This window comes from Hydrotalea lipotrueae (genome assembly GCF_019249625.1).
In the GTDB taxonomy this organism is placed as follows: Bacteria; Bacteroidota; Bacteroidia; order Chitinophagales; family Chitinophagaceae; genus Hydrotalea; species Hydrotalea flava.
On record NZ_JAESDL010000002.1, the window covers coordinates 1 to 57,671 of the forward strand.

Sequence of the window (57,671 nt, forward strand, 5' to 3'; positions counted from 1 at the left end):
CGGCAGCAATACAGCAATATGAAAGATTGATGAATAAAGAACCCAAGAATATTTTTTTAGACAGAGGTTACCGAGGTCCGAAGATGATTAACAATACAACATTGCACACGCCAAAGCCTGATAAAAACATTACAGCAACGAAAAGAAAAAGACACAGTCGCAGAGCCGCAATAGAACCGGTGATTGGTCATCTAAAACACGATTACCGAATGGCAAGAAATTATCTGAAGGGAACAGTTGGGGATGCCATCAATGTAATGTTAGCAGCATCAGCCATCAATTTTAAACGAATGATGAACAAATGGAAAGAGCAACTTGCTTTTTGGGCACTCAAATTTTTGCAACTTTTAAATTTTTATTGCAACAATATTTTTAATCGAACATTGAAAATTACTTTTTGAGGGTTGACTAACTAATAAAGTATCACCTTCCGATAAGTTACCGAAAATTTCCGTTTTATTTCCCACAGAAATCCCATTGCGAACTTCCACCCATTCTGTTTTCCCATCTTTCAACTGGATAACAAAACGTTTTTCCTGATTGGTTACAATTGCAGTAGAAGGTACCATAAAAGAAGGCGTTGACCTGTAAAATGTTAAGATAGCATTTGCAAACATGCCTGGTTTTAATTGATTTTCTTTGTTTACATAAAGAAATTCCCAGATTTCCGTTCTATTAGTAAGATTTAAAGCACCTGATTTTCTGGATAGTTTAGCCTTGAATAAAACATCTGGATAAGCATCGACTGTAAACTTAACAGAAGCGCCTTCTACGTTAGCTGAGACATAAGCCTCCGGTACGGGCAAGCGTAAACGAAGGATACTATTATTTTCTACTATCAAAATAGGATTGGTATTTCCTGTTCCCACCAATGTGCCGGGATCAACATTTCGTTGGGTTACTATACCGTTGAAGGGAGCACGAATTATCAGGTAATTTTTTAATTGTGCATAAGCATTAAGCCTGTATTTTGCAGCTTCTAATGTGGCACTATCTGCCAACATCTGACTTTTGATTCTTTCTATTTCCCCTGCTGCAATTGTACCCTCTACTTTTGCTGCATTCAAGGTACGATTGTATGCATCCAAACTTCCCATATATTTTGACCGTGCTGTTTGAACATCCGAATGATTTTGTGCATAATTGGCAATTATTTCAGGTGCTTCCAAAACCGCTAAAACTTGTCCTTCCTGAACCCAATCTCCAATATCTACTTTCAGGGTTTTAATATAACCGGGTACTTTAGTATATATTTCGGCCTTCTCTAATGGAAGAAATTCGCCGGGGAAGGAAACTTCCTTGTTGAAGGTTTCTTTTTTCAAAATAAAAGCTGCAACTGAATCTGTTGTAGCTGTTGGCATTTGTAATCTGTTTTCTTTGTTTTTACAACCCATTGCAAGTGCAAAAATTGCAATGGTAAAAATCAATATGCCTTTAATATTTTTCATGCTAATGCTGGTTTATAAAGATGAATTATTTGTATTGCCTGCTTCATAGTAAATACTATTCTCGTCTTCGGGGTCAAACGAAGGATTTTTGTAAGGTTGATTCCCAACTACATAAGAATATATCATTGGTAAGAATATGAGTGTACTAACAGCAGAGAATATCAAGCCTCCTATTACTGCTATTGCCAAAGGGGCAGACTGATCGCCACCTTCTCCTATACCCAAAGACATAGGTATCATCCCGGCAATCATAGCAATATTTGTCATTAATATAGGTCGCAAGCGGTTAAACGTAGCACTGATAGTAAAGCCGGATGAAAAATCTCGTTTACGATGGAGTTCTGCATTTGTAACAAACAAAATTGCGTTGGCTACTGCTACACCAACAGCCATAATAGTACCCATATAGGATTGTATGTTTAATGTTTTTCCAGTTAACAATAACAACAATATAGATCCCGCTACTACTGTTGGTATGATGGAAAGAATAGTAAGTGAAAGTTTAAATGACTGAAAGTTTACGGCTAACATTAAAAAAATTACTATAATAGCAATCAATAACCCCGATTGTAGTTCACTCATGGTTTCATGGAGTAATTCTGATTGGCCCCTTAGCATTATTTTTACACCTTGTGGAAGCTGACTTAAAGAGGCTATTTTAACATTTACTTCTTTAAGGGCTGTACCTAAGTCTTTATTATGAATATTGGCAGTAATAGTAATGAAGCGTTGCTGATTAATGCGGTCATATTCACCTGGTGTAGTAATTCTTTGCATAGAGGCAGCATCTCTTAAATAAACAGGGTTACCAATATTGCCCGAAACAGGTACCAGTCCCAGTTGTTCATTACTGTTTATTTTGTATTGCGGGTATTCTATCTGCACCTGATAAGCTATCCCCGAACTTTTATCTAACCAATAATTGGGTTGCGTAAATCGGCTTGATGAAGTGGCTGCCACTGTTGATTTGCTGATTTGATCAACAGTTAACCCTAATTGGCCTGCTTTCACTCTATCAATGTCTATTTTAATTTCCGGGTAATCTAATGGTGTTGCAATTTGAACATCTCTTAAATAAGTAATACTTTTCAATTTATTGTTTAATTTTTCCGCAATTACTCTTGATTGAGAAAGATCTCTGCCCAATACTGCAATTTCAATTGGGTTACTGGAACCTAAGTTTAAAACTTGCTCTACTAAATCACCTGGCTCAAAAGATATTGTTGCATCAGGAAGTGATTGGTGCACTGCTTCTCTCATTTGTTCTTTAAAATTTTCAATACCAATACCTGCCTCTTTATTAAGGTTGAATTTAATTACAGATTCCTGCGGGCCGCTTGTCCATAAGTAAACAAGGTTAATTGGAAAACTAGAAGGTTGTGTGCCAATAAAAGCAGAACTAGCTTCTATATTCCCTTTTGTTATACTATCTGCTAAATGCAAAAGTTTTTGTGTAGCACTTTCAGTTCGTTCTATTCGGGTTCCGGTTGGCATTCTCAACCTAACTTGTGCCTGCCCTGCATCTACTTTTGGAAATATATCCGTACCTATTAATGAAAATAAGATTACTACTAAAACCATTGAACCTAAAACATAAGCCATGGATTTCCATTTTGCTCCTTTAATAAATTGTTCCAGCCAAACAATATACTTATGGCGAAATATTTCAAAGCGACTTTCTCTGTGGCTGCCTGAATGATTAAACTGATTGCCTTTTAATATCCAATTTGAGAATACGGGAATAATTGTATTTGAAATAAGAAATGAGGAAATCATCGCAAAGCCAACTGACAACGACAAAGGAAGGAACATTCCTTCAGGAACCCCACTCATAAAAAGGGATGGTACAAATACTGAAAGAATGCAAAGCAGAATTAGCAGTTTGGGAATAAAAATTTCCCTGCAACCATCAAGAATAGCTTTACCTTTAGATTTACCCATCTCCAAATGCCGATGAATATTTTCAATTGTCACCGTTCCCTCATCCACCAGAATACCAACAGCTAACGCCAACCCTCCCAACGTCATTATATTGATAGTTTGACCAAACAAGTTCAACAATATAATCGCTGACAAAATTGACATCGGAATAGTTAACACAACAATTAAGGCACTTCTTTGGTCGCCTAAAAAAAATAATACCATCAACCCTGTTAGTACGGCTCCAAGAGCACCTTCAAATGAAAGACTCTTTACTGAGTTGATTACATAACCAGACTGGTCAAATTCAGAAGCCACTTTAATATCGCTGGGTACTGCTGCCTGCATATCTGGCAGAGCCGCTTTTACTCTTTGAACCACATCCCAGGTAGAAGCGTCTGAGCGTTTGGTAACAGGGATGTAAACGGAACGTTTGCCATTTACCAAAGCATAACTTGTAGTTATATCTGAACCAATATTTACACTGGAAATATCCCGAATGTAAACAGTTGGCCCTGCGCCTATCCTAATGGGCACATTTGCCAATTCCTGCACATTATTGACAACTGCATTCTGAGACGTAATTAAAGTTTTGTCTCCCTCTCTTATATTACCAGCAGGTGTAATGCTATTTGCTTTTGCTAATGCCTGAACTATCTCATCAGGTGAAAGATTATATTCCCTTACTTTATTTGGATCAACATTTACTATAACTGTTTTCTGATTGCCACCAAAAGGAGGTGGGGCAGATACTCCCGGAAGCGTAGCAAACATAGGCCGTACCCTGAAAAGTGCAAGATCAGATATCTCACCTAATGTTCTGGTTTTAGAAGTAAAGACCAATTCTCCAACCGGCACACTTCCCGCATCAAAACGGGTAATAAATGGCGGCACGGTTCCTGGTGGCATGAAGGCTTTTGCCCTATTTACATAACCTACCACTTCTGCCATTGCCTGGCTCATATCAGTGCCTTCATTAAATTGTATTTTAATGAGCGCTGCTCCCTGAATAGATTTCGATTCTACAAACTTAACACCGGTTACGTATAAAAAATGATATTCGTAATAAGAAGTAACAAAACCTTCCATTTGTTCTGGTGATAATCCGCCATAAGGTTGAGCCACATAAACAGTTGGCAATCCTAACTGAGGGAAAATATCGACCCTCATTTTTTTAATAGCCAAATATGAAAAAAACAGGATAGCTAATATAACTACTACAATAGTAACGGGTTTTTGCAATGCTCCTTTTAGTAAATTCATAATTTGTTTTTAGTTAGCCTGATTGATAAATAAGTTAATGTCTCCATTCACAGCTGCTTTATATAAGAAAGCTTTCCAAACGCTCATGTATGAAAGCTTATAATCTATTTCTGCCTTTATCAAAGCATATTGGGCCTGCATAAAATCTGAAATTGTAGCAAGGCCAGACTGGTAACGGGATTGCATAGAATTGTATGAAAACCTGGCAGATTCTAAAAACAAAGGGCTTTCTTTTGCAATGGCAAATGCACTATTGAGAGAAGTATCTGCCAATGCATTTTGTTTTTTCAATTGCAATTGAATTTCGTTAAGTTTTTCCTGATTTGATTGTATCAGAAAGTCCTGTTGCTGCAACTGTGGTCGAATTCTTGCAGATTGTAAAAGCGGTAAGCTTATCTGTAAACCTATACCGTAATTTATACTTTGAAAACCCAAGCCTTCTGCAGCTTTTACCGTACCATTGTATGCAACACCAGAACCTCTTGCATAAAGTGTACTCCATGTGCCCAAGGTTGGCATAGTAGTTTTTGAAAGTACCTTCTTACGGGCAAAACCGATAGCAATATTGGAGTTGTATAAATGAATCAGTGGATTTTTAACTGAATCGGCACTAAAATTTGTGACAGGAAGTTTGGAAAAGAAAAAAGTATCGGCAACAGTAACATAATTATCTGTTGCAAGTAGCTGTGTTAAATAGATGAGGGTTTGTTCTTTGTATTTTTGACTGTTCAGTAATTCAACTTTTGATTTTGAATTTTCGGCCTTGAATAATTCGGTATCAACACCAGGCCTTATACCATTTACAACAAGCGATCGAACTGCCTGTAGATTTACCTCTGTTCTTTGTAAATTATTCTGATACACTTTTACCAACTCTGCAGCCGTTATTACATCAAGATAGGCATCGATTACTTTTATTTTGTGTTGAAATATTTCATTTTCGGCATCAGCATTGGCGTATTGCAAGCCTGCTTTAGCAAAATCAATCTGAGCTTTTCGCTGACCGAATGTGATGGGCTGCCAATTAAGCAAAAGGCTTGTAGCACTCCCAAATACACCATTCATATTATTCGAGGAAGATGGCGGCCCACTGATAGGCATAATAAATTGCGGATATGCCATACCGGTAATATTATTGTAAGTGGCATAGTCTACTTGGTAGGATGCATCTATAGAAGGAATCAAAGTATTCTTGCTTATATTTATACCTTCTTGGGCAGCTTTAACATCCAAGATTTTCGATTTGAGTAAAGGATAGTTTTTTTCTGCCAATTGCAACAATTGCGGCAGTGTTGTTTGTGGTTGCTGTGCAAACCCTTCAAGGTGCAGCAGCAGTAATAGCAAACAATAACTAATTTTTACACTTTTATATAATTTCATTATATATATTTAAATTTATTTTAATTATTAAAGAAGTCCTGCACCCAAAGCAATGGCAATAAGAAAAAGCATAATAGCTATTGTTACCTGTATAAACTTTAGGGTAATTTTTTTAAGAATTCTTTTACCAATTAACGAACCAGTTAATGCAGCAAATGTTGCTGCATTAACATAACTCAAATTTTCATGGAGGCTGGTTTCTGAAAATCTCGTTGCGTATACAGAAAGCCTTGTGGTATCTACAAAAACAGATAAGACTGCCGCAGATGCAATGAATGCTTCTTTTGTTAAGCCTGATTTAATTAAAAAAGCGCTTCTTAATGCTCCCAGAAGGCCGGAAAGTCCGCCAAAAAAACCACTTAGTAAACCACCAATTGGCAGCTTGTTTCTGCTAAACTGGATGGCCTTTAAAGATGGGATAATGTTGAACAGTGCAAAGCCGATAAGCAAACTTGCAATGATTAATTTTACAGGCTTTACCTCAAATATTTTTTCACAAATAGTATAGGAATAAAGGTCAGGAAGATTTGAAATATTCATCAGGAGCCATGCACCTGCTAATGATGCAAGTGTTGCAGGGATACCAAATCGAATCAAAACTGTTTTATCTGCACTTTTACCAACCATTCCTGCGATAAGAATATTATTGAAAAAATGAACTATTCCAACTAATGTAATAGCTACCTCTACCGGAAAGAAAATCATAAATACTGGGGTAAGGATAGTACCTAAACCAAACCCGGAAAAAAAAGTAAGTATAGCTACTATAAATGCAGCTACTGATAAAATAATCATTTCCATTTTTGTTTTTCAATTTGTTTATCTATCGACCATTTGCCACCTCCTTTGATGATTAAGAAAATATTTCCCAAAAACATTGACCAGTCTGTACGGCTATCATGCAACATTGACCAGAAGCCATTATTGTGTAAAAGTTCTGCTTTTGTAGTTGCAATTGAAACGAACATGATAATGAGTAAAGGAATAGCTGCCAACCTTGTAAACAGACCTATTAAAACCAGTGTGCCGCAAATTATTTCGAAACTGCCCACAAACGGACCTAAAAAATCAGGATTGGGTAAACCTATTTTTGCGAAACGGCCTGCGCCCAAAGCATCTGCATATAAAAATTTCTGTATCCCTTCCGAAAGAAATACTGTTCCCACCATTAACCTGATAATAATTGTAGTTGTTGCATTATCTGAATGAATGATTTTATAAAACATAATTATAAAATTTATTTTATTTGTAATTAAACAAACACATAAAACCAAAATCCATATGAAGTTGCATATGGCAATGCATTAAAGTTAATCCCGGATTATCTGCTGTAAAATCAAGATGCATTTCTTGAAAACCACCCAACATAACAACATCTTTTATAATACCTTTTGTTGACTTACCTCCAATTCTTGTAATCTCGAAACTATGCCGGTGTAGATGCATCGGATGAATATCATCTGAAGCATTTCGCATGTGCAAACGATACCGCTTCCCTTGTTGCAGATGAAACATAGGCGACATATCCATCATGTTAAAAGCAACACCGTTTATAGTCCATCTATTAAACCCATTTTCAGCAGCATTTTGTTTAGCAAACAACAAATTTATTACCTCATCAGGCGGACTTACTATTCCACGATCATTCCCAAAAATTGTATAATCCCATTTAAATGGTGCCGGTGTTTTCCATTGTGGTTTCCCTGTATGGTTTGCATATTCTATCACAATACCCATACCGTTACTTCTGTCATCATCAGACAAATCGCCCATAACCCATATACCAGGATTTCTCATCTCTACAATTGCAGATATTCGCTCAGCGGTACCCAGCCATAACACAGGAACTTGTCGTGGATTTGGTACCGGGTTCCCGTCCAAAGCCACCACTTTAAAACTATGACCTGGCAATGCAAGGCTTCTGATTTCAGTGGCACTCCCATTAAGTATATGGAATAGTACTCTTTCGCCCTCCTTAACACGAATAGGCTCACCATGACCGAGCTGATGGCCATTGATAGTAAAAATATTATACCCAACTTCATACCCTTTTGTTTTAATTGGAGATTCCTTTTCGGCTTTTTCCTGTATGGCTGCTAAATTGGGAATTGATTCACCAGTGAGGAAATCCATAGCCATATCGCCGCCCCGCATAAAGTAAGGCTCAAACTCCTTAAGTATAATAAATGCTTCACGATCATAATTGCCAGGTTCATTTTTTGGTTCAATATAAACAGGGCCCACCTGCCCGGAGTATTGCCCGACATTTAAATTAGCTCCAGCTACCAAGTGCGTATGATAAAACCTAAAACCGGCTGGTGTTGGTACAAAAACTTCGCGGCGCATCCCATGAGCAGGGATATAAGGGGTGCCTTCTTCTGCAGCACCATCAACATCAGTAGGCAAAAACTGTCCATGCCAATGCAATTGTTCAGGTGTATCAGTATCATTATAAATATCTACTATTGCCTTTTGCCCTTCTTTAAAGCGCAATAAAGGACCTGGAAACTCTCCATTGTATGTGGTTGTAGAAATAATATGCTGTGTGCCTACCTCTACCAAACCTGTGCCGATATGAATTGTATAATCTGCTTTTTCATCCTGTAGTGTTACATCCTTTGCTTCTGACGAAAAGTTGTGGCTACTAGGTTCACTAAATACTAAACTACTCATTGGCAAATTACTTGCAATGGGTATTGCTAACCCGGCTGATTTAATAAATTTTCTACGATCCATAACTTAATTTTTTAAATTAGTCAAGCCAACTAAGAAATGAATTGCTTACCGCAGACAATACAAGTAAAATAAATATTTTAAAGTATTGTTCATTATGATTTTTAGGGTGTGAAAAACAATTTATCCCTTAACAAAGATGGTACATGAAATTAATTAAGTATGGTATATTTGAAAATACTGTGGCACTGGGGTTACTGGCTTCGAAAAGTCTGTGGGGTATACCCAGTATAACGTTTGAAATATTTAACGAAATGAGAAGGGTCGTTAAAGTCTAAGGTAAAGGAGATTTCAGAAACGGTATTATCGGTATAAATTAATAAGCGTTTAGCTTCACTGATTATGTGTTCTGCAAGTACTTCTGCTGCGGACTGATTTACAGCTTTGCGGCAGACTGCATTAAGGTTTTGCGGAGTTGTATTTAACAAGCCTGCATAGTATGCTACATTGTTTTTTATTTCCTTGTTTTGCGAGAGTAGTTCCATGAATGATTGAAAGATATCTGCCTTTACTTTCACGTTATTAATAAGTGGCTTAGCCACTTCTAATATTTTTGCTAACAGGGCTTTTAGCAGTCCTTCCACAACAGGAAATCGGTTTTCATTTGTTGTATCGTTTTCTTTGGTGAGCAACTGAAAGAGTTGATTAATGGTGCTGGTATCTTTTACCTGCAAACTAGAAAAACTGCTTACTTTAGTCAATAATGCTTTCAGTTCTACATCAAGGCTCTTATCTATAAAACCTTTTTTTAAAATTAATACATACCCTTCAGGCACCGTGCGTAAGTCCCAATAATGCACCTGTTCCTTGCGCACAAAGAAGATAACGGGTGGCTGTACTTTGTATTTGGTATAATCAATAGCATGCGTGCCGCTACCTTTTGAAAGGTAAATGATTTCAAAATAATTATTGTGTTTGTGTGGTTCAGTTTTCCTAATCTCCTTCTTAAACAGTGTGATCTTAATTAACTTGTCTGTTTCACTTTTATCTTTTATGTTGATTTGAAATGTCATAAATATTATTATAATCGGGCTATCATTGTCTATCACTCAGCAATGACCAAAAATTGAAAAAAATAATACCCCCCGATTTTCAAACACTGCAACAAGGTAGCAAAAAGATAACTCCATAATCAATAAACACCCGGATAATTTATCGGTTTCGTTCAACAGGCGGCTTCATTGTTAGCGCTACGCACACAACGAAGCCTTAGTTATTGTAGGCAGTACTGTCAATACGTTCTACAATTGAAAGTCAAATTACCCGCAGCAGCTTTATAACGCTTGAAATTAATGATAACCGTATCACCATACCAGTCCATTTTTAACAATGTGTCAATCTTTCCACCTTCCAATTTGATGTTATTTATTACAAACGGATTATCACTATATCCGCTGATTGATATTTCCAATAAAGTTGGATGCAGCAATTTAGATTGAAAATAAAATGATGTATCCTTTAAGTTGCTCAAACGAAATGTCGTAAATTCATTTTGGTTACATCCATAATTTAATGCAATTATTGTAAAACCTATAGGAATAAGCTTCTTCATATAATTTATTAATTTGTTGGAACTAATTGTGTAACTCCAGGTATTATCTGACTATTTGCATCTAATGGGTCAAGTCTTCGCAGTTCACCGTTTTGGACTTTTTGCATAAGGTTGATTACTAATGCTTCTTTAAAAAAATGTCCTACTTGACCTTGAGTTTGTAAGTAAACAAATTGGTCTCTACCAACTTGATACAATTGTTAAACAAGTCCATTTGATTTTCCAGTAAAGGGTTATTAGGTATAAGTTCATGTGCATCCCCTAGTTGCTTAGCTAAAGCAACTCCTAAAACTTTTGCATTCAACCCACTGAACAATGCGTGTCTAAATGTGTCCCCATTTCCATTGTGTACAGAGTTTTGATACAAGTCCTGTGCTTTATCTAATGCATATTTGGCATTATACAAATATTGCAATTGATTTATTCTTGACAAGTTATCAAAAATTTGCAATTCCTGTGTTGACATTTGATTGCGATAATCATTTTCAAATTGAAGGATTTCAAATGTTTCAGGATAATTTGAAGGATCAAAATCGGGATCATATCCCCCACCGCCACCCCCGCCCGTCCACCACTAACTCCAATCAGGTTCAGTGGGGCCGCCACCAATTATTCCTCCACCCGGATTCCAGGGAAAATAAGGATAACCTGTTCCATAATCCCACCAATTGCCATTGGTATTTCCGGTGCCACCAACACCATCTATAATATTATCCTTGGGTGTTGCACAATTACAACTTCCCCTTCCTGTGGGTGGAGTGGTGGGCAGTTGCTGATTGAAAATATGGACTGTGATTTTTCTCGTTTGCCTGAATTGCATAAATACTTTTTTTGTAGGCAGTACTTTACCACCTTTCAATTTCTAAAACTTTAATATTTTTCCACTTGCCGTTTTGTTTGTTAAATAAATACACCTTAGTATATCCTGCCTTTGATGATTCAGAAATTGTTAAAGTAATAATTGCTCTGTCATTTGAAACGAAAGGTCTGTAAAATCTTATCTTACCAACCATTTTACTACAACGGTTTTTGTTTATTTGTTCAACAGTAAATAAGTTAAATCTTCCTGTCTTTTTTAACTTTGTTAACTCTATTTTATCTATACTCAAGTCTGCTCCGTCCAAAAAGAGTTTTTCAAAATCAGTTATTTTTTCACTGCGTAACATATTTTGAATTGACGAGGAAAGTTCAGTAGGCATACCTAAAGTCGTATCAATTTCTATACAGAGATTTTCTAACTTAAGTTCATTTAATGTATCGTTGGGGATTTGAATTAAACGCCCTGTTCTATATGCAGCCGTATCGACCAACTGCAAAAAATTGTCATTTACCAATTCGTAAAAGGTTTCCTTGGAACTCACTTTGCAACCGATGATGCAGAGTATAAAAATGACTAAAATTAGAATCATTCTCATATTAAAAGTATTGACTAAATTTAAGGACTACGGTACCTGCATTATCATCATCAACAATAACGTTAAAAGCATCTCTTTCGAAACCGTAACCAAAATCATAGACGCCTTCGCTAATGTTATTTTGTGTTGTTCCGAGGTGTATATATTCATGCAATATTGTTACAGCTAACAAAAAAGCAGTAGCTTCCTGTGTACTTTGCAAGTATGCTTGTTCAAGCCCACGTACATAGCTTGCCCTAATGTGGAGAGTTTTATTACCATTATTTTTATTGTAAAAACCGAATCTACCAGTCATTTCTTCAACTTTGATAGTTGGTCCTTGTCCAATGGTTAAATGATTCAGAATTTTTTGTTTACTAAAGCCTGAATACGTTTGTAATGCATTTAAAACCTTTGGATTATTTTTTACGAACGTTTTTAGATTCTTTACCATATCAGTAAATCTCGGGTAATTAGTTTCATAATTATCGGCTGGGTCAAATTGAAAATCAGGTTCGTTTAATGGGTCAGGGTCATTGAAACTAGTTCCATCGTCACCTATGAAAGTCCACGTAAATGGCGGCACAGCATAGTCGTTGTAAGATGGGATGTAAGAACCGCCACCCCCACCCGTCCACCACCAACTCCAATCGGGTTCAGTGGGGCCGCCACCAATTATTCCTCCACCCGGATTCCAGGGAAAATAAGGATACCCCGTTCCATAATCCCACCAATTACCATTAGTATTTCCGGTGCCACCAACACCATCTATAATATTATCCTTGGGTGTTGTACAATTACAACTTCCACCACCTGTACAATCAATAATGATGGTTAAAGTTACAGAGTAACTTTCTGTAATGTATATTGTATTCCCATCAAGGGTAACTTCTAATGAATACGAAATCGTAACTTCTATGCTCATTTCACAACTAACACTCGCCATTGTTCCATTCAATGATTGCGTGCTATTGTTCTTTGGAACATAAAATGCTATATCACTAAGGCAGCTTTTAACAATGTTGAACTTAGTGTATCCCTCTGAAAATATATATATTTAAATGAAATATAATATTTATATAATATAAATTTTTCTAATCAAACCAAATCCTGTCTATTAAAAAAAAAGGCTTTTTATTAAAAAATGGTAAATCGGAAATCAATACAGCACGAATACAAATTATTTTGCCCTTGTTTTGTTCTTCATACAACACATTATATATACAATAATCATTGTCTTTATATGGCAAATAGAGTAAATTATTGCTTCCTAACGGAATAAAAGAAATAGCAGTTTTATAATCTTTTGAATGAATAACTTTTTTTGATTCTAATTTCTTCAAGATATTTTTTTGAGAAATTTTCCCTAACGAATAATAAATTGCTTTAAAATAAATAGTATCATTTTTTTTTAAATGTTTATAAAAAATTGCAGTATCTAACTTTATATCACTTACACATTGCCCCATGGTATAAACTGAAATTAAGAAACCAATTATAATAAAGATAAACTTCATAAATAATTATTTTAATATAAATAAACAGGAAGTTGACTGTAGTATTCAACTCTACGTTAAAATTATTTACTTTTTCTTATCATTGTAACAATGTAATCATTCAATCCACTTGCATAATCAGTTTGTGATTTCCCTTTGATAAGTCCAGTTAATTCATTATAGTAAAGTTTATTTTCTGGATTAGCTCCTTGATTAGGATTTCCAGAGGCATTATCAAAAAAAGTGAAATATTTACCTTTAGAATCTGAACCTGCACCGATTATTACTACAAAATGATCTGTTGTATTATCAGTATTTGGATTAGAGGATCCTGGTTTATCATCAACACCTACTATAACAGGTATTCCTCTTTGAAGTGCTGACAATAAATACCCAACACCGTTTTTGGCTGCACTAATATTTACGCCATTTGCTGCTGTATAAATTTGAATAGTTTGACCTGGATCTGAATAATTTGAAATTTTATACCCCATTTTAGAAATTTGTGCTTTTGCATAATCCATACAATTTCTTCTTATACCTGGTGTACCCCACCCAACGAATTCACTTACAGGTATAACATTTGAAATAGTGGGCCAACTTTGCGAATTAGGATCATATTCAATATATGGCGTATTATCATAATCGCCTTGTGTATTGTTATCTTCATCGCCCGAATAATTATCAAAAACTGTTTTAAAATCATAATTTGATGCACCCCCACCCGTCCACCACCAACTCCAATCGGGTTCAGTGGGGCCGCCACCAATTATTCCTCCACCCGGATTCCAGGGAAAATAAGGATACCCCGTTCCATAATCCCACCAATTACCATTAGTATTTCCGGTGCCACCAACACCATCTATAATATTATCCTTGGGTGTTGTACAATTACAACTTCCACCACCTGTACAATCAATAATGATGGTTAAAGTTACAGAGTAACTTTCTGTAATGTATATTGTATTCCCATCAAGGGTAACTTCTAATGAATACGAAATCGTAACTTCTATGCTCATTTCACAACCACCACCCACCATTGTTCCGTTCAATGATTGCGTGCTATTGGCGCTGTTATTCCTTGTAGCATGAAATGCTATCTCCACATTTTTTATTTTGCCCGATACAGGTGATTCAATAGTAATTCCATCCCGATTATTTACCGTTTGCTCAAAATAACCAAAAACTGCCTGCGTATTTAATAAATTATTTTTTGCAATTGAAGTTTTTGGTCTGATTGCATTTAATGAATCCCGATTATACAACCGGTAAGTATATAAACTATCATTGTGTTTATAAGCCACTATGTATGACTGTATGGTATTAGTATTTTGCGCTTGTAATGGTATAAAAAATATGCCCTGACTGCCTTCGGTTTTATTACTTTGCGTGTATTTTACAGTGTTACCTGTTGCATTAACCCCATAAGTAGATAATTGATTACCTGAGTTAGAATGATTGCTGCTATATATTACTTTGTCCCATCTCGGTATCCCATTTTTCCTTACAAACGCAGGTAAAAAATGAAACATACTATCCTGCCTTCTAATATCAGCAGCTAATTTTTTTATGGCAATGTCCGCTGTAGTACCGGTATTAAAAAACTGTTGTTGTAATTGCGCATAATTGGGGCTTTTTATATTGGGCAAACTGTCATATTTGCGGCAACCAAACAAAAAACTAACCATGATAAAAAGCATAAAAAGATAACAATTGCTACACCATTTGTAAGCCCTATTGGTAACATTTTTGACTAATTGCGTGTTTCGCAAATGCTGCGGGGAGGGAGGGGTAATCAATACTTTCATAGTAAATTGATTTTAGTTATGTTAAAAATAATTAAATTTTAATAGAAATAAAATTATTTTTATATTTTTTTAAGTTTTTTCTACCCAATAACCAACCTTTATCCGGGCAACTACGACTCAACAGCATTGCGCAACGCTGTTGAGTCGAATAGGTATCGAAGCAGTATGGAACTCCTACACTATGAAATGAATGGATGTTCCATAGGTTCCGACGGTTGTAGCTTTAGCGTACCTCTGGCAATTCTTTCCAGCGGGAGGTATAGCGGGGGCTGCGCAGTTCCTGGCGCATTTTCCAATTGCGGCCGGTTCCACCGGCCGCAAAATGCAACACATCATTCCGCATACTTCCATTAATATTATCCATTACCTCCATTAATTTACCATTGGCATTACCGGTTGCCGGTACAAATAAATTGCCGGGTGGGGCTTCAGCTGGTATAATACCACTTAACAGCACCCCTGCTTTCTTGTATATTTTGCCGGGTGCATACAACTGCCCGGCTAATTGTAAAGCAGGCTTTATTAGCTCATTTGTATTAGCAGTAGCATTGGGCAATACCACTGAAGCACTTACCGAAGAACCATGCCTAAAATGGGCACCCGGTAACTGCTCAGCCTTATATACCATAAATACAGTAATAACCGATGCCACACTTTTTTGTCGGCGCAACTTTTCGGCAGCACGGGCTATATAAGTTGCCACTGCCTCTTTTACCTGCTGTAATGCTGTAACAGGTACACCAAACATGCGGGTAGTAGCAATCATTTTTTTGGTAACCAATTCATCGCCCAGCCCAATAGCCGGTTCGCCATTTAGCTCTTTTAATAACCGGGCACCCACAACCCCACCCAACTGTTTGCGTACCCAATTTTCGGGCATAAGGCTTAGTTGCAGCGCATCATAAATACCAAAACTGTTCAACTTTTCGGCATAACGGCGGCCAATACCCCAAATATCGCCTACCGGTGTTTGTGCCAGTGCCTGCTGTATCACTTGAGGCGTGTCTAACACATACACACATTGGGTGGCTTGTTTATTTTTTTTGGCTATATGGTTGGCCATTTTACTCAGCACTTTAGTAGGGGCAATACCCACCGATACTGAAATACCCGTCCACCGCTCTACTGTTTTCCGTATGTGCAAAGCCAATGCTTTATAATCGGTAGTCCTCCAACCCGATAAGGCTAAAAAAGCCTCATCTACCGAATACACTTCCGTATTTAGTTCGCCCACCAAAAAGCGTAGGGTATCCATTACCCGCTTACTCATATCGCCATATAAATTGTAGTTAGATGAAAAAGTGGTTACCCCATATTGTTCAATCAATGGTTTGGCTTTAAAATAAGGGCCGGCCATTTCTACCCCCAGCCGCTTAGCTTCATCGGTTCTACTAATAATACAACCATCGTTATTGCTAAGCACTACTACAGGCCGGTTCCATAAATCGGGCCGAAACAAACGTTCGAAACTGCAATAAAAACTATTGCAATCAACAATGGCATACCATGTATGAATGCTTTTTAAATTATTGGCTGCCGAAGTTTCAGGCATTACATTATTGGCTTGCATTGTATTCATACCACAATAAAAACAAACGGAATAATAAAATAAACAAACACCCGATACCCATTGCCCGGAACGATGAAGTGATTGCGACGCAACCGGCGATGCCACGAAGTACCACCGCCGGTACCATAAATTATAACAAATGAAATTTACATAGCGGTACCTGATTGCCGTAATTGGGTTTGTATTTTAATAAAACCCATTCTGTTGCCGTAAAAGCAGCATAAAATACCTGTTGTGCATAATGGGTTATGGCTTTGCGATACACATTGGGTGGCAATGCTGCAGCAAGAGGTATATGGGGGCGCTGTATGATTTGCATTTTTGGAAAGCCATTATCCAAAATATAATTGGCTATGGGCTGTAATGCCTGTACCCATTGCCCAAAAGCCATATACTCTTGCAGCCGCACATACACGCTATGTTCAGGCATACCACTGTAATTGTTAAAGGTTAAGGGCAACGACCGCAGTATGCCTGCAATACGATGCAGGTAACGCAACAATGTGTCTTCTAAAGCTTCATCGGCTTTAAAACTCGCCATGATTAAACGGGGCGTACTGCATACATATCCATATTGCGCCGTAAAAAACGCCTGCTGCTGCAACAGCATCTGGGTAATACAATCAGGTAATACAACACACAAACTGTACTGATACACCGTTTGTTGAAGGGTGCCCACAGGGGCTACAGGTAAATGAACGACATCCATAAAACAAATTTTTTTATACCAACAAATTTAGCATAAAATTGCTAAATAATTTAGTTAACTGCAAAATATATTTTATGATAGATAATATAGCGTACACACCTGCCTACCGGGGCAGTAAAGACTTTACCCAACACCAGGTACCTACTGCCAATGCCAATGGTCTTAGCGCTGCAGCCGATGATTATATGGAACGGGGTATTGACCTGAATGAACAACTGATTATGAACAAACCGGCTACCTTTTTTTTCCGTATGAACGGTGATGCCATGACGGAGGCCGGCATTCATAGTGGCGATGTATTAATTGTTGACCGAAGCGTTGCTATAGCCTCAGGTAAAATAATTGCAGCCGTGGTGAACGGTGAGCTATTGGTGCGGAGGCTGCAGTTAAACTTTAACCATGCTACCTTACTGGCCGAAAACAGTCGTTACGCCTCTATTGAAATTACCGAATTTAGTGAGCAGTACATATGGGGTGTAGTTACCTGCGTTATTCATATTTTAGAAAAGGGGTTATTATCGGGTGGCACTGTTGGCAAAACAAACAGCAATAACAAAAAAGGCATTCATTATTAATATTGTAGCCGGCTACTGCTTTACCATGTAGCTGTTGTTGCGTCGCACACTTGTACGGCAACAACACAAAGCGCACACACAAATACTAACGTATATCAGCTGACGTAATGAACGGTAGTTATCTGAAATGCGATTCATTCAACTATTTAAACTAAAAAGTATGATAAATAATAACCCCAATCAACATCCTGCACCGGCAAAAAAAGGGGCAGCCATACAGTACCTAAAAGGCAGGGGCGCCCAAATAAACACGCCCAACCATTTTTTACAAAATAATACAGAAAAATTACATGTTGAGGCCATAGACGATTGGGAAATAACAGGCAGTGCTACACAATACATGATAACACAGTCAACCGGTATTGTAAACAAAGTAGATAGTCCCGATGTGGGTATGTGGTACAGTATGAATCCGTACCAGGGTTGCGAACATGGCTGTATTTACTGCTATGCCCGTAATGTGCATGAATATTGGGGCTACAGCGCAGGTATTGATTTTGAAAGTAAAATATTGGTGAAACAAAATGCCCCCGAACTGTTACGCAAATTTTTAATGAAACCCGGTTGGCAATGCCAGCCCATTTCACTCAGCGGCAATACCGACTGTTACCAGCCGGCTGAACAAAAATTTAAACTTACCCGGCAATTGCTACAGGTTTGCCAGGCTTTTAACCAGCCGGTAGGCATTATTACCAAAAACGCTGCCATACTGCGCGATATTGATATTTTAAAAAATATGGCTGCTAAAAATTTAGTGAGTGTATTGGTGAGCATTACCTCACTCAACGAACAACTGCGCAGCGTAATGGAGCCACGAACTACTACTGCGATGCAGCGTTTGCGTATTATTGAAACATTGAGCAAGGCCGGCATACGGGCGGGTGTAATGCTGGGGCCAATGATACCCGGCTTAAATGAACACGAAATGCAAAGTATTATGGAACGGGCAGCAGCAGCAGGTGCCAGCTTTTCGGCCTATACATTTATACGCCTGAATGGTGCAATAGCCACGCTATTTCATGACTGGCTATTTAAAAATTTTTCCGACAGGGCCAATAAAGTGTGGCATTTAATAGAACAGGCACATGGCGGTAAAGTAAATGACAGCCGGTGGGGTATTAGAATGCGGGGCGAAGGCCCCATTGCTGCCTTGGTGCAACAGCAATTTAACACCTACAACCACAAATATGGACTGAATGCAGAAAAATGGCATTTATCCACCCAACATTTCAACAGGCCCGGTACACAGGGTACTTTATTTTAAGATTGGGCATGAAATTATCAAAAAGATATATCCGTTTTTCCACATTTGGCCATTGTCTGAATAGCTACCGTTATCTTTATACTGAAAATAAATAGCATCATTTTTGCATCCATTCTATAAAAACAAAGCCGAATGAAAATTACTTTTTTCTCTACACAACCTTACGATAAAGAATTTTTCATAAAAGGAAATACCCATTATGGTTTTGAATATACTTTTTTTGAAACGCATTTAGGTCCACACATTGTGCAGGCTTTAGAACCCACCGATGCCATTTGTGTGTTTGTAAACGATAAGGTAAATGCAGCAGTAATAGCAGTTCTGGCACAAAAAGGCGTAAAAGTAATTGCACTGCGCTGTACCGGATTTAATAACGTTGATTTAGAAGCAGCAAAAGCACACCAAATACGCGTATGCAGGGTACCGGCCTATTCGCCTGAAGCAGTGGCAGAACATGCATTGGCCATGATTCTTACCTTAAACAGAAAAACACATAAAGCCTATAACAGGGTACGTGAACAAAATTTTTCGATTAACGGATTGCTTGGCTTTACCATGAAAGAAAAAACAGTAGGGGTAATTGGAACAGGACATATTGGAGCTGCTTTTTGCACCATTATGACGGGCATGGGTTGCCGGGTACTGGCTTATGATATACAAACCAACCCAAAACTGGCTACTATGGGCATAACGTACCTGCCATTGGCTCAGGTGTTTGAACAGTCAGATATTATTTCACTACACTGCCCGCTTACGCCACAAACACATCACCTCATTAACATGACAACTTTGCAAATGATGAAAAAAGGCGCCATGTTAATTAATACCAGTCGTGGCGGATTAATTGATACAGATGCTGTAATTGCAGCCCTAAAACAACAACACCTGGGTTATTTAGGCATTGATGTATATGAACAGGAAGAAAATATATTTTTTCGTGATCTCTCAGAAAACATCATTACCGATGATACATTGCAACGTTTAATGGCTTTCCCAAATGTATTGGTAACAGCACATCAGGCGTTTTTTACAAAAGAAGCATTGGAAGAAATTAGCCATATTACTTTAACCAATGTAGATGCATTATTGCACCATAAAAATTTTACGAACCAAACAGCGTTATTAGTATAAATACTATCAATACATTAACCTTTACCATTAATTTTACCGCATGAAGGCACTACTGAAATATAGCTTGGCATTTATAACCGTACTCTTTATTTTTATGGCATGTACCAAAGAGTATAGTTTTGAAACCGGAAAAGGATACAGTGGTACCGCTATTGGCTCTCTGCAAGATACGGCCGGTAATTGCCAAAATGTATATGTAAATGGTACTTACCTGGTAGATAGTGTGTTAACAGATAGCAATTATATTGTGGTTACAGCCAATATTATTTCGCCGGGTAAATATTATATTTTTACTGATACCGTAAATGGCTTTTGGTTTTATGATTCGTCTATTGTTTTATCAACCGGTACCCAAACTATTAAGTTAAAAGGTTATGGCAAACCTATTTTACCTATTGATGCTAATTTCACCGTTACTTTTGGCAGTTCGGTTTGCCAGTTTACCATACCCTACAACACATCAGTAATAGGCAACTATTTTCCCACCACCGTTGGCAGTTACTGGACGTACAGCGACAGCCAGTTAAATGATACCATTTCTACCCATGTACTTCCTATTGTAGCCACTGTTACCAATACAGGGCAATCGTATGCCGTTTTTACAGACCGTTTGGGCGATACATCGCTATACAGAAGAAGCGGCAATACTTATTATACTTATGGATTGATATATCCTGATAGTTCATCAGGACCAGTAGAATATCCTTTTTTAAAAGCAGGTGTACCGACAGGAACCAGTTGGGACTCACCCATTGTTACAGCAAAAGTAGGCAGCCAATCTATAAAAGTAAAATACCATTTTACACTGTTAGGCAGTGGTTTAACAGCCAGCTATAATGGCAATAATTTTACCAATGTTATTAAAGTGCAATTAGATATACAGGCACTGGTACCACCTACCATTAACTATATGCTACAGCACAAACCTCTTATTTTTATTATGCGAAAGGAGATGGGCTTATTGCTATAGAAGTACCCGGCAGTACCACAGTAATGCCCTATAATTCAACCATTACACAATGGAAAGTAAATTAAAAATGATACTGCCTCTTTTCAATGAATGATACTATTGTACTAAAACAATTGTCGCAAGATTTAATTGATACCTTCAAACCCTTCCAGAGCAGAAAACTGGTACTATAAACTGTTTGTTTTTCAGTAACCATTTTAGATTTAATTTCGGAATGGTTTTACTTCTTCGGTTGCAGCAGCATTTTGCTGGGCATCCTGTTTCTTGTTGAAAAATTTATTTTGAAAAAGCAGCAAAATAATCACACCTACCGAAATAGAAGCATCGGCAATATTAAATACCGGTTCAAAAAATTCAAACCGTTCCCCCCCCCATACCGGGAACCATTTGGGATAATAGGTATCTACCAATGGGAAGTACAACATATCTACTACTCTGCCATGTAAAAAATGAGCATAGCCTGAACCGAAAGGCACTAATTTTGATACATTTTGTGAAAACACATCGCTGTTATCAAATATCAGCCCATAAAACATACTATCAATCAAATTACCCAATGCACCGGCATAAATTAATACTGCACAAATTATAAAACCATTATGGTATTGTTTTTTGATAAAATCTCTTAATAAAAAAGTACCCCACACTACTGCAACCAATCTAAATAAAGTTAAAATAATTTTTCCAAACCCTCCACCAAATTTCCATCCCCAAGCCATTCCCTCATTTTCAACAAAATGCAAGCGAAACCAACTACCAATTACATTGTGTTCCTCACCCGCATAATAATGCAGTTTTATATAAAATTTCAAAGCCTGATCGGCCAGAATGATGGCGGCTATCAGAATAATGACTTGTTTAGCTTTCACTGATTTTATTTTAAAGCGACAAAGATATAAGAATTGACTCTGTGATGGTAAATGATACATTTACTTAAGCTATCCATTTGCCAATAACTGGCAGCTTTTGCATTTCTCTGCGTTCTATTCTTAACACAAAAACAACAAAAGCAAGTAATAATGCAGTGGCAAAAGTATAGCTGAATAAAGTTTTGGTAATATATGCCGTTATGCTGTTATGCAGAAAAAACAATAAAACGGCAATCACCATATATGCCATTAATTTCTTCCAGGCATAAGGCACCCGATATTTTTTTTGTCCCCACACATAACTAATAATCATCATACTTCCGTAACAGGTAAAAGTTGCCCAGGCACAGGCCATAAAACTATAATGTGGAATAAAAATGTAATTAATTAGAATAGTGATGGCTGCGCCGGCTAATGTTATCCAGGCACCGGCCATGGTTTTATTGGTAACCTTATACCAAATACTGAGGTTATAATAAATGCCCAAAAACATATTGGCAAACAATAAAATGGGTACTACTTTTAATCCTGCCCAATACTTAGGACCGATAAAATGTTTCCATACCGGCAAATACAGTGCTACCACTAAAAACATTACAGAAATAATGATTACAAAAAATTTCATTACCCGGGCATATACCTTTTGCGGATTTTCGCTTTCGGCCTGTTTAAAAAAAAATGGTTCTGCACCCATTCTAAAAGCCTGAATAAACAAGGTGATTAAAATCGATAATTTATAGCAGGCATTGTAAATACCCACCTGTTCTTCTCTAAATGTTTCACTACCGGGTAACCACCAACGCAACATTAATCTATCAAAGGTTTCATTAATCATTCCACCCATGCCTGCAATCACTAACGGCATGGCATATATCATCATTTGTTTCCACAACCGAACATTAAACTTAAATTGTATTTTAACAATCTCTTTTGACAACAACAGCAATGTTACTGCCGATTGTACCACATTGGCAAATACAACATATACTATAGGATTGGTTTCAGGATTAAATACCAACACTACCCAACTTCCTTTAGGATGCTGCATTTGTTGCGGACAATACACTATAAAAAACCAGGTAATTAAAATATTCAATACAATGCCACTGATTTTTACAAATGCAAATTTCAATGGCCTTTCTTCCTGACGCAATTTGGCAAATGGAATGGTAGATAATGCATCTAAACTGATTACAATGATACTTAGTTGAACAATCGCCGGAAAGCCACTTAACCCTGTTACATTTCCTAAAACAGACTGATTCATCCAAAGTATTACTGAAAATAAAATGGTTGAAAAGAAGATCGATAATGCTGCGGTATCATAAATAATGGCTTTGTTTTCATCTTTCGAAGAAAAACGAAAATATGCCGTTTCAAAACCATAAGTAAATAACACATTTAAAATGGGAATAGCCGCATAAATTAATCCCATTTTTCCATAATCGCTGGTTTTGGCCAGTCCATAGGTTAATAGCGGGGTTAAAAGATAGTTGATAAACCTTGCGGCAATAGAACTTACCCCATACCACATGGTTTGTCCGGCTAATTTTTTGATACTGCTCAATAGTAATCCTTTTTATTGGGCGCTAAAATAACGAATCGATTACAGTAAGCACAAAGGTTTAGCAAATAGTTTAACAGTTCCATTTAATGCACATGCATAAAAGGAGGTGTAATGGTGTATCCGGGAGGAGCAAATCGCGGATCTTTTAAAAATGAACTATCCGTTAATGTATATAAAAAAGCGGTTAATTGTCCAATTTCATAATTCGATAAAGGCAGTTTGTTCCGTAATAAACTATCCGTAGTGGGGCCTACTATCATTGATTTTCGGTAATGATCAAATACATTAATTAGAAAAAAGAAACGTCCGTCATGCCCATAAGGCTGGGTAACAGCCACATTGCGCAGGCTGGGCACTTTAAACTTCAATGAATCGGCCGGATTACCGGTAATTTTCATACGGCCCATATCCTGCAGCACATCATCTGCCGGCAGTCCGGTATTGCGATAAGAAAAGTCGGTAAACAAAGGTTCTTTATGACAACTCGCACATTTTTGTTTAAAAATAGCATGGCCTAAACTTTCGGGTAAATTAAAATGAGCTTCACCACGCATTACTTTATCATATTTACTGTTGCTGCTCACCAGCATTAACTCAAACTGACTCAACGCCTGCATAATACGCTTAGTATTAATTTCTTTACTGCCAAATGCTTGTTTAAACAGAACCGGATATTCAGGATCGGAATTTAATTTTTTAATAATATTTTCTATACTTTCTGCCATTTCATTCGGTGCAGTAATAGGCGCCAGTGGCTGTGCATCTAAATGATTAATACCCCCATCCCACATGAATGCTTTTTGCCAGGCTAAGTTTTGCAATGCAGGGGCATTCCGGGTAGTAAGTGAATTATCATAGCCATGACTTAAATTATGATCGTAAGTAGCAAATGCTGCAAACTGTTGGTGGCAACCGGCACAGGGAAAATTACCATCCTTACTCAATCTTCCATCATAAAATAATTTTCTACCCAATTCAAAACCCTGGACGGTTAAAGGGTTTTCTTTAAAATTATACACAGGCTGCGGCCATCCGGGTGGTATTTTAAATACCAACGGTGTAGGCTTACTGCTATAAATGGTAAAACCGGTTGCAAATACAACAAACAATATAATGGTTAATATGGTTATTTGCCACTTCATTTACTTTACACACTTTCCTTTTGTACAATTATTCAACATGGATGATATGAAACATTTGCGCATAATTATCCGCTATTTGCATGGCCAACTTACCAGGCGAATGGCAAATAGGATGTTCTTGAATAGACAAAGGATGCGGCTTATTAAACCATGCCAATACATCTGCCCCTATGTTAATTTGATGCACCGATTTTTTTTGTGGAAGGTTGAAATGAATAACCCGCAAAGCATTTTCATTGTGTTTATATCCGCCAATATGGTAAGTTACATAATGCGCCGGCGCTTTTGATGCAGGTGAATTACCTTCTAATTTTGCAAAAATGTAACCGGTATTCCAAGTCCAGAACATACCCCGCATAGGATCTAACGAACCGGTTTGTATACCACTTACATTTTTAATACTATCTACCCCAACCGTAAATGTAATAGAAGCAATATGTTGTGGCTTAACCGGTAGGTCAATTGCTTTAAAGGCCGCATCTGTAGCATTAATTAAATAATATTCATTTTTCAATGGAATTTCATGGCCATTATCATCTTTCAGCTGAATATGGCTTATGTAAAAAAGAAAGTTCCGAAATGTAACCGGCTCATTCAAAGCGGTGTGGTAGGTACTATCTAATAACACCAAAGGTTGTTGGCCGGCCAAAGCTACAAACTTCAACTGCAGGCTTTGTGCATACAATACCCATACACACATGGTACAAAAAACAAACAGTAAAAATTTTTTACACATAACTTCTTTATTCAGTATCGTTATTGAAATATTTTTTGCGCATCAATTTTAGGTTAGCCCTTTTTTGTTTGGCCATTGCTTTTCTTTGCTTAGAAACTGCAGTAGGTGTAGATGCAATACGTGCTTTTTTCTTCACCAATGCTGCATTTACCCAATCATTCATTTTTTGAATTACTAATGCTTTATTCTCTAACTGACTTCTTGCCTGCTGCGATTTTACTAATAAAAATCCTTCCTTGGTTATTTTGTGTTGTAAATGCCTGTTAATTTGCTGTTTCTGTTCTTCGGTAAACAATGCAGATTGCATTACCGGCCATCTGCCCTCTACCATTGTTTCTACTTTATTTACATTTTGGCCACCTTTGCCGCCACTGCGGGCAGTAGAAAAAATTATTTCATCCTGAATATTTATCTTCATATTCCAGTAAAGTTAAAACTTAAGTATCAACCACCATTATGCGTATCATTATTCAAAGAGTAAGTCAGGCATCTGTAACTGTTAATAACAACATCGTAGGTACTATTCAACAGGGTTTATTGGTTTTTGCAGGAATAGTAAATGAGGATAATCTGGAAGACATTGAATGGCTGAGTCATAAAATTGTACAATTACGTATTTTTAATGATGCAGCCGGATTGATGAATTTAAGTGTGAAAGAAATTGATGGCGATATTTTACTCATTAGTCAGTTTACACTCCATGCCGCCACCAAAAAAGGCAATCGTCCTTCGTTTATCAAAGCAGCCAAACCGGAAATAGCCAATCCCATTTTTGAGCAGCTAATACTTCACTTAGAACAAGCATTGGGCAAAAAAATTGAAAAGGGCATTTTTGGAGCAGATATGAAAGTAGCTTTGCTGAACGATGGACCGGTAACCATTTTTATTGATTCTAAAAACAGAGAATAATGAACCCATTCATTGTTGTGCCATGTTAAAAGATATCAGTAACCGTACAGATTTAATGTTATTGATGAAAACATTTTATGCAAAAGCCCTGAAGGATGATGTAATACAACATTATTTTAATGAAATAGTGCAATTAAACATGGAAAAACATTTGCCGGTGATTGTAGATTTTTGGGAATCAGTTTTATTTGAAACACCGGTATACAAAGGAAATGCCGTTGCTGTTCACCAACACCTGCATGAATTAGCACCCTTTACTAAAGCGCATTTTAATCAATGGTTACTTTTATTTAACCAAACTACCGATCAATTATTTTCAGGAAATATGGCCGAAAAAATAAAACAAAGAGCACAATCTATTGCCACCATCATTTCATTAAAAACAATTTATAAATAATTTAATCATGACAATTGCTGCCGCACAACAACAAATTGATGAATGGATAAAAACTGTAGGTGTTCGCTATTTCAATGAACTGACCAATCTGGGTATTTTAATGGAAGAAGTAGGCGAACTCAGCAGAATTATGGTGCGTAAATATGGCGAACAATCGTTTAAAGCCGGCGAAACTGAAGATGCATTAGGAGATGAAATGGCCGATGTATTGTGGGTACTCATTTGCCTTGCTAACCAAACCGGCGTAAACCTTACCGAAGCCCTGCAGAAAAATATAGAAAAGAAGACAAAGCGCGACAGCACCAGACATCTGAATAATTCTAAACTACAATAGCATAACAAACATTTGTTTGTTGAAAAAAAATTTCACTTCTATCACAGAACATTTGCATACAGTTATATTTGCACATTATGAGTACGCAACAAGACAATAGCTTTCAGACAATTATTGCCCATGCCAAAGAATATGGCTTTGTGTTTCCCAGCAGCGAAATTTATGATGGATTAAGTGCCGTTTACGATTATGGCCCTTATGGCAGTGAACTGAAAAAAAATATTAGAGACTACTGGTGGAAAAGCATGACACAACTACACGAAAATATTGTAGGTATTGATGCGGCCATATTTATGCATCCAACCACCTGGAAAGCAAGTGGGCACGTAGATAATTTCAACGATCCCATGATTGATAATAAAAACAGTAAGAAGCGTTACAGGGTAGACCATTTGATTGAAGCACATGCGGCCAAATTAGAAGAAAATGGGCAAGTAAAAGAAGCAAAGGCTTTATTGCAGGAAATGGATGCTTTATTATCGAAAGATGATTTTGCTAGTTTAAAAAATTTAATAGAATCCCATAAAATTGTTTGCGCCATTAGTGGCACTTGTAACTGGACCGATATCAGGCAGTTTAATTTAATGTTCGATACGAAATTAGGTTCTGTTACAGATGAGGCTGATACCATTTATTTACGACCGGAAACTGCACAGGGTATTTTTGTAAACTTTTTAAATGTACAAAAAACTGCCCGCATGAAAATACCTTTTGGAATTGCCCAAACCGGTAAAGCTTTCCGCAATGAAATTGTTGCCCGCCAGTTTATTTTCAGAATGAGGGAATTTGAACAAATGGAAATGCAATTCTTTGTTCGCCCTGGTACTGAAGGAGAATGGTATAAATACTGGAAACAGGCACGTTTACAATGGCACCTTAGCCTGGGTATACCTGCAGAAAAATACCGGTATCACGACCATGTTAAACTGGCGCATTATGCCAAAGAAGCCTGCGATATTGAATTTGAATTTCCGTTTGGATTTAAGGAAGTGGAAGGTATTCATTCTCGCAGCGACTTTGATTTAACGCAACACCAATTGTACAGCAAAAAAAAGATGCAGTATTTTGATGCTGATACAAATGTTGCTACCGGTAAGCCCTACGGCAATTATATACCGTATGTTATTGAAACATCTATTGGTTTAGACCGAATGTTTTTATTAATTATGGCACATGCTTACGAAGAAGAAACCATTACCAAAGAAGATGGTAGTACCGACAACAGAGTGGTAATGCATATTCCTGAAAAAATTGCACCCATTAAATTAGCTATTTTACCTCTCACCAAAAAAGATGGTTTACCTGAAATTGCACGTGATTTAATGGATGAATGCAAAAATTATTTCAGGTGTTTTTATGAGGAAAAAGATGCGATTGGTAAACGCTACCGCAGGCAAGATGCCATTGGAACACCATTTTGTGTAACAATAGACCATCAAACTAAAGAAGATAATACTGTAACCATTCGATACCGCGACTCGATGCAACAGGAAAGAATTTTATTGAGTCAGGTAAAAGACATTGTAATGAATGCAATATTTTAACATACAACTGCACCCATTAAAAAAGCCCGTTTTACGCATTTGTAAAACAGGCTTTTTTATAAAATTTAGAATCGTTTATTCGTCAAAATCTTCGGGCAAAGGTGTTTCTTCAGTGGCACGTTCTACTTCATAGCCGGCCAATTTTAAATCATCTTCCCGATTCTCATTCCATTCTAAAATAAAATTATTACGTCCTTCGCCTACCATCATTTTCATAAACTTTTGCTGCACCAACTCAAGAATTGAGAGAAACAGAAATATAGCATGTATACGGTTTTCGCATATTTCAAAAATATTTTCAAATGAAGCTGTTTTTTCTTTGGCCATAAATTCTAACATATAATCACGGCTACCCTCAATGGTATAGTTATAACGCACAACTGTATGGGTAGGCCTATTTTGCTTTTCCTGTATACGCAGCATTACCTTTTCAAATGTTTTCATCAATTTAAAAAGTGTAATAGTTTGTATTTCGGTTCCCTCACCTGCTTCTTCTGTTATAATAGCCATTTCTTTTGGCAGATTACCGCGTTTTGCCATCAACAAACGATTGGCTTCCATTTCTGCCATTTGAGCTGCGGCTTCTTTAAAACGTTTGTATTCCAGAATTTTATCTACCAATTCCTGCCGTGGATCTATTTCGTTGCCCTGTGCATCTATTTCTTTGCGTGGTAATAATAATCTGGCTTTAATGCGCATTAATGTAGATACAAATAGTATAAATTCACTACTCAATTCTATATTCAATTTTTCCTGCGCATGAATAAAAACCAGAAAATCGTTGATGATTTTAGTAATAGGTATATTGTAAATATCTAATTCATCGCGTTCAATAAAAAACAACAACAGATCAAAGGGACCTTCAAAATGCTCAATTTTAATTTGGTAAGTTTCCTGATTCACAATTTTCAGCTTTTAGTACCCGCAAATAAAAGAAAAGGAATGGTATAAATACGCCGACAACCCTTTAAGTTATCCACCAAAAAAATCCCACAAACCTTCATTTGCAGGATTTTGAAGTAAAACTGGTTATTTTTTTAGCGCATCGCGTATTTCCATGAGTAATTGCTCGGTAGGGGTTGGTCCCGGCGGCGGAGCGGCAGCTTCATTTTTACGTTTTAACCTGTTCATGCCCTTGACCAGAAGGAAAATAACAAAAGCCAGAATTATAAAGTTAATTACTGCTGTTACAAAACTTCCCCAGGCAAAAACAGGCCCCAACTTTTTTGCTTCTACCAAAGTAAGCCCTTGTGTTACTTTTGAGGATAGCGGAAGATAAAGGTTAGTAAAATCAGCCTTGAACAAAATACCCACAACCGGCATAATTAAATCGTTTACAACAGAATCTACTATTTTGCCAAAAGCACCGCCAATAATTACACCCACGGCTAAATCCATTACATTGCCCTTCGTGGCAAATTCGCGAAATTCTTTTACAAAAGACATATTTCAGATGTTGGTTTGCTAATAAAAATATGTAAAATTCGTTGCACACACAAATTAGTTGGCTCATTTTTTTAAACCGGGGTATTGCATTTTTAAATCTTTTAAAAGTTGATGTAAAGTTGAAGCAATCATGTATTCTTTGTACCAGTGTGCATCAGAAGGAGTAATTATCCAGGGTATTTTATTACAATGATTCATACAATCTTCATACACTTCCATATATTCTACCCACAATTTAGATTCTTCAAAATCTTTTTCGTTATACTTCCATTGTTTTTTAGGGTCTTTTATTCTTTCGTCTAATCTTTTCAGTTGTTCCCCATGTGAAATATGTAAGTAAAATTTTAGAATATGGGTATTGTTGTGTTCCTCCAGTAAATGTTCAAAATCATTAATGGCATCCATCCTTTTATAAGCCAGTTTATTATTAATCATTTTATGGACACGGGTAACCAATACATCTTCATAATGACTGCGATTAAAAATATGTATCATCCCTTTTGCAGGGGTATGCTGATGAATACGCCACAAAAAATCGTGCGATAATTCTAATGCGGTGGGTTCTTTGAATGAAGTAACCTGTACACCCTGCGGATTTAGTTTACCGAATACGTGCCGAATGGCACCATCTTTTCCAGCAGCATCCATACCTTGTATTACCACTAAAACAGCATGTTTAGATTGAGCAAATAACTGGTTCTGCAATTCATCTAATTCCTCAATTATTTTTTCAGTTTCGGCTATAATTTTCTTTTTCTGTGTTTTTTTGGGAGGAAGGGTATCCAAATGGGCCAAACGGATTTTTGCCATAATTGAAATTTTATTAAATATAACACTATTCATTTTTAAAAATTTAGGTTTGCAAAAATTTAGCAGTGAATAAACCCTTTTTAAGTTGGTTTTTATTTGTAATGCTCTCCATTATATGGGGCAGTTCCTTTATTTTAATGAAGGAAGGCATGCAGGCACTAACCCCTTACCAGGTGGCAACCATCAGAATTTTAAGTGCGGGTATTATATTAACGCCATTTGGGCTGAAAGCTTTTAAAAGTATTACTGTTGATAAACGATGGCCGGTATTGGTTTCTGGGCTTTTGGGCAGTTTTTTTCCGGCCTATTTGTTTTGTTTGGCCGAAACAAAATTAGACAGCAGTTTGGCAGGTATATTGAATGCACTTACCCCCTTATTTACCATTGCTACCGGTATTTTATTTTTTCAACAGAAAATTAAACCCATGCAATTGTTGGGTGTATTGCTCGGTTTTGGAGGTTTGTTGTTCCTGTTTTTTAACAAAGGGCACTTTAGTTTTACAAATGTGGGCTATGCACTGTTTATTTTATTGGCTACTTTTTTATATGGCTTAAATGTAAATTATGTACGAAAACACCTGCAGGGTATTGGCTCACTACATATAGCCAGCATGGCATTTGTGTTATTAATGATACCTTGTTTGGTAATTTTAAGTTTTACGGGCTATTTTACACAAACATTTATTACTGCGGTAATACATGCCACTTTATTTAGTGCTTTATTGGGTATTATGGGTACAGCAGTTGCCACTGTACTGTTTTATATTTTATTAAAACAATCGGGGGCACTGTTTGCATCAATGGTTACTTACGGTATACCCTTTGTGGCTGTAGGCTGGGGTGTTTTAACAGGAGAAGTTTTTGGAATGAATCAGTTGATTAGTATGCTGTTAATTTTAACCGGTGTGTCTATTACCAACCGCTATAAAAAATAATGGGCAAATACATTCATTTACAATGTTTTGCCCACAAACCATTCAAAACCCAACCCATTATACCGTCATTATTTCTTTTTCTTTAACAGCTAAATGTTTTTCAACCAGGCCCGTGTATTTATCTGTAATTTCCTGAATATCTTTTTCTGCATCTTTTACCACATCTTCACTTAAACCATCTTTTTGTAATTTCTTTACCTGTTCAATACCTTCTCTTCTAATATTGCGAATAGCTACTTTGGTTTGTTCCCCTTCAGCAGCAGCTTTTTTCACCATTTCTTTCCTGCGCTCTTCTGTTAAAGGTGGTAAAAATAAACGAATTTGGGTACCATCATTTTGCGGAGTTATTCCAATATTGGCCTGCATAATGGCTTTTTCAATGGCTGCCAGCATTTTCTTTTCCCAAGGCTGAATGCTAATGGTTCTGGCATCTAAAACACTTACATTGGCCACTTGCTGAATGGGGGTAGGGTTACCGTAATAATCTACAGCAATACCTTCTAACATACCCGGATTGGCTTTACCCGCTCTGATTTTAGTCAATTCTACCTCTAAATGCAAAATGGCCTTTTTCATGCCTGATTCAATATCCTCAATAATTAGATTTAATGCTTCGGTCATAATAAAATGATGATTAAGTGGCGCAAATCTAATAAAGAATACAACATCTTGCAGCCCCGTATTTACAAATTCAACAGAATAAGGGAGTGAGGTGCCGGCCGGATGCAATGAAAAACTAAATTATTTATCTGTTACTGCAGCAATAGGATTTGTTTTATTAGCAGTTAAAGCAATAAAATTTTCCTGCTCATCTGCCTCCATTAACACAGCGTTTTTCTTTTATTACAGTATGTTGGCAAAATATAAGAATAATAAATATTGCAGAGAAAAACAATACAATTTGCGACAAAATAACTTTTGTTATACCTAAAGGAAGTGCCAAATAACTGAGTGCTATAAAGAGAATGGATACACAAGACAAACAAAGGGTAATTTTTTTGTGAGAATATCCCCAGTCTAATAACATAGTGTAAATGATTTCGATTAGCCGAAAAAGGTGACCTTTCATTAAAAATACGAATACCGAATACACGAAGTGTATCTAATAAAGGCAATAACAAAATACCAAATCCCATAGCAGGTGCAGCGTAAACTGGTAAAATATGAGAGCCTTCAGCAGTTTTAATAAAATGAATGACCAAAATTGCATTGACCAAGCCTAATAACATAGCACCCGTATCACCCATAAAAATTTTGGCAGGCGAAAAATTGAAGCGAAGAAAAGCCAGCAATGCCCCTGACATAGAGATGCCCATTAAGGCAAAGAGCCAATCATTGTTTAAATAGAAAAATACAGAAAACAAAGTGCAGGTAATGAAACCTATAGAGGCAGCCAAGCCATCTACACCATCAATTAAATTGAAAGAATTCATTACAACAATAATTGTAAACATGGTAAGTGGGTAACTAAATACAGGAGGAATGATACCAATATTCAAAAAATCATGTATATCATCAATCAGCAACTGGCTTTTATACATTAAAATAATAGCAACAGCCAACTGACCTAAAAACTTTTTTAAAGGTGTTATTACCAAAATATCATCTTTAACACCAAAAAAGAAAACCACCACGAAAGCTGCTATATAAAATGGAAAGCCATGCACCCGGGGAGCCAAATCGCTCAACAACAAAAATGCAATAAGGAACCCTGCAAAAATACCAACACCGCCCAATGAGGGAACAGGCGTATGATGTACCTTCCGATCGTCAGGTACATCATACAACTTTTTCATCTTTGCAATTTGAATAATTGCCGGAATTGCAAGTAGTGTTATAATAAAAGAGAGTAGGCCCCCAATAATAATTTTCTCCATTGCAGGATTTTTTACAGCTTTAGTTATTGGTTAGAGGGGTAGAATTACAAAGGCAAGATAGATGTTTTTTAAATTTTAAACAATTGTACATAAAATTGTAAAAAAATCATATCGGGCTAACATTATGCATCCCGATGCGGATGGTATTCAATTATCAATTATCTTGCCAAACCAAATTAGTATTTATGGCAGACATAGCATCATTAGAAAAAACAGCATCGCAAGTTAGAAGAGATATTTTACGGATGGTACATGATGTGCAGAGCGGACATCCGGGCGGTTCATTGGGTTGTGCCGATTATATGACTGCACTTTATTTTGATATAATGGATACCAAACTTCCCTTTCATATGGATGGCATTGGAGAAGATATTTTCTTCTTATCCAATGGACATATATCACCCTTATTTTATAGTGTTTTAGCCAGAAAAGGCTACTTTGATGTAAAAGAACTCGGCACATTCAGAAGATTAAATTCCAGATTACAAGGTCACCCTACCACTCATGAACATTTACCAGGTGTACGCGTAGCCAGCGGTTCTTTAGGACAGGGTATGAGTGTAGCAATTGGAGCAGCACTTTCAAAAAAATTAAATGGTGATAACCACCTTGTTTTTTCTTTACACGGTGATGGAGAGTTGGAAGAAGGTCAAAACTGGGAAGCCATTATGTTTGCAGCACACCATAAAGTAGATAATTTAATTGCTACTATCGATTATAATGGCCAGCAAATTGACGGTCCAACCAGTGTTGTAATGAATTTAGAAAGCCTGAAAGCCAAATTTGATGCGTTTAACTGGCATGTTTTAGAAATGAATGGCAATGATATGGAGGAGGTAGTTACCGGTTTAAATAAAGCAAAAAAGTTAACCGGTCAGGGCAAACCCATTTGCATTTTAATGAAAACAGTAATGGGGAAAGGTGTAAATTTTATGGAAGGACACCATGAATGGCATGGTATTGCACCCAGCGATGCTCAATTAGCTGATGCTTTAAACCAATTACCTGAAACTTTAGGTGATTATTAAAATAAGATAGAAAGATGAAAGCCGGCAGTTTCATAGAATGGCCGGCTTTTTTTATACAATTTTATTGCACATTAATTTCAACTTTTAAGCGATAATTTTTCTTTGCCTGCTTTGTATGCCGGAAACCAGGCAGCTAATAATGCAATAGCCAGTACCGTTATCATTACCAATACAAAATCGCCGGGCACTAATTTTACAGGATAATAATCAATAATAAACGTTCCACCGCCTAACCCAATTAAATGAAATTTAATTTGGATGAAACATATCAGGAGCGCCAACACCATTCCTACCCCACCACCTGTAATGGCCAATAAAAAACCCTCAGTTAAAAATATTTTTTGAATCAGCCCGTCTGATGCGCCCAATGCTTTTAAAACAGCAATATCTTTCTGCTTCTCCAATACCAGCATGGTTAATGCGCCAATCATATTAAATGCAGCAATAATTAATATAATTGACAATATTACATATATCACCCATTTTTCCACCTCCATAACAGTATACAAACTTTCGTTTTGCTGATATCTGGTTTGCACCTTAAATGCATTGCCCAACAAGTTTTCAATTTGCAACTGTACATTGTTCGTATTGGCATCTTTTGTTAATTTAATTTCAATAGCACTGTATTCATTGGGCTGCATATCAAGCATATATTTCACAAAAGCAAGATTGGTAAAAACATATTTGTTATCGAAATCTTCCTGAATCATGAAAGTACCGGCGGGTAAAATATTATAGGCGTAAAGCCCTTCTGATGATAACATATTATCCGATTGTGTATTGGGCATATACAATGTTAGCGGATACAAACTTCGCTCTACATCTAATCCCAAAGCATTTTCTATACCAGCTCCTACAATTAATTGTGGTTTTTGAGCATTGCCCAATACAAAAGACCCACGAACCATATGCAATTGAATGTTGTTAATACGTGTATAGTTACTATCTACCCCTTTTACAAGAACAATTGTTTGGTTATCGCCGTTTACTAGCAGGGCTTTTTCTTCGGCAGTTAAACTATAAGATCCGATTCCGGAAATATTTTTAAGTTGACCCAACTGCGTAGGAAGTAATAAAAAAGTTTTTCCTTTTTGTGGTGTTACGCGTATATCGGCATAAAAATCGGCATACAGGCCTTTCACCAAATCTTCAAAACCATTGAACACACTTAAAACAATAATCAAAGCAGCTGTTCCAACCATAATGGCAGTAATACTAATCCATGCAATCAGGGTAATAGCATTGGTTGATTTTTTAGAGGTAAAATATCGCCTGGCAAATAAAAAATTCAATGTTACAATTTTCAGTGGTGAGCTATCAATAATATTTTTTATGATGCAGCATCATCATTTTTTGAAGTATTGATTTGTTTAAACAATGCTTCCATTTTAAAAACATGATCAAGGGTATCATCTAAATAAAATTGCAATACCGGAATACGCCTTAACTGGTGTTTTACCTGTTCGGCTAAATGCTTTTTTATTTCCCAAGCACGATCATCAATCCGTTTCATGGTAACAGCGGGTTGTTCTATTTTAAAAAGGCTGATATAAATTCTGGCCTCCAATAAATCGGGTGTTACCTTTACATTAGAAATTGATACCATTCCACCATCTATCATATTTAAACCGAGCCGCATAAAAATTTCATTCAAGGCCTCTTGCAACACAGCAGCTACTTGTTTTTGACGTTTTCCTTCCAACATAATCTTTAAGGTTTATTTGGTGGTAAATTTAGTTACTTTGCGGCTTTCTTATTATATTTTATCTATGAAGCGTTTTTCAAGAATTTTGTTTTACCTAAGCAGTCAAAAAAAGAACATTGTTTTATACGTAATATTTAACCTGTTATCCATTGTTTTTTCGCTGGTTTCACTGGCTATGCTGGCCCCTTTTTTACAATTATTATTCGGGAAGGAAAAATTGATGGAAGTAAAACCCGATTTTTCATACAGTGCCAATGGCATGTTAAATTATCTGAAATATATTTTAAGCCAGTTAATTAGAACACACAGTGAAATGTATGCACTGGCTTTTATTTGCATTATCATTATCCTCTCAATTTTTCTGAAAAACACTTTTATTTATTTGTCATACCGGGTATTAACACCCATGCGCAACTATGTAATGACAAAATTGCGGAGCGATTTATTTGCAAAAATTCTGGCATTGCCAGTTGGGTATTTTACAGAACAACGCAAAGGCGATATTATTAGCCGTATGAGTAATGATGCCAATGAAATTGAATGGAGCATTATTGGTACGTTGGAGGGATTGGTAAAAGATCCTTTAAACATCATTATTATTTTATTTACGCTGGTTTTTCTCAGTCCGGCACTGTCGCTTTTTTTATTGGTTTTGTTACCCTTAACCGGTTTTATTATAGGCAGGGTAAGCCGTTCATTAAAAAAACAATCTACCCATGCCCAGGAGTTTCAGGGTACCCTAATGTCTATTTTAGATGAAACCCTGGGTGGGCTTAGAATCATCAAGGCCTTTAATGCTGAAAAATTGATTGGCAGTAAATTTTATTATACCAATAATAAACTGAATGAGATACGGAATAAAATGAATTTCAGAAGAGATCTGGCATCTCCACTTTCCGAATTTTTAGGTGTAATTGTAATGTGCTGTATTTTGTGGTTTGGCGGAAGGTTGGTACTTGGCGGCAAAAACTTTTTACAGCCTGATGCTTTTATTACTTACATTTTATTTTTCACGCAAATTATTAATCCAGCCAAATCTCTGTCTACAGCTTTTTACAACGCACAGCGCGGCAGTTCGGCTATTCAGAGAATAGAAGAAATTTTAAAAGCACCCATTTCAATTACTGAAATAGAAAATCCAATTCAGTTTACAGAATTCAAACATCAAATTGAATTTAAAAATGTAAGCTTCAGTTATGATGAATTTTCAACACTTAAAAACATCCATCTCACCATACGCAAAGGAAGTACCGTTGCTATTGTAGGCAGCAGTGGTGCAGGGAAAAGTACCTTCGCAGATTTAATTCCACGCTTTCAGGATGTAAGTGAAGGCGAATTACTAATTGATGGTATTAATATTAAAGATTACAACTTGCATAGCTTACGCAAACACATGGGTATTGTTACACAGGAACCCATTTTGTTTAACGATACCATTGCAAACAACATTGCCCTTGGCACCGAAAATGCCACAATGGAGCAAATTATAGAAGCAGCTAAAATTGCCAATGCCCATCAGTTTATATTGCAAAAAGAAGAAGGATATAAAACCAATATTGGCGACCGGGGCAATAAACTAAGTGGTGGCGAAAAACAGCGAATTACCATTGCCAGAGCTATTTTACGCAACCCACCGATTCTTATTTTAGACGAAGCCACTTCATCTCTTGATACTGAAAGTGAGCGCCTGGTGCAGGATGCCATTAATAATATGATGCTTAACAGAACCAGCATTGTAATTGCACACCGCTTATCTACCATTAAACATGCCGATGAAATTATTGTATTAGATAAAGGTGAAATTATTGAAAGGGGCACCCACCAACAGTTAATTGAATTAGAAGGTATTTATAAAAAATTGGTAACCATGCAGGAAGTGCATTAATCAATGGAATCAATTCCATAAAAAAGCCACTTAAAACGAGCTTAAACCATTTTTATTTTTGTAAAAGTTTATTCATTGCTTGTTTCGGGACCTTTCACCAAACCTAATTTGGCTTCAAGGCTTAAGGTAGCATGTGGAACAGCACGCAGTCTGGCTTTATCAATTAATTTTCCGGTAACACGGCAAATACCATAGGTTTTATTTTCAATTCGCATAAGCGCTTTTTCCAAATGGTCAATATAGGTAATTTGCCTGCTGGCCATTTGGCTTAATTGTTCCCTTTCCATACTCATACCACCATCTTCCATGGTCATATAACGGCCTTCGCTTTCATCGCCACCCAATTCATCTTTACGGGTTATTAAACCTTGCAAATAGGCTAATTCACGTTTGGCGCTATCTAATTTTTTATTAATCAGCTCTCTAAACTCATTTAATTCTGCATCAGAATAGCGCACTATTGATTCAGTTGGTTTACCCATGTCAACTCTTTTTTCAAGTGGTGTATAACCCGGGCTATAAGGAACACTGGTTTTGGTACTGGTTTTAGGAACTTTCACTTCTTTCAATGGCTCAGGTTGCTTTTTCTTTGGCATAGTGGGAACAGTAGCAGCTTTTTCTGCTTTACTGGGTTTGATGGGTTCAGAATGAATATTTTCGTGCTTGGTTTTATGTATAGCTTCCACTGATTTTGTTGCAGGCATCGTTTTTTTACCTGCAGTAACTGTTTTTTTTGCAGGTTGTACCACAGCAGCAGATTTTTTTACGGTAACAACCGTTTCTTTTTTGGCAGGTGCTGCTTTTTTTGCAGATATAGCTTTTTTAGCCGGTGTTCCTGCTTTTTTTACGGGAGCCGCTTTTTTGGCCGGTGCTGCTGCTTTTTTGGTTGCAGCAACTTTTTTGGCTGGTGCTGCCTTTTTAGCTGCCTTAGCGGCAGGCTTTGTTGTTTTTTTAGGCGCAGTTTTTTTGGTAGCCATACATTTTATCCTTTTTTTGTTACTGCCAGTTTTAACAAAACACCATTCACTTCAATTGCTGTACCCTGCTGCAAATCTGGTACCCAGTGAATAGCGTCTGCCAAAATTTCGCGGCAAATATAATCGTTAAATTGAATTATGGAAGGCTTTAATACGGCATTTTCCATAATGTGTACGAATATACGGTCTGTTAGCTCAAATCCGCTCTCTTTTCTGATATTTTGGATACGATTCACTAATTCTCTGGCATTTCCTTCATTTTGCAGTTCAGGAGTCACTGTAATATCCAGAGCAACGGTTAAAGATGCTTTGGAAGCAACACACCAGCCGGGTATATCTTCTGCCAAAATTTCTACCTCTTCCAGCAAAACAGGTATTTGTTCCCCTTCCAACTCCAACATTAAACTGCCTTCACGTTCCAGAATGCCGATTTGGTGCTGATTTAATTGCCCAATTAATGCTGCTGCCATTTTCATTTTACTGCCCATTTTGGCCCCCATCAGTTTAAAATTGGGTTTTACTTTTTTCTGAATAACACCTTCCGCATCCGTTAAAAATTCAATTTCTTTTACATTTACTTCGGCCTTAATTAAATCGGCTATTTTTTCTAACTGCTGCTGCATATCGGCATTTAAAACCGGTATCATTACTTTTTGCAGCGGCTGCCGAACTTTTATGTTTACTTTTTTACGAAGCGATAGAACCAGGGAACACACATCCTGCGCCAGTTGCATTCTTTCTTCTAAATCAGCATCTATCATGGCTGCATTGGCTTTAGGATAGTTTGTATGATGAACAGATGCAGCCTGATAACGCCGGCTAACTTCATTCAAATTACAAAAAATGGCCTCACTAAAAAAGGGTGAAACAGGTGCCATTAACTGCACTATTGTTTCTAAACATTCATAAAGGGTTTGGTATGCGCTGATTTTATCAGTTTCATATTCTCCTTTCCAGAACCTTCTTCTACATAAGCGTACATACCAGTTACTGAGCTGTTCATTAACAAAATCTTCTATAGCACGACCGGCAATAGTGGGCTCATAATCATTCAATGCATCGGTTACTTTTTGAATGAGGGAATGGAGCGAAGAGAGAATCCAACGGTCTATTTCAGGCCTTTGCTGAATGGGGATGTAAGATTCCTTAAATGCAAAACCATCTACATTGGCATACAACACAAAAAATTGATAAGTATTGTATAAGGTGCCAAAAAATTTACGCTGTACTTCTTTAATACCTTCTAAATCAAATTTTAAATTATCCCAAGGTGAGGCATTGGTAATTAAATACCAGCGGGTGGCATCGGCACCAAATTGTTCAATTGTATCGAACGGATTTACCACATTACCAAGGCGCTTGCTCATTTTATTACCGTTCTTATCTAATACCAACCCATTGGATACTACATTTTTGTAGGCTACACTGTCAAACAACATCACTGCCAGCGCATGGAGCGTATAAAACCATCCACGGGTTTGGTCAACGCCTTCAGCAATAAAATCGGCGGGGAAAGCGGCGCTTTTATCAATCAAATCTTTATTTTCAAACGGATAATGCCATTGTGCATAAGGCATGGCGCCACTATCGAACCATACATCTACCAAATCGGGTATCCGTTTCATGGGTTTACCGGAAGGGCTAACCAAAACAATTGCATCTACATAGGGTTTGTGCAGGTCTAAAATACCTTCATGCAGGTAATGCTTATTTACCTCTATCCCTAACACCTCATTGGCTTTTTTAATGGCTGCGTTTAGTTCATCAATTGAACCAATGCAAATTTCTTCTGCACCATCTTCTGTTCGCCAAATGGGTAAGGGTGTGCCCCAATACCTGCTTCTGCTCAAATTCCAATCTACCATATTTTCTAACCAGTTGCCAAAGCGGCCTTCGCCGGTACTTTTGGGTTTCCAGTTGATGGTTTTATTGAGTGCCACCATTCTGTCTTTAACCGCTGTGGTTTTAATAAACCAGGCATCTAACGGATAATACAAAATGGGTTTATCGGTGCGCCAGCAATGGGGATAGCTGTGCTCGTATTTTTCTACCTTAAATGCCCTGTTTTCTTTTTTAAGTTTTACACAGATATCTACATTTACATCCTGATACTGTGGATCGTCGGTATAATTTTTTACATAACGGTTACTGAATTCGCCCAAGCCATCTACAAACTTACCCTGTTTATCTACCAGCGTTAAAATACCGATGCCGTATTTCTTTCCTACTTTAAAATCATCTGCTCCAAATGCAGGCGCAATGTGTACAATACCGGTACCATCTTCTGTAGTAACAAAATCGCCCAGCATTACCCTAAATGGCTCACCACCGGCTAATACAGGCTGATTGGCTTCGTAAGGCATTAATTGCTCGTAACGGCAATTTTCTAATTCGCTGCCTTTAAAAATGGCCAATTGCTGCCAGGGGATGATTTTTGATTCGGAAGAATAGCCGTTAAAATCAGCATTTTCGGCTTCCTCCTTAAAATATTTTGGAATAAGATCTTTAGCCAATACCACATTTACCGGCAAATGCGTGTACGGGTTAAAGGTTTTAATGAGTACATAATCTACAGCTGCCCCTACTGCTAATCCCAAATTTGAGGGCAATGTCCAGGGGGTAGTGGTCCAGGCTAAAAGAAAAACGTCTGAACTTTTTACTTTATTAGTTTTCCAGGAATTAGAGGCAGTTTCAATGAGGTAGTTGCTAAATGTTTCTCTCCATTTTCCCTCAATTATTGAAACAGGCAGTAAGCGGAACATCGCCACACAACTTGTATCTTTTACGTCCTTATAAGTGCCGGGCTGGTTTAATTCGTGACTGCTTAAACCGGTTCCCGCCGCAGGAGAGTATGGTTGAATGCTTACACTTTCATATAGTAAACCTTTATTATACAGTTCACTTAAAATCCACCATAAGGTTTCAATATATTTATTATCGAATGTAATGTAAGGGTCATTCAAATCTACCCAATAGCCCATTTTAGTGGTAATCTCATCCCATTTATCCTTGTAGCGCAAAACTGCTTCCCTACATTTTTGATTGTAAGCTTCAACTGAAATCTTTTTACCAATATCTTCTTTGGTTATGCCCAGTTCTTTTTCTACCCCTAATTCAACCGGAAGGCCATGGGTATCCCAGCCTCCTTTTCTTTTTACCTGAAAACCCTGCATGGTTTTGTAGCGGCAAACCAAATCTTTCAATGTTCTGGAAATAACATGGTGTATACCCGGCATACCGTTGGCACTGGGCGGCCCTTCATAAAACACAAAGGGCAGTGCGCCTTCACGTAAAGAAATACTTTTTTCAAAAGCTTGCTCCTGCTGCCAGCGTTGCAATATTTCTTTTTCAATAGAAGGTAAATGTAAGGCCTGAAATTCGCGGTATGTATTGCTCATAAATACTGTACTATCAATGCGGTTTTAAAAGTTGCGAAGGTAAGGAATCTGTTAATGCAATAAGAAGATACAGCAGTCATTCACCACAAAGCATGAAACCACTTCATGAAAAAAACCCGTCTTTTATTTTTATTTTTGGTATACTTTTTTGCCTGAAATATAAGTAGCCAGCACGTTTGTTTGCAGCACCCGATTCCAGGGAATTTGCATTAAATCGGCATCAAGCACAACAAAATCGGCCTTTTTACCAGGCTCAAGGCTGCCGGTTTCTTTGTCTAAAAAATCGGCCCGGGCAGCCCAAATGGTCATACCCCGAATGGCTTCTTCGCGGCTTAGGGCATTTTCGGGCAAAAACCCTCCGGGTGGAAAACCGATACTATCTACTCTAAATACTGCAGCCAAAAAAGTTTTAAAGGGCGAAATGTCTTCTACCGGAAAATCGGTACCCAATGGCAGCCAGCCGTTTTGTGCTAAAAGATTTTTATAAGCATAGGCATTGTTAAGCCGGGTTTTACCCAATCGGCTTTCATCCCAATACATATCACTGGTGGCATGGGTAGGCTGTACAGAAGGAATAATGGAAGCTGCACCAAATAAAGCAATATCTTCCGGAGCAACAATTTGTGCATGTTCTATGCGCCAACGCCTGTCGTTTTTGCCTTTTAAATATTTGTTGTATACCTGTAAAATTACACGGTTACCGGAATCGCCAATGGCATGGGTACACATTTGAAAATTTGTTTTCGATAAAATATTGGCCATTGAATCGAAGTGTGAAGCATTACTCAATAAAAAACCATACCAGCCGGGTTTATCGGCATAGGATTGCAGCAAACAGGCACCGCGGCTACCCAAAGCGCCATCGGCATAAAATTTAAAACCGTTAACAAACAATTTATCGGTTTTATAGGGGCCTTTAGGCAAAAAATAGTCGTAATTTTCCTTGGCATCACTCAGCATAATATACAGTTGCATATTTAAAGCACCGGATTTTTGCAGGCTGTCAATTTGCAATACATCTTTGTAACTCAGACCGCAATCTGTAATAGTTGTTAAACCCATGGCAAAGCAATTTTGCTGAGCAGCCATCAATCTTTCCGCATAAGCATTGGCAGATAAAAGTGGCATTACTGCCAATACCGGCTTTTGTGCATTATCAATTAAAACACCGGTAAGTCTGCCTTCAAAAGTTTCAAAACTACCGCCTACAATTTTTTGGCCCGCTTTAATTCCTGCCATATCCATTGCTTTGGCATTAGCTATGGCTGCATGGCCATCTATCCTAGTTAAAAAAACGGGAGTAAATGGAAAAAGCTGGTTTAATTTTGCAACTGAGTTAGGGAAAGCTTTACCCGGCCATTTATTTTGATCCCAACCTCTGCCCAATAACCAGGGTTGGTTAGGATGTTGGGCAGCAAAAACTTTTAAGCGTTCCAGCACTTCATCAAAACTTTTGGTATTACGCAAATCGGCGGTAAATAGTTCCTGAGCATAGCCTACAAAATGAGCATGCGCATCAATAAAACCGGGAAATATGGTTTTTCCATTTTCATTTAGCATTTCTTTAGCAGAAAAATGTTGCAGAATACTGTCTGTTTTACCAATGGCTACTATCTTCCCCTGTTGAATGGCCATGGCGCTTGCCGTATCAAACTGCGCATTAACGGTATAAATATGTGCATTGTAAACAATGGTATCTACCTGTTTTTTTTGAACACAAGCGCTAAAAAGAAGGATACATCCCCCCAAATAAATTTTTCTCATAAAGCAATGATAAAAATGAAACATGAAGATAGTTAAATACTGAATGTAGGATAACTTACATACCAAAATGCCGGAATTTTTGACACGGTATGACAACAATCATAGTACAGCCTAAACACAGCATTTAGCTTTGTTGAAAATTGAGGAGTATGCAGGTAAGTCATCATTTATTAGAAAAATACAATGTTCCTGTACCCAGGTATACCAGTTATCCAACCGTTCCATTTTGGAATGAAACCATATCGTTACCGGCATGGGAACAATTGGTACAAACAGCATTCAGTAAAGATGCATCAGGATTAAGCCTATATATTCATTTGCCTTTTTGCGAATCGCTCTGCACCTATTGCGGCTGCAATAAAAAAATTACCACCAATCATCAGGTTGAAACCGAATATTTAGCAGCCATTTTAAAAGAGTGGCAATTGTATTTACAATTAATGCCCGGCAAACCCTTGTTGCGTGAACTGCATTTAGGCGGCGGCACACCCACTTTTTTTTCTCCGGAAAATTTACACTATTTAATCAGTTCAATTTTAGCAACCGTTGAAGTGCATCCCCAGCATGAATTTGGTTTTGAAGGACACCCCAATAATACAACCTTGCAACATTTGGAAACACTGCATAACTTAGGTTTCAACAGGGTTAGCTTTGGTATTCAGGACCACAATCCACTGGTACAAAAACTGATTAACCGCATACAACCTATTGAAAAAGTGCAGCAGGCAGTCAATATGTCGCGACAAACGGGATATACCTCTGTAAATTTTGATTTGATTTACGGATTACCCCGCCAAACAGTTGAAAGCATGCGCACTACTATTGAACAAACCATTGCTTTACAACCTGACCGTATTGCCTTTTACAGTTATGCCCATGTGCCATGGACCAGCAAAGGCCAACGCTTGTTTGATGAACACGACCTGCCGGATGTGGATACAAAAATGAAGTTGTATCAATTAGGCAAAGAAATGCTTACTGCAGCCGGTTATGTTGATATTGGCATGGATCATTTTGCATTGCCAAACGATACCCTGTATATTGCACAACAGGAAAAAAGATTACACCGAAACTTTATGGGTTATACTACCCAGCAAACCAATAATATGATAGGCTTGGGTGTTTCGGCCATAAGCGATATGGGGACAGCTTTTGCTCAGAACGAAAAAACCCTGCACAATTATTATGAGACAGTATGCAACAATACACTGGCTGTAACCAAGGGCATTATTTTAACGGAAGAAGACCTTCACTTTAAACAATATATTTTAGACATTAGCTGTAATGGCGAAACAGTTTTGCATGATGCAGACAAAGCTATGATTACAAAATTTGTAATTCCTGAATTGGAAAAATTAGAATTAGATGGATTGGTTGAATTAGATGAACACCAACTAACGGTAACGCCTTTAGGCAAAAATTTTGTTAGAAATATTTGTAGAGCATTTGATTTGCGTTTATTGCGCAATCACGTACATGAATCAATGCACAACCCACAGTTTAGTAAAGCAATTTAATTAGAATGATTTTGGAACTTCTGGATTGGTAATGATAATAAAATCAGCCTGCTGCTTCAATGCAACCCAGTTGGGATGGGTAAATTGCTCTTCGTTATAACAACTAATACTTTGCATTTTTATTTTACGGGATAATGCCCGCAAACGTGCATAAGTTCCTAATTTATCATCGCTATGAAAACGCCCGTTTACCTGAAAAACAGTATAACTTTTATGATGTTTCCAAAACCGGTAAATACTATTAGCCATGGTAGCATCCCATAAATTTTGTGCATCAAACATATTTTGATTGAATTGCTCGTGCCCACCCATAATACCTTCAAATTTTTGTTGATAGGCTACTTCGGCAGCAGAAAATGGCAATGGAGGCAGATAAGATTTTGATAATTGATCCAATCTTAATAAGGTTTGAACACCATTTTGGTGTACCAAACTTACATAACGGCGGGGAGCATTGGCTGCTATTACAGGAAGATGATTGTATTTAGCCGTTTCTACCATTGATTTATAATCACTGTAATTATTCCACGGACGTGTGTTGGCCAAAAATTGTTTTTCAGTAATAAATCCTTCTACATATTCATTCAATGGTGCCTGACAATCGGTTTCAAACATTTCTAATGACAACGCAACATTTTTCTTTTCCTGCACCAACGCTTTAAATAAGGAATCTTCCAGATAATGTGCTACTGCATCATTGTGGTCTTCCCCAAAAAATACAACCTGTGTGTGTATTAAAGCGGTTGTTAATTCACCCAAATCAATGGTTTTGTGTTGGGCAACATCATAAATTACATAATTATTTTGCATATTTTTTTGAGCAAACAATTCAATAAAAGCAATAGCAAACAAAGCAGTAATACATATTTTTTTGCGCATGATTGTTTATTTGTTTCGTAGCAGCTTATAAATTTTAATGGCACTTAACAGTACTAAAAGCAACGCCAGTAGAGCAACAAATCCCCACAACAAACTAATACTTTGTTTAACTGTTGCCAAAAACACAATTGCAAACAAAAACAAAGTAGCTACCTCATTCCAAATGCGCAATTGCTGTGAACTGTATCGGTAAATGCCATGTACCTCCTGATTTACCAATATTTGTAATGAAAAATGATACGCGTATAAAAATAACACTAAAACCAATTTTACAAGTAACCATTTACCCTCCGATTTAAACAATAACAGGCACCAACCACCTTCCATTAAAACAGAAGTGCCTAATAATAAAGTAATAATTGCAGAAGGCCAGGTAATGCCATACCATAAACGCTTCATCATAATGGCAAACTGATTTCTCAGAATAGTGCGTTCAGGCTCTGGTTTATCGCCTGCTTCAGTAGCATAAATAAACAAGCGAGGCATATAAAACAAACCCGCAAACCAGGTAACAACAAAAATAATATGTGCAGCCTTCAAGTATAGATACATCTTACTAAAGATAAGATTAATTCAACAACATATTGCTTGCACCATTTTCATAAGCATTTATCCAGTTACTGATAGTGGCTACCCAAAGCGGCTGTGTATTTAAACAGGGAATGGTAGTATAACTTTCACCACCTGCATGCATAAAACTTTCTTTACCACGTTCTGCAATTTCTTCTAAGGTTTCCAGACAATCACTTACAAAAGCCGGGCAAAGAATGAGCAATTTTTTGATGCCCAGTGATGGCATTTCTTCCAATCGCTTATCTGTAAAGGGTTGTAGCCACCCCTTGCCTAATCGAGACTGAAAAGAAACACTAAATTTTTCTTTCGGTATATGCAACTTTTCAGTTACCAGTTTAGTGGTTTCAAAAACCTGATGTCTATAACAGGTTTGGTGTGCAATGGATGACACATTACAGCAATCTTTTACCTGAAGGCAATGGCATCCCGTTGTATCACTTTTTCGAATATGTCGTTCTGGTATACCATGATAGCTGAATAGAATATGGTCATATTCCTGTTGTAAATAGGGTTGAATATTGTTGGCAAGAGCATGAATATATTCGGGCTGGTTGTAGTAAGGTTTTATGGTTTGCAACTTAAATCTATACCCCATTTTTTGATGCACCTCCTTCATATATTCCACTGCCGTTTCATAACTGCTCATGGCATAATGCGGATATAATGGAAATAATAAAACTTCTTCAATATCAGGGTCTTGTTCTAATAATGATTGATAAGCAGCCTCAGGTGATGGATTTCCATAACGCATAGCAACAGTAACCGGCATTTGAATAAGCTGCTGAACAGCCTCTTTTAACTGTTGGGTTAAAACAATGAGTGGCGAACCGGCATCTGTCCAGATGGTTTTATATGCCTCTGCCGATTTAGGTGCCCTGAATGGAACAATAATGCCTTTAATTAATAAAAGCCTGAAAAAATATGGAACATCTATTACACGTTCATCCATTAAAAACTCTTTCAAATATCGTTGCACATCTTTTACAGATGTTGAATCCGGCGAACCAAGATTCATTAAAATAACCCCTTTTTTCTTTTGGTGCATAAAAATAAATGTTAGCAAATGTATTATTTCAAAAATTGTTTCAAACAGGTTGTTTGCATTTTATTACTCGTAACAACGAAACAAAATATGAATTGGTTTGGAACAGCCATAAAAAAGTACAGTAAACCGGTAAATCGTATTCAAATCTGGTAAAATGACAATTAAATGACAGAGACATGACCTAAGTCATACATTTCTGCCATCCAAGCGGAATACTTTTGCGTTTATAAAAGGAACCATATTAAGACCAGCAGATGATAAACTTATCGAATTTTTTTGCCATTGGTATTAATTACAAAAAAACAGATGCTTCTGTAAGAGGTCAATACGCCATTGGCCCCGAACAATATGCCGCTATTTTACAAAAAGCTTCTACCCTTTCTATAAAAGAGGTGGTAATACTCAGCACCTGTAACCGCACTGAAATTTATGGCATTGCTAACCAGGCTTCTGACCTTATTAACCTGCTTTGCAGTGAAACTGTGGGTTCAAAAGAAATATTTTTAGAACGTTGTTATATAAAAAAAGAAAAAGAAGCGGTAACACATATTTTTTCTGTTGGTGCCGGATTGGATTCGCAAATTTTGGGCGATTATGAAATTGTAGGGCAAATGAAATTGGCAGTTAAGTTTGCAAAAGAACGTGGATTTGTAGGTTCATTTCTGGAAAGATTGTTTAACACCGCACTACAATCTTCTAAAACCATTAAAAACCAAACCGCTTTAAGCGGTGGCACTGTTTCTGTATCATTTGCAGCCATTCAATACCTGAAAGAGCATCTTCATTTCATACCACAAAAAAATATTTTATTAATTGGAACAGGTAAAATTGGCAAAAACACTTGCAAAAATTTGATTGATTATTTAGATACAACTAATATTACACTCATCAACAGAACCAATGAAAAAGCAGCTGAACTGGCTGCAGAACTCGGTATTGGTTCAGCCACTTACCAAACTTTACCCACTTTAGCAGCAAAAGCAGATGTCATTATTGTAGCCACCAATGCAGAAGCTCCTATTTTATTTAAAGAGAATTTTATTAACTCGGGTAAAAAAATTTTGATTGATTTGTCAATTCCCAATAATATTCATCCCGATACCGCCCAATTAGCTCATATTTCATTAGTAAATGTAGATGATTTAGCAAAAATTAATGATGCTACTCTACAAAAACGCCAGGCAGAAATTCCAAAAGCATCAGCCATTATTCACGAATTTGAAGCCGAATTTTTTGAGTGGTTAGACAGCAGAAAATTTGTACCGGTTATTAAGGCTGTAAAAAAGAAATTAGAAGACATGAACCACTGTGAAATGTTTAATGCTGTTTATACAGCCAATAACCACAGTACCAGTACAAATGAGGCTGTTCAAAAAGCAGTAAAAAACATGGCTGTTAAATTACGCAGCAATTACAAACCCGGTTGTAATTTTATTGAAGCTATTAACGATTTTATCACCATCAGCAGTAACTGATTTTATTTAAATCATGGGTATAATTAAAATTGGAACCAGAGAAAGCCAATTAGCCGTTTGGCAGGCAACACTGGTACAAACGCTATTAAGTAAACACCATATTCAAAGTGAATTAAAACATATAAAAAGCGATGGCGATATTGATTTGGTTACTCCACTATATGCCATTGGCGTACAAGGGGTGTTTACAAAAACATTAGATGCAGCATTACTGAGTAAAACCATTGATATTGCTGTACACTCAATGAAAGATGTACCTACACAGTTAGCTAAAGGCATTGTGCAGGCTGCTGTTCTTCCCAGAGCATCATACAAGGATATATTGGTATTCAAAAACAATACAGATTTTTTATCAGACGCTCAATCTAATGCCATTATTGCCACCAGTAGTATTCGCCGAAAAGCACAATGGCTGCACCATTACCCAAATCATACTATTGAAAATTTACGAGGCAATGTGAATACCCGATTAAAAAAAGTAGCAGAAAGCAATTGGGATGGAGCCATATTTGCTGCTGCAGGATTAGAACGAATTGCATTACGCCCCGCACAATCCATGCATTTAGACTGGATGCTTCCTGCACCTGCACAAGGTGCCATTGTAATTGTATGCCGGGAAGATGATACTGAAACTTTTAAAAAATTAAATCAACTAAACGATCCAAATACCGAGCTTTGTACCAAATTAGAACGCGATTTTTTACAAACTTTAATGGGCGGTTGTTCTACCCCTGTCAGTGCTTTGGCCACGATTGAAAATAATGAGGTTTACTTTAAGGGAAATATTACCAGCCCAGATGGCAAACAACAATTTAAAATAGAAAAAAAAACAACCCTTTCAGATACTGTAAACTTAGGCAGATTAGCTGCTGAAGAACTTTTAACAACCGGCGCAAAAACGATCATTGAATCAATTCACCATGCAAAAAAATAGTACCATACCCATTTTATGCACTCGTCCATTAGACCCTATCATTATAATCAATGCCAATACAAGAGGCATTACCATTGATTGTATCCCATTTATTGAAACCAGTCCCATTATAAATGAATTAATTACACAAACCATTCACGAATTGGCTGAAAAAAAAATTACGGCTCTTTTTACCAGCATGAATGCAGTAGATGCAGTTACAGCCCAATTACCGCAAGTTCCCAAATGGGATATTTATTGTTTAGGCGGTATTACCAAAGAAAAAATTATTCAGTTTTTTGGCGAAAAACATTTTAAAGGCAGTGCTAAAAGTGCGGGTTTACTGGCTGAAAAAATTATTGAGCACCGGCCCGAAAACGCGTTAGTATTTTTTTGTGGTGATCAACGAATGGATGAACTTCCTGAAACCTTAGCCGCAAACCAATTTCCAACTGAACAGGTTATTGTTTACAATACCATACAAACACCCGTTGAAGTATCAAAAAATTATCAGGGTATTATTTTTTTTAGCCCAAGTGCTGTTCATAGTTTCTTCTCCGTAAATACCATACCGTTAGCCACTGTTTTATTTGCCATTGGTAAAACAACTGCAGCAACCATACATACCTATGTTCAAAACAAAATAATTACTAGTGAATGGCCCGGAAAAGAACAAATGATTGAATTAGCAATGAACTATTTTAAATCGATTAACATTAAAGCATGAGTGTATTAAAAAACGATTTGATTCTAAGAATTTTAAGAGGTGAAAAAACTGAACGTTCGCCTGTTTGGATGATGCGACAAGCCGGTAGGTATTTACCACAATACATGGAATTAAGAAATAAGTATGGTTTTTTTGAGCGTTGCCAAACACCCGAATTAGCCTGCCAAATTACTTTACAGCCTGTTGATATTATTGGTGTTGATGCAGCTATATTGTTCTCTGATATTTTAGTAGTACCTCAGGCTATGGGCCTTGAAGTGCAGTTAATTGAAAGCAAAGGGCCTATTTTACCCAACCCTATTCAAACAGTAAATGATTTATCGCGGATTCGCGTACCGGATGTACACGAAACATTAGGCTATGTTTTTGAAGCCATTCAGCTCATTAAAAAAGAACTCAATGGACGAGTTCCATTAATTGGTTTTGCTGGTGCGCCTTGGACGCTGCTTTGTTATATGGTGCAGGGAAAGGGCTCTAAAACTTTTGATGAAGCCAAAGCATTTTGTTACCAACAACCCGCATTGGCACACCAATTATTGCAAATGATTACAGATACGACCATTGCCTATTTAAAGGCTCAGGTGGTTGCCGGTGCCGATACGGTGCAAATATTCGATAGTTGGGGCGGGTTATTGAGCAAAGAAGATTTTGAAACCATTTCACTTCCTTACATCCAACAAATTGTTTCAGCAATCAAACCCAGTGTTCCGGTAATTGTATTTGCCAAAGGTGCATGGTACAGCTTATCTGCGATGGCTCAAACAGGAGCAGCAGCACTAGGAATTGACTGGTGTACGCCGCCTGAATTAGCACGGAATTTTGCAGGCAACAACATTACCTTACAGGGTAATTTTGACCCGGCAAAACTACTCTCGCCCATACCTGTTATAAAAAAAGAAGTAATTGCCATGTTACAAGCTTTCGGTCCACAAAAACATATTGCTAATTTAGGGCATGGAATTTTACCCAATGTTCCGGTTGACCATGCTAAAGCATTTGTTGATACAGTTAAAGAATGGCAACCTGCCAGTTAGCATAAAGCATTCATCATGGAAACAAATTTTTTACCGGCCACCCATACAACAGCATTTCGAGAAGAATGGATACAATTTATTTATACCCTTCAGGATACGATTTGCACTGCACTTGAAATGGCAGATGGCAAAGCTGTTTTTGTACAAGATGAATGGCAACGTAAGCCCGATGGTACAGGTGGCGGTGGAAAAACCAGAGTAATTGCCGATGGAAATGTTTTTGAAAAAGGTGGCGTAAATACATCTGTAGTATATGGTACCGTTAGCGATCCCATGCGCAAACAATTACAAATGAACGGCGATGAATGGTTTGCCTGTGGTTTAAGTTTAGTGATACATCCCAACAATCCCTTTGTACCTACCATACATTGCAATTATCGTTATTTTGAATTATATGAAAATAATAAAGTGATAGACAGATGGTTTGGAGGTGGAACGGATCTTACCCCCTATTATTTATTGAATGAAGATGCCATTCATTTTCACCAAACACACAAAAATGCCTGCGATCAGTTTGATACATCCTTCTATCCTCTTTTTAAAACAACCTGCGATAATTATTTTGTAAACACACACCGGCAAAATGAACGGAGAGGCATTGGCGGTATATTTTATGATCACCAAAAACCCACACCCGAAAGAGATGAACAATTTTGGCTGGGATTAGCAAAGGCTTGTGGAAACGCATTTTTAGATGCCTATTTACCTATTGTTGAAAAAAGAAAAAATACTCCGTTTAAAGCACAACATAAATTTTGGCAGGAAATAAGGCGTGGCCGTTATGTAGAATTTAATTTATTACACGACCGTGGTACCATATTTGGCCTAAAAACAAATGGAAGAACAGAAAGTATTTTAATGAGCTTGCCACCAACCGTTCGCTTCAACTATAATTACCAACCGGAAGCAGGAACGCCTGAAGCCATTTTATTAGATGCCTGTCTGCATCCCAAAGATTGGATCAACGAGCATCAATCCATCACCATTGATGAATGAATACAACAAACCAATCAATGTTAATCATATAATTTTTATAAAATGTATTTACAAAAAAGAAATAGAATATTAAGAAAATCGGCAGCCATAAGAAGTTTGGTTGCTGAAACTGTTTTAACGCCTAACGATTTTATTGCTCCTTTGTTTATTGATGAAGGTATCAATCAAAAAACTGAAATTAGCTCTATGCCGGGCTATTACAGAAACAGTTTAGATATAACGGTTACAGAAATTAAAGAATTATACAGCCTCGGTATAAAAAGTGTATTGCTGTTTGTAAAAGCATTAGATGAAACCAAAGATAATGAAGGCAAAGAAGCCTGGAATCCCAACGGTTTAATGCAAAGAAGTATAAAAGCCATTAAAGATGCCGTACCTGAAATGATTGTAATGACAGATGTAGCATTAGATCCCTATTCCATATACGGGCATGATGGCATTGTAAAAGATGGTGAAATTGTAAATGATGAAACCGTTGAGGCTTTAGTGAAAATGAGTGTTAGCCATGCAGCAGCAGGGGCAGATATAGTTGCACCCAGCGATATGATGGATGGAAGAATTGGAGCCATTAGAAAAGCATTGGAAGAAAGCGGATTTACAAAAACCGGTATTATGAGCTATAGTGCTAAATACGCTTCCTGCTTTTACGGACCATTTAGAGATGCCTTAGACAGCGCACCGGGATTTGGTGATAAAAAAACATATCAAATGAATTATGCAAATCGTCTGGAAGCCATTAACGAAACATTGCAAGACGTTGAAGAAGGTGCTGATATTGTGATGGTAAAACCAGCTATGGCTTATTTAGACATTATTCGGGAAGTAAAAAACGCAGTAACCATTCCGGTGAGTGCTTATCATGTTAGCGGAGAGTATGCCATGATAAAAGCTGCAGCAGAACGTGGATGGCTCGACGAAAATAAAGCTATTATTGAATGCCTTACTTCTATTAAAAGAGCCGGAGCCGACTTAATTGCCACTTATTTTGCAAAACAGGCAGTTATGTTGCTTAGCTAATCCAAAACAATAGCAATTCAGTTTGTACACTTAAAAACAACTTTATGTTTATTGTAGATATTACTTACAAAGTATCCACTAATTTAATTGATCAGCATATGGAAGCCCATATTGCTTTTCTGGAAAAATATTATCAGTCCGGCAATTTTATTGCTTCCGGCAGAAAAGAACCACGCACCGGTGGAATCATTTTGGCAAATGCAGATAGTAGAAAAACAATAGAACAGATTATGGCTGAAGATCCATTTTATGTTAACAAACTGGCAGAGTGGAATATCATAGAATTTAAGCCAACCAAATCGGTAAAAGCCTTTACAACTTTATTGGATGGAAATGAATAACAAAGCATCACTAAGGTTATCAGAAATAAATAAATTTTTATGCTAACAGAAAATAGCCGGCAATTGTTTAACCGTGCACAACAATCCATGCCCGGTGGGGTAAACTCGCCGGTTAGGGCTTTTAAAAACGTAGGTGGTACACCCTTGTTTATAAAAAAAGCAAAAGGCGCTTATTTATTTGATGAAGACAATCATCAATACATCGATTATATTGCTTCATGGGGCCCGATGATACTTGGTCACGCTTACGAGCCGGTTATTAAAGCCATACAGGAAAAAGCAGTAGATTCTACTTCATTTGGCGCTCCTACTTCCTTAGAAATTTGTATGGCCGAGTTAATTAAAAGTATGGCACCCAATGTTGATTTAATTAGAATGGTCAGCAGCGGAACAGAAGCCTGTATGAGTGCACTACGATTAGCCAGAGGATATACCGGTAAAAATAAATTCATCAAATTTGAAGGAAATTATCATGGACATGCAGATGCATTTTTGGTAAAAGCAGGCAGCGGCGTGGCCACATTTAATATACAAACCGTACCAGGTATTCCTGCAGGTGTTAGCTCCGATACGTTAACCTGCGCCTACAACGATTTAAATGCCGTAAAAAAATTAGTTGAAGCAAATCCAAATGAAATAGCCGCCATTATTGTAGAACCCGTTGCAGGCAATATGGGTTGCATCCTTCCTGAAAAAGGATTTCTGGAAGGATTACGAAAAATTTGTACCGATAATCATATCGTACTCATTTTTGATGAAGTAATGACCGGCTTTCGGTTGGCCCCCGGTGGCGCACAAGAGCGGTTAGGCATTGACGCTGATTTAATTACCTATGGAAAAGTAATTGGTGCAGGTATGCCGGTAGGCGCTTTTGGAGGTAAAAAAGAAATCATGCAACACATTGCGCCGTTGGGAAATGTATACCAGGCCGGAACATTAAGCGGCAATCCTATTGCAATGATTGCGGGTTATACATTATTAAATGAATTAAAAAATAATCCTTCCATATATCAGGAGTTAGATGACAAAACGGCTTATTTGCATCAAGGGTTGCAGGAAGTATTTACTGCTTCTAAAATACCTTTTATCATTAATCGTTTAGGTTCTATGATCAGTGTGCATTTTAGCAAGCAGCCCGTTACAAATTTTGAAACTGCCGCAGCAGCCAACAATGAATTATTTAAGCAATACTTTCACGCAATGCTTAAAAGAGGAATATATTTACCACCATCCCCTTTTGAGAGCTGGTTTTTGAATAATGCACTTACCTACCAGGATTTAGATGCAACCATTCAAGCCAGTAAAGAAAGTTTACAGGAGATGATGTAACCAAAATATGAAATAAAAAGAAGCAGTCTCAAAAGTCCGAGGCAGCCTCTTTTTATTCGGGGGGGTGGAGAAAGTTTTCATTTAAGCCATTCTCAAACGCTTCATTTTACTTTTGAGACTTCCTCTTTTTTATGAAAACAGGGGGTTATCTTTTATTTTAATAAGTCACAAGGTTTTAATCCGGTATGCTTTTTAAATGCAGCAGAAAAATGTGATATGGAAGAATAGCCCAACAAAGCCGATACATCTGTAACACTCAACCCCTTCTCGTATAAAAGGTATTTTGCATGTTCCATTCTTTGTTGCTGATAAAAATCAAAAATGGTTGTACCAAAAATTTCTTTAAATCCTTTTTTCAGGTAACATTCATTCATGGCAACTTTACGACTCAATTCTTTTATGGTAATAGGATCGCCAATGTGTTGCAATAAAAGATCTCGTGCCTGATAAATTTGTTCCTTGCTCCGTTGATCTGATAAAAATTTACAAGAAAAACCTTCTTCTTTTTCATCCACCAAACAATCTAAACTATATAACAATAATTCATGAATTTTTGCATTCACAAATATGTTCTCTAAAGCGCCGGTATAACTGTGGTTTAACAAACCGTCTAAAATATTACGTTTTTTATTGCAAACTGTAAAAATTTTGGTGAAAGCATGGGGATGTTTAAAAGCCAAAACTTCATCCTTCCGATTATTTAATTTTACATTATGCGTAAACTGATATAAAAAAGTTGCTGTAAAATGAAAAGTAAAAACATCTACCGTTTGTATTTTCCCATCACAACTTTCAGTAGGTAGCTGACTGCAAAAAGAACAACTTCTTTCTTCGCAATACCGATTACCGGTGGTACAAAAACGAAGTTCCAAATAGTTCTTATCAGGTCGGGCTTCATCATAATGATATACCATCATACCAGTATCTTCTGCCACCCAGGGATGTTGTGCATAATATCTTCTAATATCATACTGAATAGATCCAGGAATATGCTGGGCTTTCTGATACAACAAATCCATGCTTGGCTCAATCCCATTTTTATGGGCTACTTTTAAAATATCTAAAACCTGCATCATATCATTGCAAAAGTATGTATATACATTTAAAATTCAGTCACAAAACTGTAAAACAATACTTTCATAAAAACATACATAAATGCCGGTTATTTTGGGCAAAAAACCTGTTATAGAGCATTAAATTATACATCAGGTAAATATTGGATAAATACCTGTATTTTATGCCATTTTAGCCCTTAAAATCATTATCTTCGCCCACCCCCCGAAATA

55 protein-coding genes and 1 pseudogene are annotated in these 57,671 nt (G+C 37.1%); 21 read left to right on the forward strand and 35 right to left on the reverse strand.

Annotated elements, in window-relative coordinates:
* A partial coding sequence (locus JK139_RS01915; RefSeq protein WP_218330456.1) for a transposase occupies positions 1-401 on the forward strand: 401 nt, incomplete at its 5' end.
* On the opposite strand, the gene JK139_RS01920 is transcribed toward JK139_RS01915, so the two are convergent.
* From JK139_RS01920 to JK139_RS01995, 16 genes are all read right to left on the reverse strand, one after another.
* Positions 348-1,448, reverse strand: a complete 1,101-nt coding sequence (locus JK139_RS01920) for an efflux RND transporter periplasmic adaptor subunit (protein ID WP_218330457.1) — start codon at positions 1,446-1,448, stop codon at positions 348-350. The two genes, JK139_RS01915 and JK139_RS01920, sit on opposite strands and share 54 nt — an antisense overlap.
* A 12-nt stretch (positions 1,449-1,460) precedes the next feature.
* Entirely contained in the window at positions 1,461-4,631 is a 3,171-nt protein-coding gene (locus JK139_RS01925; RefSeq protein WP_218330458.1) for an efflux RND transporter permease subunit, read from the reverse strand.
* Between the two features lie 9 nt (positions 4,632-4,640).
* On the reverse strand, positions 4,641-6,011 hold the full coding sequence (locus tag JK139_RS01930; protein WP_075051730.1) for a TolC family protein: 1,371 nt from the start codon (positions 6,009-6,011) through the stop codon (positions 4,641-4,643).
* Between the two features lie 27 nt (positions 6,012-6,038).
* Positions 6,039-6,812, reverse strand: a complete 774-nt coding sequence (locus tag JK139_RS01935; protein WP_075051729.1) for a sulfite exporter TauE/SafE family protein — start codon at positions 6,810-6,812, stop codon at positions 6,039-6,041.
* Entirely contained in the window at positions 6,803-7,237 is a 435-nt protein-coding gene (locus tag JK139_RS01940) for a DoxX family protein (RefSeq protein WP_074418633.1), read from the reverse strand. Before JK139_RS01940 ends, JK139_RS01935 begins: the two co-directional genes overlap by 10 nt.
* A 16-nt stretch (positions 7,238-7,253) precedes the next feature.
* Positions 7,254-8,747 carry a multicopper oxidase family protein gene (locus JK139_RS01945; protein ID WP_074418632.1) on the reverse strand — a complete coding sequence of 498 codons (1,494 nt, stop codon included), beginning with the start codon at positions 8,745-8,747 and terminating at the stop codon, positions 7,254-7,256.
* 191 nt (positions 8,748-8,938) lie between these two features.
* Positions 8,939-9,757, reverse strand: a complete 819-nt coding sequence (locus JK139_RS01950) for an AraC family transcriptional regulator (RefSeq protein ID WP_075051728.1) — start codon at positions 9,755-9,757, stop codon at positions 8,939-8,941.
* 218 nt (positions 9,758-9,975) lie between these two features.
* Positions 9,976-10,296, reverse strand: a complete 321-nt coding sequence (locus JK139_RS01955; RefSeq protein WP_218330459.1) for a hypothetical protein — start codon at positions 10,294-10,296, stop codon at positions 9,976-9,978.
* 142 nt (positions 10,297-10,438) lie between these two features.
* Positions 10,439-10,762 (reverse strand): DUF6973 domain-containing protein, encoded by a 324-nt coding sequence (locus JK139_RS01960; RefSeq protein WP_218330460.1) that lies wholly within the window; start codon positions 10,760-10,762, stop codon positions 10,439-10,441.
* 108 nt (positions 10,763-10,870) lie between these two features.
* Entirely contained in the window at positions 10,871-11,116 is a 246-nt protein-coding gene (locus JK139_RS01965) for a hypothetical protein (RefSeq protein ID WP_218330461.1), read from the reverse strand.
* A gap of 25 nt (positions 11,117-11,141) precedes the next feature.
* Entirely contained in the window at positions 11,142-11,711 is a 570-nt protein-coding gene (locus JK139_RS01970; protein ID WP_074419553.1) for a hypothetical protein, read from the reverse strand.
* Between the two features lies 1 nt (position 11,712).
* Positions 11,713-12,636, reverse strand: coding sequence for a hypothetical protein (locus JK139_RS01975; protein WP_081298691.1), 924 nt, complete (start codon positions 12,634-12,636; stop codon positions 11,713-11,715).
* Positions 12,637-12,784: 148 nt separating this feature from the next.
* The gene (locus JK139_RS01980) at positions 12,785-13,207 is read right to left on the reverse strand and encodes a hypothetical protein (protein WP_074419555.1); all 423 of its coding nucleotides are present in this window, start codon (positions 13,205-13,207) and stop codon (positions 12,785-12,787) included.
* A 62-nt stretch (positions 13,208-13,269) separates the two neighbouring features.
* Positions 13,270-14,994, reverse strand: a complete 1,725-nt coding sequence (locus JK139_RS01985; RefSeq protein WP_218330462.1) for a hypothetical protein — start codon at positions 14,992-14,994, stop codon at positions 13,270-13,272.
* Between the two features lie 223 nt (positions 14,995-15,217).
* Complete coding sequence (locus tag JK139_RS01990) at positions 15,218-16,573, reverse strand: Y-family DNA polymerase (protein ID WP_218330463.1); 1,356 nt, start codon at positions 16,571-16,573, stop codon at positions 15,218-15,220.
* A 121-nt stretch (positions 16,574-16,694) separates the two neighbouring features.
* A complete protein-coding gene (locus tag JK139_RS01995; protein WP_218330464.1) occupies positions 16,695-17,273 on the reverse strand; it encodes a hypothetical protein in 579 nt (192 codons plus the stop codon).
* A gap of 74 nt (positions 17,274-17,347) precedes the next feature.
* Here JK139_RS01995 and JK139_RS02000 point away from each other — a divergent pair, with 74 nt between their 5' ends.
* The 4 genes from JK139_RS02000 (at position 17,348) to JK139_RS02015 (ending at position 21,213) form a co-directional block, all read left to right on the forward strand.
* On the forward strand, positions 17,348-17,848 hold the full coding sequence (locus JK139_RS02000) for a LexA family protein (RefSeq protein ID WP_074419597.1): 501 nt from the start codon (positions 17,348-17,350) through the stop codon (positions 17,846-17,848).
* Between the two features lie 160 nt (positions 17,849-18,008).
* Positions 18,009-19,112 (forward strand): PA0069 family radical SAM protein, encoded by a 1,104-nt coding sequence (locus tag JK139_RS02005; protein ID WP_218330465.1) that lies wholly within the window; start codon positions 18,009-18,011, stop codon positions 19,110-19,112.
* Positions 19,113-19,244: 132 nt separating this feature from the next.
* Entirely contained in the window at positions 19,245-20,243 is a 999-nt protein-coding gene (locus tag JK139_RS02010; RefSeq protein WP_218330466.1) for a 2-hydroxyacid dehydrogenase, read from the forward strand.
* A gap of 40 nt (positions 20,244-20,283) precedes the next feature.
* Positions 20,284-21,213 (forward strand): hypothetical protein, encoded by a 930-nt coding sequence (locus tag JK139_RS02015; RefSeq protein ID WP_218330467.1) that lies wholly within the window; start codon positions 20,284-20,286, stop codon positions 21,211-21,213.
* 203 nt (positions 21,214-21,416) lie between these two features.
* Here JK139_RS02015 and JK139_RS02020 read toward each other — a convergent pair whose 3' ends face one another.
* The 5 genes and pseudogenes from JK139_RS02020 to arfB all read right to left on the reverse strand — a co-directional run.
* Entirely contained in the window at positions 21,417-22,082 is a 666-nt protein-coding gene (locus tag JK139_RS02020) for a lipoprotein signal peptidase (protein ID WP_317196285.1), read from the reverse strand.
* A 64-nt stretch (positions 22,083-22,146) separates the two neighbouring features.
* Entirely contained in the window at positions 22,147-23,649 is a 1,503-nt protein-coding gene (locus tag JK139_RS02025) for a lipopolysaccharide biosynthesis protein (protein ID WP_074419812.1), read from the reverse strand.
* An 83-nt stretch (positions 23,650-23,732) separates the two neighbouring features.
* The gene (locus tag JK139_RS02030; protein ID WP_218330469.1) at positions 23,733-24,791 is read right to left on the reverse strand and encodes a cytochrome-c peroxidase; all 1,059 of its coding nucleotides are present in this window, start codon (positions 24,789-24,791) and stop codon (positions 23,733-23,735) included.
* A 28-nt stretch (positions 24,792-24,819) separates the two neighbouring features.
* Positions 24,820-25,527 (reverse strand): MbnP family protein, encoded by a 708-nt coding sequence (locus tag JK139_RS02035; RefSeq protein ID WP_218330470.1) that lies wholly within the window; start codon positions 25,525-25,527, stop codon positions 24,820-24,822.
* A 7-nt stretch (positions 25,528-25,534) separates the two neighbouring features.
* Positions 25,535-25,924, reverse strand: a pseudogene (gene arfB, locus JK139_RS02040) (alternative ribosome rescue aminoacyl-tRNA hydrolase ArfB); the annotation flags it as partial.
* Positions 25,925-25,983: 59 nt separating this feature from the next.
* Here arfB and dtd point away from each other — a divergent pair.
* From dtd to JK139_RS02060, 4 genes are all read left to right on the forward strand, one after another.
* Complete coding sequence (gene dtd, locus JK139_RS02045) at positions 25,984-26,436, forward strand: D-aminoacyl-tRNA deacylase (protein WP_074419400.1); 453 nt, start codon at positions 25,984-25,986, stop codon at positions 26,434-26,436.
* Entirely contained in the window at positions 26,414-26,833 is a 420-nt protein-coding gene (locus JK139_RS02050; RefSeq protein WP_218330471.1) for a group III truncated hemoglobin, read from the forward strand. Before dtd ends, JK139_RS02050 begins: the two co-directional genes overlap by 23 nt.
* A 7-nt stretch (positions 26,834-26,840) precedes the next feature.
* Positions 26,841-27,167 carry a nucleotide pyrophosphohydrolase gene (locus tag JK139_RS02055; RefSeq protein WP_074419399.1) on the forward strand — a complete coding sequence of 109 codons (327 nt, stop codon included), beginning with the start codon at positions 26,841-26,843 and terminating at the stop codon, positions 27,165-27,167.
* Between the two features lie 77 nt (positions 27,168-27,244).
* On the forward strand, positions 27,245-28,711 hold the full coding sequence (locus JK139_RS02060) for a glycine--tRNA ligase (RefSeq protein WP_218330472.1): 1,467 nt from the start codon (positions 27,245-27,247) through the stop codon (positions 28,709-28,711).
* A gap of 75 nt (positions 28,712-28,786) precedes the next feature.
* Here JK139_RS02060 and JK139_RS02065 read toward each other — a convergent pair whose 3' ends face one another.
* The 3 genes from JK139_RS02065 to JK139_RS02075 form a co-directional block, all read right to left on the reverse strand.
* Positions 28,787-29,614: a segregation and condensation protein A gene (locus JK139_RS02065; RefSeq protein ID WP_245634900.1), complete on the reverse strand. Its 828-nt coding sequence runs from the start codon at positions 29,612-29,614 to the stop codon at positions 28,787-28,789.
* 126 nt (positions 29,615-29,740) lie between these two features.
* Positions 29,741-30,157 (reverse strand): large conductance mechanosensitive channel protein MscL, encoded by a 417-nt coding sequence (gene mscL / locus JK139_RS02070; RefSeq protein WP_074419396.1) that lies wholly within the window; start codon positions 30,155-30,157, stop codon positions 29,741-29,743.
* 63 nt (positions 30,158-30,220) lie between these two features.
* A complete protein-coding gene (locus JK139_RS02075; protein ID WP_218330473.1) occupies positions 30,221-30,967 on the reverse strand; it encodes a PPK2 family polyphosphate kinase in 747 nt (248 codons plus the stop codon).
* Positions 30,968-31,032: 65 nt separating this feature from the next.
* On the opposite strand from JK139_RS02075, the gene JK139_RS15725 reads away from it, so the two are divergent.
* Positions 31,033-31,902 carry a DMT family transporter gene (locus JK139_RS15725; RefSeq protein WP_081298669.1) on the forward strand — a complete coding sequence of 290 codons (870 nt, stop codon included), beginning with the start codon at positions 31,033-31,035 and terminating at the stop codon, positions 31,900-31,902.
* A 57-nt stretch (positions 31,903-31,959) separates the two neighbouring features.
* Here the strand turns inward: JK139_RS15725 and frr are convergent, their stop codons facing one another.
* Complete coding sequence (gene frr / locus JK139_RS02085) at positions 31,960-32,523, reverse strand: ribosome recycling factor (protein ID WP_074419395.1); 564 nt, start codon at positions 32,521-32,523, stop codon at positions 31,960-31,962.
* Between the two features lie 200 nt (positions 32,524-32,723).
* The gene (locus JK139_RS02090) at positions 32,724-33,779 is read right to left on the reverse strand and encodes an MraY family glycosyltransferase (RefSeq protein WP_218330474.1); all 1,056 of its coding nucleotides are present in this window, start codon (positions 33,777-33,779) and stop codon (positions 32,724-32,726) included.
* A 185-nt stretch (positions 33,780-33,964) separates the two neighbouring features.
* Between JK139_RS02090 and JK139_RS02095 the strand changes: the two genes are divergently transcribed.
* Entirely contained in the window at positions 33,965-34,807 is an 843-nt protein-coding gene (locus JK139_RS02095; RefSeq protein WP_228733084.1) for a transketolase, read from the forward strand.
* A 77-nt stretch (positions 34,808-34,884) separates the two neighbouring features.
* Here the strand turns inward: JK139_RS02095 and JK139_RS02100 are convergent, their stop codons facing one another.
* Together JK139_RS02100 and JK139_RS02105 are read right to left on the reverse strand one after the other, a co-directional pair.
* Entirely contained in the window at positions 34,885-36,102 is a 1,218-nt protein-coding gene (locus JK139_RS02100) for an FtsX-like permease family protein (protein ID WP_218330475.1), read from the reverse strand.
* A 38-nt stretch (positions 36,103-36,140) separates the two neighbouring features.
* Complete coding sequence (locus JK139_RS02105) at positions 36,141-36,515, reverse strand: ribosome-binding factor A (protein WP_081298668.1); 375 nt, start codon at positions 36,513-36,515, stop codon at positions 36,141-36,143.
* A 64-nt stretch (positions 36,516-36,579) separates the two neighbouring features.
* Here JK139_RS02105 and JK139_RS02110 point away from each other — a divergent pair, with 64 nt between their 5' ends.
* Complete coding sequence (locus JK139_RS02110; RefSeq protein WP_218330476.1) at positions 36,580-38,400, forward strand: ABC transporter ATP-binding protein; 1,821 nt, start codon at positions 36,580-36,582, stop codon at positions 38,398-38,400.
* 68 nt (positions 38,401-38,468) lie between these two features.
* Here the strand turns inward: JK139_RS02110 and JK139_RS02115 are convergent, their stop codons facing one another.
* The 3 genes from JK139_RS02115 to JK139_RS02125 form a co-directional block, all read right to left on the reverse strand.
* On the reverse strand, positions 38,469-39,377 hold the full coding sequence (locus JK139_RS02115) for a TraR/DksA family transcriptional regulator (RefSeq protein ID WP_179853201.1): 909 nt from the start codon (positions 39,375-39,377) through the stop codon (positions 38,469-38,471).
* A 5-nt stretch (positions 39,378-39,382) separates the two neighbouring features.
* Positions 39,383-42,775, reverse strand: a complete 3,393-nt coding sequence (ileS, locus tag JK139_RS02120) for an isoleucine--tRNA ligase (RefSeq protein WP_218330477.1) — start codon at positions 42,773-42,775, stop codon at positions 39,383-39,385.
* 129 nt (positions 42,776-42,904) lie between these two features.
* Positions 42,905-44,539: an amidohydrolase gene (locus JK139_RS02125; protein ID WP_074419321.1), complete on the reverse strand. Its 1,635-nt coding sequence runs from the start codon at positions 44,537-44,539 to the stop codon at positions 42,905-42,907.
* Between the two features lie 149 nt (positions 44,540-44,688).
* Here JK139_RS02125 and hemN point away from each other — a divergent pair, with 149 nt between their 5' ends.
* Entirely contained in the window at positions 44,689-46,056 is a 1,368-nt protein-coding gene (gene hemN / locus JK139_RS02130; RefSeq protein ID WP_074419322.1) for an oxygen-independent coproporphyrinogen III oxidase, read from the forward strand.
* Here hemN and JK139_RS02135 read toward each other — a convergent pair whose 3' ends face one another.
* Genes JK139_RS02135 through hemH form a run of 3 tightly spaced genes read right to left on the reverse strand, consistent with a single transcriptional unit; the run spans position 46,057 to position 48,553 of the window.
* Positions 46,057-46,935: a ChaN family lipoprotein gene (locus tag JK139_RS02135; protein WP_074419323.1), complete on the reverse strand. Its 879-nt coding sequence runs from the start codon at positions 46,933-46,935 to the stop codon at positions 46,057-46,059.
* A 6-nt stretch (positions 46,936-46,941) separates the two neighbouring features.
* The gene (locus JK139_RS02140) at positions 46,942-47,487 is read right to left on the reverse strand and encodes a CopD family protein (RefSeq protein ID WP_074419324.1); all 546 of its coding nucleotides are present in this window, start codon (positions 47,485-47,487) and stop codon (positions 46,942-46,944) included.
* A gap of 16 nt (positions 47,488-47,503) precedes the next feature.
* Positions 47,504-48,553 carry a ferrochelatase gene (hemH, locus tag JK139_RS02145; RefSeq protein ID WP_074419325.1) on the reverse strand — a complete coding sequence of 350 codons (1,050 nt, stop codon included), beginning with the start codon at positions 48,551-48,553 and terminating at the stop codon, positions 47,504-47,506.
* Positions 48,554-48,807: 254 nt separating this feature from the next.
* Here hemH and hemA point away from each other — a divergent pair, with 254 nt between their 5' ends.
* The 8 genes from hemA to hemL are packed head-to-tail and all read left to right on the forward strand — an operon-like array spanning position 48,808 to position 56,385.
* On the forward strand, positions 48,808-50,028 hold the full coding sequence (hemA, locus tag JK139_RS02150; protein WP_218330478.1) for a glutamyl-tRNA reductase: 1,221 nt from the start codon (positions 48,808-48,810) through the stop codon (positions 50,026-50,028).
* Positions 50,029-50,041: 13 nt separating this feature from the next.
* Positions 50,042-50,962, forward strand: coding sequence for a hydroxymethylbilane synthase (gene hemC, locus JK139_RS02155; RefSeq protein ID WP_074419327.1), 921 nt, complete (start codon positions 50,042-50,044; stop codon positions 50,960-50,962).
* Positions 50,949-51,668, forward strand: a complete 720-nt coding sequence (locus JK139_RS02160) for a uroporphyrinogen-III synthase (protein ID WP_074419328.1) — start codon at positions 50,949-50,951, stop codon at positions 51,666-51,668. Before hemC ends, JK139_RS02160 begins: the two co-directional genes overlap by 14 nt.
* Positions 51,665-52,702 (forward strand): uroporphyrinogen decarboxylase, encoded by a 1,038-nt coding sequence (gene hemE / locus JK139_RS02165; RefSeq protein WP_074419329.1) that lies wholly within the window; start codon positions 51,665-51,667, stop codon positions 52,700-52,702. Before JK139_RS02160 ends, hemE begins: the two co-directional genes overlap by 4 nt.
* A 15-nt stretch (positions 52,703-52,717) precedes the next feature.
* A complete protein-coding gene (hemF, locus tag JK139_RS02170; RefSeq protein WP_218330479.1) occupies positions 52,718-53,698 on the forward strand; it encodes an oxygen-dependent coproporphyrinogen oxidase in 981 nt (326 codons plus the stop codon).
* Between the two features lie 42 nt (positions 53,699-53,740).
* Positions 53,741-54,715, forward strand: a complete 975-nt coding sequence (gene hemB, locus JK139_RS02175; RefSeq protein ID WP_218330480.1) for a porphobilinogen synthase — start codon at positions 53,741-53,743, stop codon at positions 54,713-54,715.
* Between the two features lie 44 nt (positions 54,716-54,759).
* Positions 54,760-55,056: a YciI family protein gene (locus tag JK139_RS02180; protein WP_074419332.1), complete on the forward strand. Its 297-nt coding sequence runs from the start codon at positions 54,760-54,762 to the stop codon at positions 55,054-55,056.
* 39 nt (positions 55,057-55,095) lie between these two features.
* Positions 55,096-56,385 (forward strand): glutamate-1-semialdehyde 2,1-aminomutase, encoded by a 1,290-nt coding sequence (hemL, locus tag JK139_RS02185; protein ID WP_074419333.1) that lies wholly within the window; start codon positions 55,096-55,098, stop codon positions 56,383-56,385.
* Between the two features lie 152 nt (positions 56,386-56,537).
* Here hemL and JK139_RS02190 read toward each other — a convergent pair whose 3' ends face one another.
* The gene (locus JK139_RS02190; RefSeq protein ID WP_074419814.1) at positions 56,538-57,461 is read right to left on the reverse strand and encodes a helix-turn-helix domain-containing protein; all 924 of its coding nucleotides are present in this window, start codon (positions 57,459-57,461) and stop codon (positions 56,538-56,540) included.
* Positions 57,462-57,671: the final 210 nt, after the last annotated feature.

What these genes read in the sequence shown, in the direction of transcription:
- mscL (WP_074419396.1), bottom strand. Translation starts at nt 30,157, where the DNA reads ATGTCTTTTGTAAAAGAATTTCGCGAATTTGCCACGAAGGGCAATGTA.
- JK139_RS02030 (WP_218330469.1), bottom strand. Translation starts at nt 24,791, where the DNA reads ATGAAGTGGCAAATAACCATATTAACCATTATATTGTTTGTTGTATTT.
- JK139_RS01935 (WP_075051729.1), bottom strand. Translation starts at nt 6,812, where the DNA reads ATGGAAATGATTATTTTATCAGTAGCTGCATTTATAGTAGCTATACTT.
- JK139_RS02035 (WP_218330470.1), bottom strand. Translation starts at nt 25,527, where the DNA reads ATGTGTAAAAAATTTTTACTGTTTGTTTTTTGTACCATGTGTGTATGG.
- hemC (WP_074419327.1), top strand. Translation starts at nt 50,042, where the DNA reads ATGGGTATAATTAAAATTGGAACCAGAGAAAGCCAATTAGCCGTTTGG.
- JK139_RS01930 (WP_075051730.1), bottom strand. Translation starts at nt 6,011, where the DNA reads ATGAAATTATATAAAAGTGTAAAAATTAGTTATTGTTTGCTATTACTG.
- hemH (WP_074419325.1), bottom strand. Translation starts at nt 48,553, where the DNA reads ATGCACCAAAAGAAAAAAGGGGTTATTTTAATGAATCTTGGTTCGCCG.
- ileS (WP_218330477.1), bottom strand. Translation starts at nt 42,775, where the DNA reads ATGAGCAATACATACCGCGAATTTCAGGCCTTACATTTACCTTCTATT.
- JK139_RS02075 (WP_218330473.1), bottom strand. Translation starts at nt 30,967, where the DNA reads ATGGCAAAAATCCGTTTGGCCCATTTGGATACCCTTCCTCCCAAAAAA.
- hemA (WP_218330478.1), top strand. Translation starts at nt 48,808, where the DNA reads ATGATAAACTTATCGAATTTTTTTGCCATTGGTATTAATTACAAAAAA.
- JK139_RS02115 (WP_179853201.1), bottom strand. Translation starts at nt 39,377, where the DNA reads ATGGCTACCAAAAAAACTGCGCCTAAAAAAACAACAAAGCCTGCCGCT.
- JK139_RS02125 (WP_074419321.1), bottom strand. Translation starts at nt 44,539, where the DNA reads ATGAGAAAAATTTATTTGGGGGGATGTATCCTTCTTTTTAGCGCTTGT.
- JK139_RS02190 (WP_074419814.1), bottom strand. Translation starts at nt 57,461, where the DNA reads ATGATGCAGGTTTTAGATATTTTAAAAGTAGCCCATAAAAATGGGATT.
- dtd (WP_074419400.1), top strand. Translation starts at nt 25,984, where the DNA reads ATGCGTATCATTATTCAAAGAGTAAGTCAGGCATCTGTAACTGTTAAT.
- JK139_RS02015 (WP_218330467.1), top strand. Translation starts at nt 20,284, where the DNA reads ATGAAGGCACTACTGAAATATAGCTTGGCATTTATAACCGTACTCTTT.
- JK139_RS01955 (WP_218330459.1), bottom strand. Translation starts at nt 10,296, where the DNA reads ATGAAGAAGCTTATTCCTATAGGTTTTACAATAATTGCATTAAATTAT.
- JK139_RS01990 (WP_218330463.1), bottom strand. Translation starts at nt 16,573, where the DNA reads ATGAATACAATGCAAGCCAATAATGTAATGCCTGAAACTTCGGCAGCC.
- JK139_RS02055 (WP_074419399.1), top strand. Translation starts at nt 26,841, where the DNA reads ATGACAATTGCTGCCGCACAACAACAAATTGATGAATGGATAAAAACT.
- JK139_RS02140 (WP_074419324.1), bottom strand. Translation starts at nt 47,487, where the DNA reads ATGTATCTATACTTGAAGGCTGCACATATTATTTTTGTTGTTACCTGG.
- frr (WP_074419395.1), bottom strand. Translation starts at nt 32,523, where the DNA reads ATGACCGAAGCATTAAATCTAATTATTGAGGATATTGAATCAGGCATG.
- JK139_RS01950 (WP_075051728.1), bottom strand. Translation starts at nt 9,757, where the DNA reads ATGACATTTCAAATCAACATAAAAGATAAAAGTGAAACAGACAAGTTA.
- hemB (WP_218330480.1), top strand. Translation starts at nt 53,741, where the DNA reads ATGTATTTACAAAAAAGAAATAGAATATTAAGAAAATCGGCAGCCATA.
- JK139_RS02105 (WP_081298668.1), bottom strand. Translation starts at nt 36,515, where the DNA reads ATGTTGGAAGGAAAACGTCAAAAACAAGTAGCTGCTGTGTTGCAAGAG.
- JK139_RS02090 (WP_218330474.1), bottom strand. Translation starts at nt 33,779, where the DNA reads ATGGAGAAAATTATTATTGGGGGCCTACTCTCTTTTATTATAACACTA.
- JK139_RS02010 (WP_218330466.1), top strand. Translation starts at nt 19,245, where the DNA reads ATGAAAATTACTTTTTTCTCTACACAACCTTACGATAAAGAATTTTTC.
- hemL (WP_074419333.1), top strand. Translation starts at nt 55,096, where the DNA reads ATGCTAACAGAAAATAGCCGGCAATTGTTTAACCGTGCACAACAATCC.
- hemN (WP_074419322.1), top strand. Translation starts at nt 44,689, where the DNA reads ATGCAGGTAAGTCATCATTTATTAGAAAAATACAATGTTCCTGTACCC.
- JK139_RS02110 (WP_218330476.1), top strand. Translation starts at nt 36,580, where the DNA reads ATGAAGCGTTTTTCAAGAATTTTGTTTTACCTAAGCAGTCAAAAAAAG.
- JK139_RS01985 (WP_218330462.1), bottom strand. Translation starts at nt 14,994, where the DNA reads ATGAAAGTATTGATTACCCCTCCCTCCCCGCAGCATTTGCGAAACACG.
- JK139_RS01925 (WP_218330458.1), bottom strand. Translation starts at nt 4,631, where the DNA reads ATGAATTTACTAAAAGGAGCATTGCAAAAACCCGTTACTATTGTAGTA.
- JK139_RS01965 (WP_218330461.1), bottom strand. Translation starts at nt 11,116, where the DNA reads ATGCAATTCAGGCAAACGAGAAAAATCACAGTCCATATTTTCAATCAG.
- JK139_RS01920 (WP_218330457.1), bottom strand. Translation starts at nt 1,448, where the DNA reads ATGAAAAATATTAAAGGCATATTGATTTTTACCATTGCAATTTTTGCA.
- JK139_RS02160 (WP_074419328.1), top strand. Translation starts at nt 50,949, where the DNA reads ATGCAAAAAAATAGTACCATACCCATTTTATGCACTCGTCCATTAGAC.
- hemE (WP_074419329.1), top strand. Translation starts at nt 51,665, where the DNA reads ATGAGTGTATTAAAAAACGATTTGATTCTAAGAATTTTAAGAGGTGAA.
- JK139_RS01945 (WP_074418632.1), bottom strand. Translation starts at nt 8,747, where the DNA reads ATGGATCGTAGAAAATTTATTAAATCAGCCGGGTTAGCAATACCCATT.
- hemF (WP_218330479.1), top strand. Translation starts at nt 52,718, where the DNA reads ATGGAAACAAATTTTTTACCGGCCACCCATACAACAGCATTTCGAGAA.
- JK139_RS01940 (WP_074418633.1), bottom strand. Translation starts at nt 7,237, where the DNA reads ATGTTTTATAAAATCATTCATTCAGATAATGCAACAACTACAATTATT.
- JK139_RS01960 (WP_218330460.1), bottom strand. Translation starts at nt 10,762, where the DNA reads ATGTCAACACAGGAATTGCAAATTTTTGATAACTTGTCAAGAATAAAT.
- JK139_RS02180 (WP_074419332.1), top strand. Translation starts at nt 54,760, where the DNA reads ATGTTTATTGTAGATATTACTTACAAAGTATCCACTAATTTAATTGAT.
- JK139_RS02095 (WP_228733084.1), top strand. Translation starts at nt 33,965, where the DNA reads ATGGCAGACATAGCATCATTAGAAAAAACAGCATCGCAAGTTAGAAGA.
- JK139_RS02060 (WP_218330472.1), top strand. Translation starts at nt 27,245, where the DNA reads ATGAGTACGCAACAAGACAATAGCTTTCAGACAATTATTGCCCATGCC.
- JK139_RS02135 (WP_074419323.1), bottom strand. Translation starts at nt 46,935, where the DNA reads ATGCGCAAAAAAATATGTATTACTGCTTTGTTTGCTATTGCTTTTATT.
- JK139_RS01975 (WP_081298691.1), bottom strand. Translation starts at nt 12,636, where the DNA reads ATGGCGAGTGTTAGTTGTGAAATGAGCATAGAAGTTACGATTTCGTAT.
- JK139_RS02000 (WP_074419597.1), top strand. Translation starts at nt 17,348, where the DNA reads ATGATAGATAATATAGCGTACACACCTGCCTACCGGGGCAGTAAAGAC.
- JK139_RS01980 (WP_074419555.1), bottom strand. Translation starts at nt 13,207, where the DNA reads ATGAAGTTTATCTTTATTATAATTGGTTTCTTAATTTCAGTTTATACC.
- JK139_RS01970 (WP_074419553.1), bottom strand. Translation starts at nt 11,711, where the DNA reads ATGAGAATGATTCTAATTTTAGTCATTTTTATACTCTGCATCATCGGT.
- JK139_RS02005 (WP_218330465.1), top strand. Translation starts at nt 18,009, where the DNA reads ATGATAAATAATAACCCCAATCAACATCCTGCACCGGCAAAAAAAGGG.
- JK139_RS01995 (WP_218330464.1), bottom strand. Translation starts at nt 17,273, where the DNA reads ATGGATGTCGTTCATTTACCTGTAGCCCCTGTGGGCACCCTTCAACAA.